The sequence below is a fragment of the Croceitalea sp. W27 genome (assembly GCF_055693185.1).
Genome location: NZ_CM146327.1, coordinates 2,688,426 through 2,746,096, shown reverse-complemented (window position 1 = coordinate 2,746,096; position 57,671 = coordinate 2,688,426). Strand labels below are relative to the sequence as shown.

Annotated in this window: 40 protein-coding genes (2 of these 40 cut by a window edge); 21 read left to right on the top strand and 19 right to left on the bottom strand. The window is 36.4% G+C overall.

What is annotated here, in order from left to right; translation table 11 throughout:
• From ACZ1GR_RS12360 to ACZ1GR_RS12350, 3 genes are all read left to right on the top strand, one after another.
• Positions 1–452 carry the 3' portion of an RteC domain-containing protein gene (locus ACZ1GR_RS12360; protein WP_472609272.1) on the top strand. Its footprint begins 376 nt before the window's first position, so only the last 452 of its 828 coding nucleotides appear in the window; its start codon lies off the left edge, out of view; its stop codon occupies positions 450–452.
• A 151-nt stretch (positions 453–603) separates the two neighbouring features.
• The gene (locus ACZ1GR_RS12355) at positions 604–891 is read left to right on the top strand and encodes a helix-turn-helix domain-containing protein (RefSeq protein ID WP_472609271.1); all 288 of its coding nucleotides are present in this window, start codon (positions 604–606) and stop codon (positions 889–891) included.
• A complete protein-coding gene (locus ACZ1GR_RS12350; protein WP_472609270.1) occupies positions 888–2,033 on the top strand; it encodes a hypothetical protein in 1,146 nt (381 codons plus the stop codon). The genes ACZ1GR_RS12355 and ACZ1GR_RS12350 overlap by 4 nt, the downstream gene beginning before the upstream one ends.
• Before the next feature lie 50 nt (positions 2,034–2,083).
• Here ACZ1GR_RS12350 and ACZ1GR_RS12345 read toward each other — a convergent pair whose 3' ends face one another.
• Positions 2,084–3,505, bottom strand: coding sequence for an AAA family ATPase (locus tag ACZ1GR_RS12345; protein ID WP_472609269.1), 1,422 nt, complete (start codon positions 3,503–3,505; stop codon positions 2,084–2,086).
• Between the two features lie 174 nt (positions 3,506–3,679).
• Positions 3,680–4,294, bottom strand: coding sequence for an N-acetylmuramoyl-L-alanine amidase family protein (locus ACZ1GR_RS12340; RefSeq protein WP_472609268.1), 615 nt, complete (start codon positions 4,292–4,294; stop codon positions 3,680–3,682).
• Between the two features lie 189 nt (positions 4,295–4,483).
• Between ACZ1GR_RS12340 and ACZ1GR_RS12335 the strand changes: the two genes are divergently transcribed.
• A complete protein-coding gene (locus tag ACZ1GR_RS12335) occupies positions 4,484–4,771 on the top strand; it encodes a hypothetical protein (protein WP_472609267.1) in 288 nt (95 codons plus the stop codon).
• A 101-nt stretch (positions 4,772–4,872) separates the two neighbouring features.
• Here ACZ1GR_RS12335 and ACZ1GR_RS12330 read toward each other — a convergent pair whose 3' ends face one another.
• A complete protein-coding gene (locus tag ACZ1GR_RS12330; protein WP_472609266.1) occupies positions 4,873–5,043 on the bottom strand; it encodes a hypothetical protein in 171 nt (56 codons plus the stop codon).
• Between ACZ1GR_RS12330 and ACZ1GR_RS12325 the strand changes: the two genes are divergently transcribed.
• The 6 genes from ACZ1GR_RS12325 to ACZ1GR_RS12300 all read left to right on the top strand — a co-directional run bounded on the left by ACZ1GR_RS12325 (position 5,042) and on the right by ACZ1GR_RS12300 (position 11,444).
• A complete protein-coding gene (locus ACZ1GR_RS12325) occupies positions 5,042–7,450 on the top strand; it encodes a TraG family conjugative transposon ATPase (RefSeq protein ID WP_472609265.1) in 2,409 nt (802 codons plus the stop codon). The two genes, ACZ1GR_RS12330 and ACZ1GR_RS12325, sit on opposite strands and share 2 nt — an antisense overlap.
• A 63-nt stretch (positions 7,451–7,513) precedes the next feature.
• Entirely contained in the window at positions 7,514–8,095 is a 582-nt protein-coding gene (locus ACZ1GR_RS12320) for a TrbJ/VirB5 family protein (protein WP_472609264.1), read from the top strand.
• A 3-nt stretch (positions 8,096–8,098) separates the two neighbouring features.
• On the top strand, positions 8,099–8,941 hold the full coding sequence (locus ACZ1GR_RS12315) for a hypothetical protein (protein ID WP_472609263.1): 843 nt from the start codon (positions 8,099–8,101) through the stop codon (positions 8,939–8,941).
• A gap of 42 nt (positions 8,942–8,983) precedes the next feature.
• Positions 8,984–9,598, top strand: a complete 615-nt coding sequence (locus ACZ1GR_RS12310; RefSeq protein WP_472609262.1) for a conjugal transfer protein TraK — start codon at positions 8,984–8,986, stop codon at positions 9,596–9,598.
• A gap of 22 nt (positions 9,599–9,620) precedes the next feature.
• Positions 9,621–10,559: a conjugative transposon protein TraM gene (traM, locus tag ACZ1GR_RS12305; RefSeq protein WP_472609261.1), complete on the top strand. Its 939-nt coding sequence runs from the start codon at positions 9,621–9,623 to the stop codon at positions 10,557–10,559.
• A 60-nt stretch (positions 10,560–10,619) separates the two neighbouring features.
• Positions 10,620–11,444, top strand: a complete 825-nt coding sequence (locus tag ACZ1GR_RS12300; RefSeq protein WP_472609260.1) for a DUF4138 domain-containing protein — start codon at positions 10,620–10,622, stop codon at positions 11,442–11,444.
• A gap of 25 nt (positions 11,445–11,469) precedes the next feature.
• Here the strand turns inward: ACZ1GR_RS12300 and ACZ1GR_RS12295 are convergent, their stop codons facing one another.
• The 11 genes from ACZ1GR_RS12295 to ACZ1GR_RS12245 form a co-directional block, all read right to left on the bottom strand.
• A complete protein-coding gene (locus ACZ1GR_RS12295) occupies positions 11,470–15,243 on the bottom strand; it encodes a hypothetical protein (protein WP_472609259.1) in 3,774 nt (1,257 codons plus the stop codon).
• A 16-nt stretch (positions 15,244–15,259) separates the two neighbouring features.
• A complete protein-coding gene (locus ACZ1GR_RS12290) occupies positions 15,260–18,526 on the bottom strand; it encodes an SNF2-related protein (protein ID WP_472609258.1) in 3,267 nt (1,088 codons plus the stop codon).
• A complete protein-coding gene (locus tag ACZ1GR_RS12285; RefSeq protein ID WP_472609257.1) occupies positions 18,527–19,561 on the bottom strand; it encodes a UvrD-helicase domain-containing protein in 1,035 nt (344 codons plus the stop codon). It lies immediately after the preceding gene.
• Positions 19,546–21,105 carry an ATP-dependent nuclease gene (locus ACZ1GR_RS12280; RefSeq protein WP_472609256.1) on the bottom strand — a complete coding sequence of 520 codons (1,560 nt, stop codon included), beginning with the start codon at positions 21,103–21,105 and terminating at the stop codon, positions 19,546–19,548. The genes ACZ1GR_RS12285 and ACZ1GR_RS12280 overlap by 16 nt, the downstream gene beginning before the upstream one ends.
• 210 nt (positions 21,106–21,315) lie before the next feature.
• Positions 21,316–22,905, bottom strand: coding sequence for a type IV secretory system conjugative DNA transfer family protein (locus tag ACZ1GR_RS12275; RefSeq protein ID WP_472609255.1), 1,590 nt, complete (start codon positions 22,903–22,905; stop codon positions 21,316–21,318).
• 9 nt (positions 22,906–22,914) lie between these two features.
• Entirely contained in the window at positions 22,915–23,934 is a 1,020-nt protein-coding gene (gene mobB / locus ACZ1GR_RS12270) for a MobB family relaxase (protein WP_472609254.1), read from the bottom strand.
• 1 nt (position 23,935) lies between these two features.
• Entirely contained in the window at positions 23,936–24,505 is a 570-nt protein-coding gene (locus ACZ1GR_RS12265) for a BfmA/BtgA family mobilization protein (RefSeq protein WP_472609253.1), read from the bottom strand.
• A gap of 380 nt (positions 24,506–24,885) precedes the next feature.
• Positions 24,886–25,104: a hypothetical protein gene (locus ACZ1GR_RS12260; RefSeq protein ID WP_472609252.1), complete on the bottom strand. Its 219-nt coding sequence runs from the start codon at positions 25,102–25,104 to the stop codon at positions 24,886–24,888.
• 11 nt (positions 25,105–25,115) lie between these two features.
• Positions 25,116–25,565, bottom strand: coding sequence for a JAB domain-containing protein (locus tag ACZ1GR_RS12255; protein WP_472609251.1), 450 nt, complete (start codon positions 25,563–25,565; stop codon positions 25,116–25,118).
• 86 nt (positions 25,566–25,651) lie between these two features.
• Positions 25,652–26,005, bottom strand: a complete 354-nt coding sequence (locus ACZ1GR_RS12250; protein WP_472609250.1) for a single-stranded DNA-binding protein — start codon at positions 26,003–26,005, stop codon at positions 25,652–25,654.
• 23 nt (positions 26,006–26,028) lie between these two features.
• Positions 26,029–26,349 carry a hypothetical protein gene (locus ACZ1GR_RS12245; protein WP_472609249.1) on the bottom strand — a complete coding sequence of 107 codons (321 nt, stop codon included), beginning with the start codon at positions 26,347–26,349 and terminating at the stop codon, positions 26,029–26,031.
• 316 nt (positions 26,350–26,665) lie between these two features.
• Between ACZ1GR_RS12245 and ACZ1GR_RS12240 the strand changes: the two genes are divergently transcribed.
• Entirely contained in the window at positions 26,666–27,457 is a 792-nt protein-coding gene (locus ACZ1GR_RS12240) for a cation efflux transmembrane domain-containing protein (RefSeq protein WP_472609248.1), read from the top strand.
• A gap of 11 nt (positions 27,458–27,468) precedes the next feature.
• Here the strand turns inward: ACZ1GR_RS12240 and ACZ1GR_RS12235 are convergent, their stop codons facing one another.
• Positions 27,469–28,458, bottom strand: coding sequence for an IS110 family RNA-guided transposase (locus ACZ1GR_RS12235; RefSeq protein WP_472609247.1), 990 nt, complete (start codon positions 28,456–28,458; stop codon positions 27,469–27,471).
• Between the two features lie 939 nt (positions 28,459–29,397).
• Between ACZ1GR_RS12235 and ACZ1GR_RS12230 the strand changes: the two genes are divergently transcribed.
• The 4 genes from ACZ1GR_RS12230 to ACZ1GR_RS12215 all read left to right on the top strand — a co-directional run bounded on the left by ACZ1GR_RS12230 (position 29,398) and on the right by ACZ1GR_RS12215 (position 34,005).
• The gene (locus ACZ1GR_RS12230; protein ID WP_472609246.1) at positions 29,398–29,574 is read left to right on the top strand and encodes a class I lanthipeptide; all 177 of its coding nucleotides are present in this window, start codon (positions 29,398–29,400) and stop codon (positions 29,572–29,574) included.
• A gap of 92 nt (positions 29,575–29,666) precedes the next feature.
• Positions 29,667–30,884, top strand: a complete 1,218-nt coding sequence (locus tag ACZ1GR_RS12225) for a lanthionine synthetase C family protein (protein WP_472609245.1) — start codon at positions 29,667–29,669, stop codon at positions 30,882–30,884.
• Between the two features lie 8 nt (positions 30,885–30,892).
• Positions 30,893–33,124, top strand: a complete 2,232-nt coding sequence (locus tag ACZ1GR_RS12220) for a lantibiotic dehydratase family protein (RefSeq protein WP_472609244.1) — start codon at positions 30,893–30,895, stop codon at positions 33,122–33,124.
• A complete protein-coding gene (locus ACZ1GR_RS12215; protein WP_472609243.1) occupies positions 33,121–34,005 on the top strand; it encodes a thiopeptide-type bacteriocin biosynthesis protein in 885 nt (294 codons plus the stop codon). The genes ACZ1GR_RS12220 and ACZ1GR_RS12215 overlap by 4 nt, the downstream gene beginning before the upstream one ends.
• An 18-nt stretch (positions 34,006–34,023) precedes the next feature.
• Here the strand turns inward: ACZ1GR_RS12215 and ACZ1GR_RS12210 are convergent, their stop codons facing one another.
• The 4 genes from ACZ1GR_RS12210 to ACZ1GR_RS12195 form a co-directional block, all read right to left on the bottom strand.
• Complete coding sequence (locus ACZ1GR_RS12210) at positions 34,024–34,506, bottom strand: hypothetical protein (protein WP_472609242.1); 483 nt, start codon at positions 34,504–34,506, stop codon at positions 34,024–34,026.
• A gap of 13 nt (positions 34,507–34,519) precedes the next feature.
• The gene (locus ACZ1GR_RS12205) at positions 34,520–36,730 is read right to left on the bottom strand and encodes a peptidase domain-containing ABC transporter (RefSeq protein WP_472609241.1); all 2,211 of its coding nucleotides are present in this window, start codon (positions 36,728–36,730) and stop codon (positions 34,520–34,522) included.
• Positions 36,731–36,747: 17 nt separating this feature from the next.
• Positions 36,748–39,438 (bottom strand): outer membrane beta-barrel protein, encoded by a 2,691-nt coding sequence (locus ACZ1GR_RS12200; RefSeq protein ID WP_472609240.1) that lies wholly within the window; start codon positions 39,436–39,438, stop codon positions 36,748–36,750.
• Between the two features lie 371 nt (positions 39,439–39,809).
• The gene (locus ACZ1GR_RS12195) at positions 39,810–41,063 is read right to left on the bottom strand and encodes a tyrosine-type recombinase/integrase (RefSeq protein ID WP_472609239.1); all 1,254 of its coding nucleotides are present in this window, start codon (positions 41,061–41,063) and stop codon (positions 39,810–39,812) included.
• Positions 41,064–41,509: 446 nt separating this feature from the next.
• On the opposite strand from ACZ1GR_RS12195, the gene ACZ1GR_RS12190 reads away from it, so the two are divergent.
• From ACZ1GR_RS12190 to ACZ1GR_RS12165, 6 genes are all read left to right on the top strand, one after another.
• Complete coding sequence (locus tag ACZ1GR_RS12190) at positions 41,510–42,766, top strand: site-specific integrase (RefSeq protein WP_472609238.1); 1,257 nt, start codon at positions 41,510–41,512, stop codon at positions 42,764–42,766.
• A 315-nt stretch (positions 42,767–43,081) separates the two neighbouring features.
• Positions 43,082–43,477, top strand: a complete 396-nt coding sequence (locus tag ACZ1GR_RS12185) for a BfmA/BtgA family mobilization protein (protein WP_472609237.1) — start codon at positions 43,082–43,084, stop codon at positions 43,475–43,477.
• A 593-nt stretch (positions 43,478–44,070) separates the two neighbouring features.
• Positions 44,071–46,488: a TonB-dependent receptor gene (locus tag ACZ1GR_RS12180; protein ID WP_472609236.1), complete on the top strand. Its 2,418-nt coding sequence runs from the start codon at positions 44,071–44,073 to the stop codon at positions 46,486–46,488.
• Between the two features lie 9 nt (positions 46,489–46,497).
• On the top strand, positions 46,498–52,110 hold the full coding sequence (locus ACZ1GR_RS12175; RefSeq protein WP_472609235.1) for a fibronectin type III domain-containing protein: 5,613 nt from the start codon (positions 46,498–46,500) through the stop codon (positions 52,108–52,110).
• A 1-nt stretch (position 52,111) separates the two neighbouring features.
• Positions 52,112–57,010, top strand: a complete 4,899-nt coding sequence (locus tag ACZ1GR_RS12170) for a hypothetical protein (RefSeq protein ID WP_472609234.1) — start codon at positions 52,112–52,114, stop codon at positions 57,008–57,010.
• 12 nt (positions 57,011–57,022) lie between these two features.
• Positions 57,023–57,671, top strand: partial view of a hypothetical protein gene (locus tag ACZ1GR_RS12165; protein ID WP_472609233.1) — the beginning only. Its footprint extends 1,478 nt past the window's final position; only the first 649 of its 2,127 coding nucleotides appear in the window; the start codon lies at positions 57,023–57,025; its stop codon lies off the right edge, out of view.

The window sequence follows — 57,671 nt, the reverse complement described above, 5'->3', positions numbered from 1 at the left end:
ATAGCCACTATTTTACCAGAAAATATTTTAATGAATTCAATATCACTCATGCTAAATATTATTTTCGCGACCCCGATTTTAGTAGTTCCCATGATTTACTTTTGGCAAAATTAAAAGCTAACAGAAGATTGGTCATTTATCTGGAGCAAAGACTCAAGAGTATTGGAAGAAGAAATGGACATACAATTTCCTTTAATAAACAATTAAACTGGACTGCAACTAAAACCGACATGACTGAATTAGCATATGCCTTGAAAAGCAGTGGGGCAATCAACAATGGAAAAGTTAATTTAAAAGAAATTGTTCGGGCCTTGGAAATTACTTTCTCATTTAATTCAGGAGACCCATATAGAAACTACTCTGAAATACAAATCAGAAAAAAAAGTCGAACGAAGTTTTTAGATGAACTCACCTTTGGTTTTATAAGTAATCTAGATAAAGGAAATGAATAAGTCTTACTGCATTTGAAATGTTAAATTTTCACCCAAGTTGGGTAGAACTTGTGAAGTTATTATTTCAAATCAATTCATATTTGTTGAAATTAACGAGGGTATCCACATTTTAATTTGTTAAAAATTAGGGTTCCCATAAATTTCAAAAGATATGCCTACAAGTATTGTTACCACAGAGGATTTAGAGGAGTTTAGAATTAAACTGATCAACGAAATCAAAGAAATACTTATATCACATGGAAGAATAGGAATTGATCATTGGATTAAGTCAGGGCAAGTGATGAACAAACTTGAAATAAGTCCTGGGACCCTTCAAAATTTCAGAGTAAACGGAACTATTCCTTTTTCAAAACTTGGTGGTATCATCTACTATGATGAGGAAAAGATAAATGTGATACTGGAAAACAATGAGGTTAACTTTAAAAGAAAAGCAGCATGAAAATAGCAACTTTTAATATCCAGAATATTTTCCACAGACACTCAGATTTAGTAGAAATGGAACATGAAAAAAAATCCGAGATATGGAGAGAGGAATTTGAGACCCTATTGTTTAGAGAAAATTGTTCGGCAAAAGACTTTATCCGAATGAGAGAGTTGGCAAATCTTTTAGGGTTTCACAAAGCTCCGTTTCAAGAACAATTATCTATGCAAAATATAGATGGTAATTTACATATAAAATCGCCTGGAAAAGTCATGGAAACTAAGGCCACCTATTTAACTGATTGGAATGGCTGGACAAAGCTCAAGTCAGTACCAATTTCCAAAAAAGCCATAAAGAATAAGGCAAAGGTTATTATAGACGTCAATCCAGACATTATTCTATTACAACAAGTAGAAAATAGGCAATCCCTGATCCAGTTTCATGACGTTTTTTTCAATGGGAATGAAAATTCAAGTTATAATGAAATTATGCATATTCAAGGAAATGATGGTATTGGTTTAGGCATGGGTATTCTTTTAAAAAGAGGTTATCATATCAAGTCTATTAAATCCTATTCGAATGAAAGGGATACAATTGGAAATATGCTTTTTAACTCAGACTTTCAACAATACAAAATTAAAACTCCAAAAAACGGAACAGTAGTTTTACTTTCTTGTCAACTAGCAGATGAAAATGCATCCATTGACCTTCGTAAAAGGCAAGCAGAAAAGGTTTCGGAGGTTTATACCAATCTAATGTTGAAGGGATATAAAAATATTATTGTTGTAGGAACATTGAATGCTCCTTCTTATTCAGATTCTATCTCTCCGATTATGGAATCTGGTATATTAGACATTATAAAACACAATTCTTTCAGCGTAATGTCCGATTCAGGTACTGATGCTAGCTATTTTAGAATGGGTGCTTATAGAATGGGTGTTAACATCATGCAAAAAGACTATTTATTGGCATCTCCGAACCTATATAAAGACTTAAAGAAATGTGGAATGAACAGAAAGGGTATGTGGCCTTTGAAAAAACCAGAATGGGTAACCTATGATACTGTAGAGAATGAAAAGGATGCGGCTAGCGACCATCCCTTGCTATGGGCCGAATTCAAATTAGAAGATTCTATTCAACTCTATAAGAAAAGTGCATAGTACTATATGTAAGTTGCCAAAATTATACTTTTAGCTGTAATTTTGGCGACTTATAACCTTTCAAAAAGATGGTTCATTGTTAGCTCGTTTTGTACATACTGATTAGAATATTGATTAGAAACCAATCCATAAGTAGTAATAAAAGTCACAAAAATACTTTTCCTGGTATTGGTGCTTTCAGCAAATTTGTTAGACTTGTTTGCTATTTCGTTTGCATACTTTTTATTTAATGCAAATTCCGTATTGTAAAACTTCATTTCACATAAATTGATGATATTGTCATCCCTATCGATTAACATATCGATTTGTGCCCCTTTGCCATTGCCTTTTTCGATCCAGCTTCCGTGAGTAGAATTGACCCCAGTTATTTTGAGCCCTTCTTTGATTTGTTCTACATGTTTTATGCAAATGGTTTCAAAGCTATATCCCGACCATATTTTGTAGGATTGCTTCCCTTGCATCTTCATCCAAACACCTCCTTTTGAAGGTTTTGTTTTTTCGATGTATTTAATATAGAACATCGAATACTCATCGCTAAGTCGATAAATTGAGTCTTTGACACCTTGATAGGGAAGATAATTTTCTATAAAGCCAGAATCTTCTAACTCTATTAAAGCTTTAGTAAGTCCTCCACCGGAGGGTATGCCGGTTTTAATGGAAATTTCATTTCTTGTAAGTCCTTTTCTTACTGCTGCCAATGATCGAACTATCGATTCATGGTTTTCATAAAATTCAAAGAGGGAAGCAAATACGTTATCAAATTCCGTTCGAAGAAAACCATTTTGAGTAAAACATAATCGATCAAGCGTCTGTGGAACACTTTCCCCTGGTTTTATTTTTTCAAGATAATGAGGAATACCACCGATGGTCATATAGATTTGCAATATATCGTAACGAGAGAATTTTACCTTATTCTCCAGAAGAAGTTGTTCTGTTTCATTTAAATTGAAAGGCTTCAATTGAATGCGTTCGGTTAGTCTATTATGTAAGCCTCCTTTATTATTTACTATATTTTGTATCATGTATGAGGCAGCTGATCCGCAAACAATGACTACAATATCATCCCGCTTTGAAGCATAATTGTTCCAGAAATTATCAAAGGCTGGAAGAAAGTTCGACCGTCTTGAATCCAACCAAGGAAATTCATCAATGAACAGTACCTTTTTCTTTTTTGATTTTAATGTATCAAAGTACTTACCTAAATTATGGAAGGCTTCAATCCAGCTTTTGGGTTCATTGAAGTTTGGTTTTTTATCAAATAGTAGCAGATGAAAATTTGCTAATTGCTCTTTCAACGAAGCACCATGTATACCAGAAAACCTGAATCTTATGTCCTCTTTATAAACACTATCAATCAAAAAGGTTTTTCCAATGCGACGTCTACCATATACCACAATAAGTTCTGGGCGGTTACTTTTCAATGCCGCTTTAAGTATTTCCTTCTCTTCTTGCCTTCCTATTAATGCCCTCATAATTTTATATCTCGCCAAATATATAGAAAAATCGTAGTTTTGGCGACTTATATGTTTAATCTATTTTTATTTTGTATTGTTTCTCACGAAATAGGTAACCTCTTTGTACATAGCTGATATAATACTTCCTATACTCTTCAAAACCTCTGATATTAGCTCTTTCATAATTCACTCTTATATTGCCATTAGAATAACCAAGGCCAAGACCTTTCTGTTTTCTTTGTTATTTAAATAATTGGATTCGTTTGAATTAGACAAGTACCCAAGCTCTATCAATACAGCGGGACAATATCCTGTTGTTTCTCTTAAAACCTGAAAATTAGCATGCTTGGGATTTTTAGTCTTAAAACCCAAGTTCAGTTTTAGCGCATTCAAGATTGCCTTTCCATACGATAGAGATAATTCATTATTATCATAGGTATAAAGTTCAACTCCTTTTATCTCAGGATTATTAATATGATTGCAATGCAGTGATATAAAAACATCTGGCTTTATATGTTTGACAAGCTTAGTTCTATCGTCCAATGAGATAAGTGTATCCCTATTCCTAGTCAAATAGATATCATATTTAGATTCTAATAAATTTTTGTTCCAATTTTTCATGTATCGGACAATGTCTAGAACGACATTCTTTTCTTGAAGCCCATTATTCGACACGGCACCTGAATCGATTCCGCCATGTCCGGCATCAAGAATAATAATCTTTCGGTCTTCAAATATTGACTGACCAAATACTAGGCTGCTGCTCCAAATTAGCAAACACATTAAAACGGTTATCATCACTTTCATCAATTCTTGGCTTTACAATTCTTTATTGAGCAATATTCAACGAATCATACAAAACCATAAACTTCCCTCAAAAATTAACGCTATTCCTAGTTAATTTTTAGGAATCCTATGGCAAAAGGAGCTTTTCACTTCTACATTTCATAAAATTAATCACAGGCCGAAAATGTTTCGACCTTAAAATTATCAGTTATGAGAAAAGCTAAAAGTCTAACACTGGCATTACTGTTCACGAGTCTTGCCAGTTACGCTCAGGTCGGCGGTATCGAAGATTCCGTAAACGATGTATCGGATACTATTCGAGCTATTTTTCCCATTATCCTTGGAGTCATCTTTCTTATAGGTTTCCTATTTAATGCTGGCCACTTTTTCGGGGAAAATGCAGACCTCAAAAAGGGTATCACCAGGGTACTGGTATTTGTACTTATCGCTGGTGCTGTAGTCGGCATCTTTACCTATTTAATCTCAATAGTAGTGTAATGAGAAGCTACGAGATTTACCGAAACATTCGCAAAGGGGCATTGATATGGGGCCTACCCATATCGCTCTTTGCCCTTTTGATTGTGTCGGTCGTGGCCTCGTTATTGGTCATTATATTCTCTTTCAGCTTGGTTATGGTGATTTCTCTGTTCATCTGGAACGCTAGTCTGTTTATAGGTCTGAGCAAAATGAATAGCAGTAGCCAACTTTTCAATTTCAGAAAAGTATTCCCTAAAAGTATTAGTAATAAAAAAGACAACCTTCTGAACCATGTCGAAGATTAACATCTCTAAATATAATCCTGTAGTAGATATAAAAGAGCACCTATTGTTCTGTAATAATGGGAATGTCGTAGCGTGCTATAAGGTGGAGCTTCCGGAAATCTATTCGCTTTCGGAAAAAGACTTTGAAGACATGCACAGTAATTGGTTCCAGGCTATAAAATCTTTGCCAACAGGAACAGTAATACACAAACAGGATGTTTATTTCAAAAAGTCCTTCACATCAGAAAACTTACCCAATAATACCTTTTTATCCAAGGCCACCTATGATTATTTCAAAGGAAGAAATCATATGGAACATTATGGATATCTCTTCTTTACACTCACAAAGAACAAACAGCTCAATAACTCAAAATTTGTGAACCCCTTTCGCAAAGCGGATGCGAAGACCCCTGAAGTTCTAAAAGAAAACCTGCAACGTTTTAAAGCAGCTGTCAATGATTCGGTTTCCTTTATTAATAATGGCAGAAGGGTGTCTTTGACACCACTTAACCCTAGTGAAATACTCAACATCAGTAATACTTACTTCAACGGCTATAACAATGGCTTTGATACAGCTATCCAATTAGGGCGAAAAGATATTCAAATAGGCGAGCATCATTTCGATATTCTTTCCGTTAACAGTGAAAGCTGTTTTGGCGAAAAAGTTCAAACTAGCAAAATAAATGAACGCTTTACCTCTGATGACTTCAGTTTTCATCAAGGGTTTATTGATGGCCTTGGACTATCACTGAATGAAAACCATGTGGTCAACCAGGTTATCTATTTAGATGATAAACAAAAATGGCGAAAGCTGTTGGATAAGAAAATCGAAGAGCTCAACAAAAGTTCAAACTTCGGATCACAGAACAAGGTTATCCTTAAGAAAATTCAATACATACAAGAGCAAATAAATACAGATGAAAGTTCACGAATCATCCGCGGACACCTAAATATCATCTATTGGGATAAAGAAGAAAAGCAACTTGAAAAAATCGCTTCGCAAATTAAAACTGAGTTCAAGGAACTAGATATCGTTCCTTACTATCCAAGTAGCGAAGAGCGAAAGAACTATTTCTTAAACAGTTATTTCGGTTTCTCCTCCAACTTTTCGAATGAAGACCTTTATGTGACCGATTTAAAGCATGCACTTTGTTTACTTATCAATAACACGAATTATAGATCAGATAAAACAGGTATCATCTTCAATGACCGAGAATATAATATTCCCGTCTTAAAAGATGTTTGGGATGAAAAAAAGAAACGAATAAAGGCTCGAAATTTTGCCATTTTTGCTCCAACGGGTGAGGGAAAATCTTTTTTAGCAAATAACATTCTTCGTCAATATTTTGAAATGAATGTCCGTCTGGTCATTATCGATCTAGGGGGTTCTTATACCAAGTTCGCACAGTTATATCCTGAAGAATATACTGTTCTGCGTTATGAGAGCGGAAAGAACTTGGGTATCAACCCCTTTTATATTTCAGATGAAAAAGACATCAGTCCAGAACGATTGGAAGATCTATCCGTATTTCTTTTCGAATTACTTGCATCAGATTTAAAAGTGACCAAGGCGCAATCCGTATCGCTAAAGAAAATTCTTCAGCATTACTACCGAACCATTCTAAAAAGCCATTCACTTGAAAGTTTTTATGGGTTTATTCGTGACAATCGAGGGGAACTTTTGGAAAAACTAGGTATCGATAAGACCTACTTCAACATTACTAATTTCCTTCATATCCTATCGGAATATGTAGAAGGCGGATTGTACAGCTTTCTTTTTGAGATGAGCGAAGACCAATCCTATAAAATTGAGGACAAGCGATTGATTGTTTTCGAACTAGATGAGGTCAAGGATAATAAGGAAATCCTGTCTGTCATGCTCAAGCTTATTAAAACAGCTATACAAAGAACCATTTGGAAAAATAAAGAAGAAAAGGGAATCATTCTGTTCGATGAGTTCGCCAAACAATTAAAGTTCCCTAATGTACTGGAGAGCGTTGAATTCTATTATCAAGCCATCCGAAAACAAGAAGGGGCAATAGGCATCATATTGCAATCTATCAACCAACTGCCTGACAATTCCACCTCGGCTAGCATTCTTGAAAATACACAGGTAATTTACAGTTTGAACAATGAGAAAGGGTATGACGAACTGATAAAACGTCTCAACCTCTCAAGCCATGATCTTAACCAACTCAAATCTATAAAGAACGACCTCACTGGTGAACGCAAGTACACTGAAATGTTCATCAAAATTGGTAAGGAGAGTAACATCTTCCGGTTGGAAGTACCGCCAGAAGTGTTCGCCGCCTACCTCACAGACGGCTCGGACAACGAGGCCATAATGGCACTTTTTAAAGAGGAAGATAATATGGAGATAGCTATCAGGCAATTCTTGAAACTGAAGGCCGCATAGTAAAAAAAATGTTGAATCAGATGGCGAACATGAAAAAGTTCATCATCACAAAACCCAGAAATCATGAAAATAAGAACAAAAAAAGCATGGCTAACAGCAATCTTGATTATAACCATAGGAATCAATGGTTCTGCTCAAGGAATGCCAGTTTATGATAATGTCAATTTTATCTCTTTTGCCAAACAACTTTTAGAAGCAGGAAAACAGACTTCCAATATCATCAAAACAGTGCAATTTCTGAAACAGCAGAAAGAAAATATAGAAAAGGTAAGTGCTGCCATTGAAAAACTCAAGGCGGTTCAAGAACTCATTCGCAACAATAAACGTCTTTACGATATGGTCCGTGGAGATTTAAGAGACATCCTAAACTCACCGTATATCCGAGCGGATGAAGTGGGGAGGATATCGACATCCTTCAATACCATTTTAGACCAAGCAACAGACGATTTGGAATTCATCAACGAAATCCTTTCAAGTGGTCATTTAAAACTGACGGACGGAGAACGCATGCAAGCAATTAAAGCGCATCAACTACAATCTAAGGAAATGGTTTTAGAGATTGAGCGCAAGACACAGCGGTATCGTGACATCATCGACTTTCGGGAGATGCAGGACAAGATCAATAATAGAAAAACAAATTATTAAATTATGCAATCAGCAATCATCTTGGGCATTGGCTTGGAATATGTAGACGCCGTCTTTGAGACAATCAAAGGCACAGACTTCTCTACCTATACTATTCGCGGTATTAAGGTCTTGGCAGTATTATTCTTTTTGGTCAACATCCTCAAAAAATATAACGAAGGTGTGGCCGATAAAGAAGGTTATTCATGGGGACTATCTCCTAGTGATTTGGCCAAGAATTTTGCCATTGTGCTCTTGGTCATATTTTCCACTCAAATCCTGAGCTTTTTCGATGGTATTTTGGTTGCAGTCGAGGGTCAATATCGAGATACGGCTCCTGCTTTGATTCCATTACAACTACAAGAAATTCCCATTGAACAGGATGTAGGTGCATTCGATGCTGCCAAAAAAGCTTGGGCTTTGTTGTACGAAGCATTGGTTACTCCGGTCTTCGGGATAAAAATGTTTAGTTTTTTTATTGGATTGGTTCTATGGATGATTGATCTTTTTATCTACCCGTTGTTCTTGGCGGAACGATATTTCCTTTTGGGCATTATGCAGGCATTTTTTCCTTTGGTCATCAGTTTGGCTGTTTTCGAAAAATTCAGAAACATGGCTTATACCTTTTTCAAATTATATGCTGCTGTCTATATGTTAGTACCAGCTTTCTTTTTGGTCAATATTTTCGTGAACCAATTGTATTCTGAAATCAACGCCAACTTCTGGACCAACCTTTGGGGAGCACCAACTGACAATAATACCATTAAGATTCTGGTAGAAGCAGCCACCATCGGGTTTATCGTATTTCTAAAATTCAAGCTCTATAAAAGGGCGACCACCTTTACACTACGATTATTCAGTGGGTAATCTACAACAAATGTCAAGGATATAATTTTTAAAAAGAATAAGATGAAACTACCCTATAAGAATATTTACGATGTACTAAAACTAAACCGATATATCACTATTACGGTAACGGTTACCGCACTGCTGTCAAGTGCTTTCTCGGGTGTAATGGTATTCAATATGTACAATAAAGCAATGAAAAGCGCTTTTGCAGTTAACACGGATGGTTCAGTCATTCCGCTGAAGTTAGTTTCACAAAAAGAAAATCTTCAAGTCGAGGCACTGTCACATTTAACACTGTTCCATAAATATTTCTATGGCATTGATGACAGCAATTATGAAAGTAATTTAGAGAAAGCCCTTTGGCTTGGTAACGGTACCGTTGATAATGTATACCGTCAGAAGAAGGCAGATGGGGTTTATAACCGCATATTGCAATACTCCCTGGTCCAAAAAGTATTGAGCGTAGAATCACAAGTAGATGTGAAAGTCGAACCCTATCGTTTTAAAACGGTAACTGTCTTCGAAGTTAACAGGGGGTCGGTAATCGATCGTTATGAACTGGTTTCAACAGGTGCTCTGATAGCTGTTGACCGAAACTACCCAATGAACACCCATGGACTGCTTATTACAAACTATTTCGAGAATTCTTTGAAAAAAGTGAAGGACAAAGAATAGGATTAACTTAAAAAATTGGGATATGAAAATTGACAAAAAGAAGATAGTATTTATAGCCGTAATAGGGATTGTAGTCCTGTTCATTGTAGGCTATTCAGTTTTTGTTTTGGGTGGAGATGATGAAAATGCTGATACCCTACAACAGACTTTGGTTCCGGAGCTTCACGAAGAAGAGGATATGTACTCTTCCAAAAAGGTAGCGGTAGATGCCATTAAAGACGAAAAGGAAAGGATTGCTCCAAGTATTTATGACGAACGTTTTTTGAACGAATCGGGTATATATGATGAAGATTTTTTAGATAAAAAGAAACAGCGTATCGTGGATAGTATATATCAAATAGGCCGTATAGATTATTCCCATGATTCTATAGCTACAGGAATCCGAAAACCGCTACAAAAAAAACGAAGAAAAAAAATTGAAGTAGTTGAAACCAAGGATACCGTTTCCCTTTTGAAAGAAATGAGCCTAGAGCATCAGTTGTTTTTCGCAGTGAGTCCTCAGGTTTTAGGGAATGATACTGGCGAATCTTTAGAAGTCGAGATAGACGGTGAGCAGACTATTAAGGTTAATGACCGATTACAAATGCGTGTAACCCAAAACGCTACTGTTCAAGGTTTGGAGGTTAAGAAAAATACATTGCTCTATGGAATTGTAAAGTTCCGTCCGAACCGGGTCATCATAAATGTAGAAAATATAGAGGGAATACCTCTTAAACTTAAAGCTTATGATAATGCGGATGGATTGGAAGGCATCTATATTCGAAATAGTTTTCACAGTGATGTTTACGACGAAGTCTTGAGCGATGCGATTTCTGAATTTAATATTCCGGGCGTTCCAGATGTTTCGGGGGCTGTGAACAATGGAGTAAGCGGCATAAAAAAAGTCTTTCAACACAATAACAGAAATATAAAAGTTACGGTCAACAACAATTATAAACTCATTTTAAGACCGAAGCTATAATAGCCCATTACTTTTCTCAAGACAGACAGACGGGTAGATATTAATTTAAAAAAAGCAATTATGAAAACAGCAATAACAGTAATTATAAGCCTTCTGACTTTTGCTACAAGTATTGGTCAAAACGCAAGGAAACTAGATACCATTTATGCCAATGAAAAAATGAACCTAGCGCTTTTCTTTCCTACGAATATTCGTCAGGGAATTGTCGGAGCAAAGAACTTTGTTTTTACCTACAATCGAGAGCACGCACAACCTTTGGGGTTGCTAAAAGCAACCAAGGGAAATCAAAGTAATCTTCTTGTGGTTACCACCGATGGAAAGGTCTATTCATACATCATCAAATACGCTGATTCTTTGAAAGAGGTGAATCGTTTTATTTCTTATTCAGAAAGCATTGGTCACGAACATAAAAGAAAAGCTCTGGTAATTCACGATACCATAAAACGAGATTCCAGTTTGGTCATACATAAACAATACTCAAAAGCTTTTTTGGAAAAGTCATCCGTAGCGATTCTCAAACTACCGGAACGCAAAAATTATATAAAACGAAAAAAAGGCATGTCATTGGCCATTAGGAACATGGTCTATTACGAAGATTTGGTCTTTATACAATTCGAAATCAAAAACGAATCGGGTATTGATTTTGACATTGACTACCTGAAGGTAGCCATGGTAATTGGTAATGGTAAGCGTAGAGCTTCATATCAATCCGTACCGCTTAAGCCTCAATACGTTCATAAAATGCCCATAAAAACAAGGCATGCGGAGACTTCAAGATTTGTGTATGTACTACCAAAGTTCACTTTGGGGCATAATGAAAAACTGGAATTTAGGCTAAAGGAATTGAAAGGGAATCGAGAATTGACAATGAGAAGGAGATTGTAATAATAATGCAATGGCAAACTTGTATTTAAAATTGTATGATTATGTGATAAATGCTTCTTTTATCTCTATGATCTGATTTGCCAATTCGGAATGAAGAAATATTAATGAAATGATTCTCTAATAATTGTAACTTAGTTTTTGGTTCCAAGGTCATTTTTCTAGGAAAATCCATACGTTTAATTTCTTTTTGATACCATTTCCAATATCCATCGATATCCTTTCCCTCGTAAAAGACTATTATCACATAGGTATTCAAGTAGTCATTGTAATCAATCAATTTATTCAAATGATTATGTAAATTTTGCTTGCTTTTGTATGTGGTGCGGAATGCTTCAAAAATTGCAATAGTTTGGTTTTTGTTTTTAATCGTATGGTCCACTTCGCCAGCTGATGGCCCTTTGGTGGTTTTTCCAGACCTATCTTCTCTATGATGACTCCATCCATAAAAGGAAATCCTTGATTGTAAAATTGTACCTAAAATGTCATTATAGTTATCTTCTTTTAGCACTTTTTTGTAGGATACAATTTTATCTTTTATCAACTTGATTACGGCTATTATCTCGTTTAAGAGAAAAGTGGAATAATCGTTGAATTCATTTAACCCCTCAGGTATTGACTGTGGAATGCTGGTATGTTTTAATGATTGTAATAAAGTAATAGAACCTTTTATTTGTTTTGTACTGACCTTATTCTCATATTTTCTTTCCAATTCTTCCCACTTTTCGCTTACTTCAGCTTCCTTTCTCTTTGTATTGACAATTTCAACTACAAAGCTATAGGCTTGATTTGATAACCCTATTTGATCATAGAATTCCGCAATTAGTCCTATCAAATCTATTTCATTAATCAAACTGTTCTTAAGTTCGGAAAAGAGCATCTCAAATTTTGGAAGATTTGTGTCTATTATTGAAAAAATCAATTCGAGTATCTTCCATTTCTCATTATTGGAATGATACTCTTGAGACTCCTGAAACTTTTCTCTAAAACCTTTTCGAAATTCAGAGGCAATTATCTTTAACCAAAAAGCCTTATCTGATTTTTCAAGTACACTTAGACACTTGAAGTAATAATAATCTAAAAAATAATCAAGATTGACTTTTGGCTGGGAGATTATCCTTTCAAGAATTTCAAAGGCTTTTTTATGATTGTCCTGATGATAAAATTCAAATAAAGCGCTGTAATAGAGTCTTATATTCTCGCTGCTATTATCCCCATATATCAGAAATTCGGGTTTGGGTAATGGTAGCGTATTTATGGTTTCTAAATCATTCCTCTTAAACGCCAATAACATTTTTACCCTAAAGATAAATTCTTGTTTTTGACCTTTCTGATGTGATGTGATTCTTTGATAATAGCCTTCCAAGCGTTCCAACAAATCATCGGTTTTTTCGAAGTGTTTACTTGAATTTACTGTCTCCAATAGCACATTTTCCAGTTCGGGTAGCCATTTAATATTAAAATCCGAAAAGTTATATCCATCTATTATAGAGTCCACGACGCGCTTCAGGCCAGATTTTGTGAGCGTATTACTTGCTTCGAGCAGATGATATAGGTTTTTGTTTTTCTCAAAGAAACTGATTAATACTTTTCTTGAAGCAGCTTCTTTTGAATAGTTGTTCAATACTTTTAGGAACAGCATTAAAGGAGTTTCAAAATAGGGGTTACCCCCATGGAAGGAATGGCGTGTCCCAAAAATGTTCGCTGAAAGTCCTTTTTTCTCATCATCATAACAATTCGCCAAAGCGAACGAAGATATCTTTTCGAACAAGACTCTTTCAATTTGAACCTTTTCGAAAGCTTCCATATTTTCTGAACCAATCTCTCGATCATTCAAGAACGCAAGACATAGTACTTTGAAATATATTAGATTTTTTCTGGCTTCTAAAATGTTGATTTCATTGTACACGCCGGCTGTTTCATCTAGAATAAATTTTGGATTCGTGAAGTATGCATTGAATTCGTTCAATTTTCCTCTACGATAAACTAAACGCATAAAATAGTGCCAATCTAGCTTTTCAAGACCGAATTCACTTAGATTATGATAAGGTCTTACATCATTGGCGGCTTTATAGTAGTTTGAATAGGAAAATTTTTCGATGGACCAAAAGCTATTGAAATAGTTTAAAGTGGATGTAGTAAGGTAGTCCTGAAAACCGTTAAGAATGTGCTCTGTTGACTTTTCAGAATCGTTCATGGCCAATTTAAGCGCTGCCCTTTTGCCTATTCTGAACAACATATCCAATAGATGGACTTTAAGATTAACTTGGCTACTTTGAGGGGGAAGTTTTAATTCTTCAAAAATTTTCTTACAAATCAATTCTAATTGCTCTATAAACACTATGTTTTCGAGATTCGCGAAGTAGGTGTCGATTACATTATCAAAAGTAGTTTGATATAGCTTGACCCCATTTATATGGGCCGTGAAGCTATCTCGGGAAACGTTGGAATTGAATTTAAAGGCTCTTTCTGAAGTATAGCTTAAAATTTTCCATATCTCGGAAAGGTTAGCTCGATAATCAAAATAGGGCAATCTTAAAAGTTCTTCCAGAATTCTTTGTTGAAACTCGCAAATGAATTTCATAGTTTCAGGAAAACCATACATGTTCTCCGTGGTAAAATTGAATACGCGAAAACCCAAATCTCCTATGAGTTCGAACGTTAGCGCATAATTGTTTTCGTCTTGCAAAAGGTAGGGCACACTTTTTTTACGAAGCCTGACCAGAGTATCTAAAGTCCTATAAATGGCAAATGGGTTATTGCCATCAGAGAGCAGCTTTCTGGAATACGTTAATAAATAGTCATCGTTTAGTACTATGAAATGTATGGCTAAAGTCAATTCAGCCCTAGACCGCTGAATTAATAGTGCATCACTCAAATAGCCATCCAAGTCCTGAACTAACTTGTACATCGAATAGGCATCTTGATTTGAAAAATCAATTTTGGGAACTTCTAAAAAGGAATCCCTAAAACGCTCTTTATCTAATACAACTTTGTTGTTTTCAGCCGCTATATCCAATAAATCTGACTCTTTTGAAATGAAATCAAACAATAGTTCCGTCAACTTTTTTTGCGCATCATTGGTCAAATATTTATTTGCCCAAAAAGGAAAAGATGAAACACCATTGTACCGTATCTTTAAAAAATTGGAAGCAACTAGGTCTTCTCTATACTTGACTTGGCAATTGTCCCATAAAAAGGCGTCTATTTCCTCAGCGTAATACTCTAACAAGGGACAAGAACCGTTTAAAATAAAGGAATCCTTTTCTTCGGTAGATTTCTCAAATACTTTAAATCGTAACCAAAAATCAAGAGGGATTTCCCCGCTCGATTCCAATAGATCCGCTTTTGATATCGAAACTTGATTCACACCAAATGGATTGTTCTCGTTCAAAAAACGGAGAAACTGAATTTCTTCCTTGTCTAACTCCTCATAAACAGAAGACTTTTTGAGTCGGTCGTTCACGCCATTGGCAAAGGAACTCAGGGTACTCGAAATTTTTATCTCTCCATTGATTTTGCGCAACCAATGTTTTGAGACAAAATTGTCCAGATTCAAATTGGTGCGATTATCTCGATTATATCTTTCGATTTGTAGTTTCATTTGTTCCTCCGACCTGAAATCCACTTTAGAAACCATCAAGATTTCGGCCACTGCCTTAGCCACTCCATACTTCAGTGACGGAAGCATTTCGCCATGCATGGTATTAATTCTGGCTTTGCGAAAATTTTCATTCTCACTGTGACGTTCAATAACCTTGCTAAAGGTTTTCAAAACATCTGGATTAAATCTCGAACTCATACATTATGGCTGGTTGTTAATATACTGAAGCAGGAACACCTACGATACAGGATGCGATTTTATAGTCGATTTTTTCATAGAGAGGCACATTCTCCAAAATTCTTTTTAACTCGCTGATATTAAAATGTATACGCGAAACCTCGGCCCGAGAAACTAGGTCGTTCAAGTTAAAGGCTTTTCGATTTCGACTATTGCGCAATCTCTTATTTTCTAGATAGGGCTGTAAAAACTTAATCCATGTAGTCGCAAAATCATCAAGGTCCACAAAAGTGCCTTCTTTGTTCAGAAGTTCTAAAAGCTTTCGCAAAACTTTTTTTTCCTCAAATTGAACGGACCGCTGTTTATATCTCCTATTAAGTATACTATGAGCAACTTTCAGGGCACGCCGTTTCTTTGGCGGTAATAACTCTACTTCTTTTTTTTGAAGAATTTCAAGATAGTATTTCAAGTAATTATCGTCCCACTTAACCTTCTCGCTTTTCCCGTCCAGATGCTCCCTCAACAATCTACATATCTCGGGAAATTCAGTATATATTTGAACACTGCTATCTGGGTCTATGAAATACCATTTTGGGCTGTGATTTTTATCCCCTCGTACGGCAATAAAGCACCACTTCTTTTTACTTTTGATAAAACTTACGCCTGCCTTAACCGATGTGTCTACACCCCTGTAAGCCTCATATTCCTCCTCAGTTATCAATCCTTTTTTTCCTTGCTTCAATTCAATTATCGGCAAAAAATTATCCTGTATACCCTCCCAAGAATCATCAGCAAGTTCATATGCTTTGAACTCCGCTATTGTTTCTTGAATGTTTCTGGAACCAGAAAAGTGTTTGAACTTTATATTATCGGGTATTTTGAAGTTTGAGCCACCAAGGGCATCGCTAACCAAATCAGTAAGCTCGAACAAACGTCTATCGCCACTTAAAGAAAATTCTTCAGTTTCATCGGGCCAATACATTTCGATCTCCTTGAACTGACTGTCCATTCGATCTATACGACCAAAGCGTTGTTCTACAATTCTAATGACACTAGGCAAATCTAAAAGTGTAACCGCAGAGGCTTTTTGCAAATCCACACCTTCTGACATCATATCGGAACAAAGTGCTATAATTTTTTCGGTATTCTTGGAAGTCAAATTGAACTTCTCCAAAACTTCATTGCTCTGTTTTTCAGTAGAACCTGTCGCTACCAATACTTTTCGCAAAGGATTTATTTTTTTAATGAGATGTTTTAGATAGTGAAGGGTAATCACACAACCGTCAAATGCAAGAATTTTTTCTTTCGTTTCGATTTGTCTCAACAACTCCTTGGCCTTGCCTTCCTCTCGTTTCGGGGACAATCGCTTGACCAATTCGGCAATTTTCAGATAATTCGCTTTTTCTTCAAGACATACTTCTTTGTATTTTTTCAAATCGGTCATCCAATCTGGAAGAGTACAATTCTTAAAATCTTTATGAATGTAGGGCAACTTATTGCTTTCTATCAATTTATCGATTTCGTCAATCTTGATTTTGTTTTCGTTGGTTTTTTTGATTTCAAAATCTTCCCATTCCAGCACTTTCTTTTTTCCTATGATATGTTCCAAAATTGCAACCCTTGACGATCTTAATCGATGACGTATGACAAAAATCGATAAGGCTTTTGAAGAGTTGAAACGCCTATCTATATAGCTCTGAAGTTCGTTCTCCTTTAAATCGATTTTAGGTTTGTTTGTTCTTCTTAAATAAGTCAGGCCCTTCAATTGTTCTTTGCATATTTTGTTGATTTGCTTCACTATTTCCTGATCGTCCTCAGTTTCCAAAGTTTTATAGGTTTTTTCCCTTTGAGTTGGGAACCTACACACTTCATCTAGCGCGTTCATGTATTTATCTGGCTCAAGAGCTATCTGCTCATTGATCATCTTTTTTGTCCTGCGAACGGTAAAGCGGCTTACGAACTGCTTGAGTTTTTCGATGTCTTTTGGTTTTTTAAGGTCTGGCCTAAGCTTCAGCTTTTTAAAAGATTCGAAACTCTCGTCATCCAGATTATCCACGTCCAAAAGTTCGATTATCTTTAAAAGGTCATCTATTTTTTTATTAATGGGCGTTGCGGTTATCAAAATTTTGAAATCGGCATTATTTCTCCTAATCGCAATACTCCTTTTTGAATTGATATTCAAGTAATTGTGCGCTTCATCGATTGCAAGAATATTAGCGAGTTCAAGATCTCGTTCTGCCGACCTAAGTTTTTTCAATCCCCCTTGACTTAGTGTACCATTTGATATTTGATTGTTTAAAACAGTGGAAAGTTCCTGAAATTCTTGTTTCCATTTTTCAGTTACCAAAGGTGGACAGACCATCACGGAATTTGCTTTTTCCTTTCTTCCACTTTCGAAAAGCCAACTTTCCAAAGCAAGTATTATAGTCGAGCCTAATTTCGTTTTTCCGGCTCCTGTGGGATCAGCAATAAGAACATTCGAATTCTCTTGAAGAATAGTCATGGCCTGCGCCAGCCCCCTCCATTGCGTAGGCCATAATTTGACCGTTTCCAGTTTGGACATCAGGTTTTCATACTCTGAAAGCCATCCTCCTTCCAATATCTCGGCGATAGCTCTGGAAAGCGCGTCTTTCCAATCCACTTGGCTTACAAGGTTTTTTAACAATTCAACGATATGGGGATACGGGTTTGCTTTGATAAAACAGTTGTCAGCCAGGGACTTTGCGCCTGAATATTTTTCATAATTATCATCAATCGTATATCGGGAGTTGGCCTCCGTTTGGTCAACCAGTCCGTTTTTGCTGAAATTAGAAGATCCTATCATGGCTGTACTATCACTAACGTATATTTTCGAATGTAGCTTATCGTAAAACTTAAACTGAATTTGGCCTGCTTCGATTTTAGCGATCAAGTTGATAACACTGCCTCCTTGAAGAATGGATAGGCCTTCTTTTAGCCAAAACTCGGCGATTTCTTTGTCCAATGGCTTACTGTGATATCTTTTTCTTCCTTTAGTATTGGGGTTGAAGCCTAAGACGATTCGTATCGACTTTCCATAAGTGTACTCATCGGTTTTGCCAAAAAGATCTATTAAATGGGATAATGAAGTATAGCCCGTGAGAATTGTAAATTGTTTCGCTCTTGCCAAATCGGCCAGCACTATTTTCTCGACCGTTCTTTCGGGATAGTCTAAATTGATTGGAAAATCATCTTGGTCGGGCCATTGCAGATAGGGTTTTTGCTCGGACTCAAAGTCCAATGCAAATTGACCGTTATATGGATTTCTCTCTGACGATTTAGACATTTAGTTCTCCATGTATTTTTCAATTAATTCTTCTGCCATCAAATAGAGGTGCCTTTTAGATCTGGAAAAGCCAACATACAACTTATTTTTCGTGGTCGGTGCGGACACAAAAAGTTTGCCTTGCTTGAATAATTTTTGAGAAGTTTTATTTAGAACTATGCATACATCATTGTACATGTCATCGCCTTTGGTTTTACCCATATTTCTAGAGTAGCAGGGATACCTACTATGATTTTTGTAGAAGAGCTTTACGATATTGTCATCATAGAATATTTTTTTTGCGAGGTCTACATTTTGGATAATGATTATTTCAGAAGCTTCCGTTTTATTGGATTCTATCACTATGCCCAGATTATCGCTTATAAACTTGCATATAGTCGGTGTACAGCGCCAACTTTTATTTAAAGATGTTGTGTCTATATCTATACCCATAGCTTTAAAATATGACTGATACCTATCGTATTTTTCATACAATGTCCTATTCGTGCTGCCATCCCTACTGGTGTCGAAAGTGTGCTGAAAAAAGTCTCCGACCATAAGAATGTCTGAATTGCATTGGGATATTTGTTTTAAGAAGTTAAAATCATGTCCTCCAAAATCCTGAATCTCATCAATCAAAATCATGTCATAATATCGCTCTATACGCGCAATTACTTCAGGTACTGCTCTGTTAACTTCCAAAAATTTTGCAAGTCTATTATGATAGATTCGTCTGTTGGGCGTAAAATAGCGTTTATCGTTTTGTAAAGAGACCCTACCGGTCCATTGTGGGGGAAGCTCCCAAAATAGTCCCTTAGCCTTTGTGGTGTAACCAAATAACGGTCTGAAACAAAATGCATACAAGAAAGTAAAATATGGTAGAAGTAAAATGTCTTTGGGAAACATCCCGAATTTGGCCAAAATTCTAGCTTTCAGGTTACGGGTGTTGTTTTTTGTATAGGTTATTATCAATGCCCTAGAATCAATTTCCAGACTATCGATAATTAGCTTGGTCTTTCCTGAACCAGCTACAGCGAATACTACTCGTTTACCCACACTATAGCTTCTTTAATGTAGACTGGTGCTACTATTTCCTTTGCCCCCTGCTCTAAAATGGTAAAAGCCGCTTCAGACTTATTTTTGAGCATATATTCTTGTACCGATAGTGTTTTGCGTTCCGAACTGAAAAGAGCCTCACACAAGCCTTTGTTATCTTGGTACACCGTGATTTCAAAAGTTGACCGCGAATTATCCTTTTCAGCAAACACAAGCTGTTTTTCCCCGACATAATTTGCATATCGATCAATAATATTATTTTGATAATTCGCATCGTTGTCAGTTATTACCGCTGTTTTAACGCCAAGTAACCTAGCCAATTCTAGATATCGCTTGAAACTGGTACCACCTACGGAAATAATATGAACACCACTTTCATTATGGTTTGTTCCGCTACAATTTTCAAAGAAGGCCTGCATGAGGATATACTCTGCATCCCCTTCCACCAGCAAAACCCTCTCCGACAGTATGAATTCAAGAATATTGTTGTCTGGGGCCTTCATGAAAAACCTTGCTGTTGATTCTGACAGGTCTGATAGAAAAACAGGCGTAATGGAATTACTGTTCAATAAAATGGCTTTTCGTAAATCGAGCCTCGAACTGACCATTGTACTGTGCGTGGCAATAAACAATTGCTTACTTTCTGTGTGGTCTATACTATAAATTAGAGAACGCATATTGGTATGGCTCAAATGATTTTCAGGTTCTTCCAATAACACTATATCTATGGGATTTTTACTTTTTTGCAAAGCGAACTCGGTCTTGATGAAGCACTGCCTTCCTTTCCCTTTGTTTTCGATATCTATGTCGTCCTCTACGATTGTGAGGTCCGTTTCGAGATTTGCCTTAGTTGTTGTCTTCATGGCAAAACCATAATCGGGAACACGAGAGTTAAGTTCTCCGAGAACTTCGTTTTTGAAATGTTCTTTACGTATTCTGTATTCATTTTGGTGCATGCTTCGTTCCGAATCGCTAACATTACTGCCGTAGAGGGTACTTATGTATTTTCTTGTGGCGTATTCATTGTTTATTTGAGTATTATCCAAATGAATGTGATGAAAGAATTTACGGTAGCCCGTATAACTCTCCCCCGAAAAAGTTTTGAAACTTATAGAATAGTATTCAAAAGGAAAGTTGTTATGAGTCTCTTTCAGTATATCGCTAATTTCTTTGGTCAAGTCTAATCTCGGTTCGCAAATCAATAGCAGACCGTCACATATGCGATTATCGGAATTAAAATTTCCATTTAGGTCTGGATTACCTTGGTCATTGAAATAAAGCTCTATTTGAAGAACGGGTAGGCTTTCGATTTTCTTCTCTGAGATTAGAAATTCGTTTACACTTTCGGAATTGAATATTCTATCCAAGCCTAGTGTCTCCACTTTGTTTCTGCTACCACTAAGAACAATATCTATGGCTGATAAAAGTGTACTCTTTCCAGATTCGTTATCGCCGATAAAAATGTTGATTACAGGGTCAAACTTAATTTCAAAACTTCGAAATCTTTTGAAATTGAGAATCTTCAATTTCTCGATTATTTTCATTTTTTTAATTTAATAATTAGCACATCAAGACCATGCTCAGATATTTTGAGCAATTTGGAACATTAATAAAGCTTTGGGGAATCTGCAGGCCTTTCGCAATATTATGAAATATTTGCCAAGTAGGAAAGTAAGTCTTTTAATGGTAAGTAAAATCAGCAAAACTAGGCGGCATTTTTAAAAAAAACGAATATCATAATAGAGCTCAATCTGTTACTTTTCAAAAACTTCCCTCGCCTCTCGATGAATCTTCTCAAAATTTTCCTGAAGTTTTTCCTTCAAATTCCGTTCGGGTAATGGCAACTGCCTCACAATTTTGGGTGTCTTAAATTGCACTTTTTTATCCTTTCCATCCGCCAGCACAACAAAAGCACCTTGTTGCAATCCATAAAAGACATCGGCGCGGGTCTTCGCCACTTCTCGCTCCCCTTTGGTCACACGGGTATCAAAATTGAGGTTGTAACCTTTGTTCACACTTTTGGTCTCCTTCTTTACAATTTCAAAAAAGCGTTCGTAATATTTGGCGGTATCAGGGTCATTGGCTTTACCAAAAAACTGATAGGACAAATTTGCCAAAATTGCCTTGCTTGCCATAGGTCCGTATATCATGTCATTTTGAATCTTGTCTTGCAAGACATAGACCGTAGCAATATTGTAGCTGCGCAAAGTGGCAGGAATACGGTGCATGTTGAGCAGTCGTAAAGTCGCCGCTTCTTCCATCAATAAAAACGAAGGGTTGCGATGGCGGACGCTCATCTGCTTCGTAATTGTATGGATGATGGTCGCGATAACAGGAGAAAGCGAAGTTTCAATTTTTGGGTTATTGACCACCGAGATTACCTTTAAACTATCAGGAGCATTGATGTTCAAATTGATTTCATCTTCGGACAATACCATAAAAATACGCTGTGTACTAATCTTTTTAAAGGCATTTGCCAAGGTACTTCTGACACCCGCTGTTTGCCGCTCAGACCCTACTCCACTAATAAAGGCATCCGCCATGGCTTTAGAGGTCGTGTTCCCCGAAAGGAAATGAATAAGGCGTTTAGTATCCAAATGTTGGTAGAGCGCAATCAAGTGCGGTAAGGTACAGGTATCTTCAAAATCCGTTTTCAGACGCCATATCATCCCGCCTATCAACCCCTCAACGACATCATTGAAAAATCGGGTGGTGGCATTCATATTGTTGTCTTTCTGTTCGAGGAGGTTTTCCACAAGCACACGGGAAACTTCATTCACACTTTCCTCATCCGGCAGGTATCTTGGCGCAATGGGATTGACCCTTGCATAAATAGTATCGAACGAAATAATCTGAAAGGGAACATTCCCTTTACTGAATAAGGGATAAGCCATTTCGGTAATCTCAAAGTCTTTGTAATCGTAGATGACCCCGCTAAAGTTCCATTGGCTAAAATGGTTCAATAGCGGGTAGACCACACTTTCTGTTTTGCCACTTCCAGCCGCCCCGATAATGGCGATACCCCTGCGGATGTTTTCTAGAATTAATTTTCCTTTTGAAACCTGCAATCGCACTTTGTACCTGCCCTTGGTATTCGTGTCACTTTCTTTAGGAAAGAAAACATAGCAAAGAATATTCACGAACAATAGAGGCAAACCAATTACCAACAGTATTGACAGAAACGTTTTCGTATCGGAGATATTCGACCAAGCCCAAAAAAGACCCCCTCCAATCCAAAGGATATTAAAAAAGAATCCATCTTTAATAAATCTGATGAAAAGGAAGCACAGGCTACTTCCAAAAAGTAGAATCAACACAACACTATTAAAATTTAGTTCTTCCATGACTTTGATTTAAATTCCGATTGATCCCGATTCGATTGCACGTTGCATACCCCGTCTCAATCTGTGAAATACTTTTAGAGCCAACTGCACTTTGTTCTTTGGAATGTTTGGAATGCGCATTCCTGATTTTGAAAGTAGTTTTAGGGCAAGGGCTTTTTCATTGGTTGGTAGATTCCCCAAAAGCATTCGGAACGCAACAGGGTTTTTGATTAAGACTTTTTTGGCGGTATAGGTCTCTGCAAAGTTGCGATTGTAGTCAAAGAGTTTATCAAAGCGCTGTTCCGCCTTTTCGTAGAATTGATCCCGATGGAAACCCCGCTGTACCATTTTACCGTGCATTTCAACTTCCGAAGCCTTATACTTTGATCCAGGGGAAAGACTAAAGGTGTTGGTCACATCCTTACGGCTGACGATGATATGAATGTGCGATTGGTTGCCCTCTTTTTTCATTCCGACTACGATCATTTTACCCTCGATTTTATGCGGTGCAGCTTCCTTCAATTTCTTGATTTCAGCTTGGAGTTTTTTGCTATTGCCCTCCAATTCTCCACGAGCCACTTTTCGGATGTCGTTCTCCAACTTGGCAATCTGTTTTCGGTATGGGGCATTCTCCAAAACTTCTTTTTCAAAGCCACGATAGGTACGTTCGTGTTCTATTTTAGCAAAGTATTTTAGCTTATCCACCGTTACCGTTTTCTCTCGGTAAAAGGATTTTGCATACTCCTTCATCAACTCTCGGGTATAGGTTTTTAGAGCCACTGGATCGTTCACTATTTTTTTAAGTTCCCGTTGACTTGGACTTACTACAATGGAATAGAATTTAGGTTCGGTTTTTTTAAGTTTTGCGGTATTTGCATCGATTTCAGAAATGACCCTATCTGGAGAAATTCGGTCTTCGGTTTGATTAAAAAAGTGTTCCTGATTATCTTGTTCCAGACCTTCGTTTTCCTTTTCGAGATACGCCACGTAATCTGCTACACTATTGGAATAACTTTGTCCTAATTTCTGTGGTGTTATAGCTATATACATATCATGAATCTTTTAGCATTTGTTTGAACCTTGCCCATTCTTCTGGTGTGATTTCAATCTTAAAAAAGTCTTTTCCGAAACGATTATTGACTGGTTCGATTTGTTCCAAAACATATTGTAGGCGTTCTTTCATCTCTACTAATTTTTGCAAGGCTCTGTCATATTTAATTCTTGAGACCGTGGACTTCTTACCTTCTATTTTTTCATTGTTGTGATTTGGAATTTCAAGAATCTCTGCCTTGGGGTCATACGATTTAAGGTCCTCCTCAAAGAGGGATTTGAGCATTGTTTCCATCGTGGAAAGTGGAATGTTCTGTGCCTTTTCTATTGATTTTGAGATGGCAATATGAGCTTCTATCCGTTTGCGGTTAAGCTCTACCTCAGCAATTACATCTTTCCCAAAACGTTGATGTGGCGTATAATTATGCCACTCAAAAAAGTCTAGCATAGCGGTTAAGGAACCCGAATGCGTGGCAGCCACTTTCTTCGAGAATTGTCGAAACCTCTTTGAGACTTCAGCGAGTAAAGTCAGATTATCGTAGCTATAGGAATATGTTCTTTTCTTCTTCATTTTACTGTAAAAAATTTCAAGGATCTCAGAGGTTTCTAAGGTTTTTACTGTAAATATTTCAGTATCCTATCCGTTTAAAAAGTCCTGAATATTATCTAATGCCTTTATTTTCAATGTCTTGAAAATAAAATCAAATAGCATAACACCGCTTTAGCGTGTTATCCTCTTGCTATTCCTTTTCGCCCCGCAGGGCGAATTCAGAATACCTTTCCTTTAAGGTAAAGGCTCTTTGTGCTACTGGGATTGAATCCCTATATTTTAAGAATGTAAAGGAGGTACTTTTAAGGAATGTTCATTCAAATCTTAAAATAGTTGGACTATCCCAAAAAGAAAAGGGCAACTTTTACAAGTCGCCCCCTTTAGACAATAACCTCCTTTCTTTAGATGGTGAACATGAATTTATAATTGTAAAGATTCTTGATAGCTTCCTCTTCCAAAATTTCCTCATAGTCTAAATGATTTTCTTGGGCGTATGTTTTTATATCAGAACCGTGTTTTCGTTCTACTTCTTTCTTGGATTGCTCCATAAGTTTTTCTTGTGTATCTCCGTCCAGATTATTGAAATTTAGACGAAACGGTATATCTATATTGATGTCCATACTCTTCAATTTTACATCAACCCGTTATCTGCAAAACTGTAGTAATCGCCATTGGGTACGATTAGGATATGATCTAACAATCGAATATCGAGAAGCTCGGCAGCTTTCTTTATTTTATTTGTGATATCCTTATCCGCTTGACTTGCTTTTAGCGTTCCGCTTGGATGGTTGTGTGTTAGAATAATAGCCACTGACAAGGACTTTAGAACCACGGCAAACAAGAGGCGTATATCGATAATTGTAGAAGTTATTCCGCCTTTGGAAAGTTGATAGATTCCTTTTACTTTATTGCTGTTGTTTAATAATATTACTTTGAAGGATTCTTGCACTTGAATGGTGTCTTTATCCCAAAGTTCATGGAGCATTTCGGCAGCATCTTTGGAAGATTTTATCGTATGCCAAAATGGGGAGGTAATACGTTCTTTATAGCTTATCCGTATTTCGTTAACTTTGTCTTTCATTGCTTTTGATTTTAGGATTATCGGTAATGAAAAAGAGGGCAGAACTTTTCCGAGAATGCCCTCTTTAATTTTAATGAATCACCAAATTAGGCTGCCTTGTTTTCGTTCTTGTTACCTAATAGTAATACCTCGCTGACAATCACTTCCGTGATATAGCGTTTTTCGCCTTCCTTGGTCTCATAGCTTCGAGAGGTCAATTTTCCTTCGATAGCCATTTCCTTACCCTTACCTGCATATTTCTCAATGACCTCTGCGGTTTTGTTCCATGCCACCATATTATGCCAGTCGGTAGATTGGATTTTTTCGCCTTTGGCGTTCTTGTAGTTTTCATTAGTGGCTAATGAAAAACGGATTACTTTTTTACCATTTTCTAAAATGGTCATTTCGGGATTGTTACCCACGTTTCCGATTAATTGGACTTTGTTTCTTAACGTACTCATAATTGAAAAAATTTAGAATTAATTTATAGCCCTGCCCAAACCCTTCGGACAGCTTTTAAAATCGATTTACTTATTATATCCAGAGCGTTTTCCCTTTTTTTGATTTTTAACCTTGGTTTCGCTTCCTTTTTATTGATTTTGTACGATTTCATCTTTTTCGTTTTAGATTTACTTCCCATAGTGTATCCTATGGTAAATCCAAGCTTTTCATCATAAACTTTATCTATTGTTCTGATTTTTTCCCCACAAACCCGTTGAATCGATTTACTTATTATATCCAGAGCGTTTTCCTTTTTTTGTTTTTTTTGTGCTGTTCCGTTTTTGAGGGTTCGATTCGCTTTCATGATCTTCGGATTTGATTTACTTCCCATAGCGCCTTCGCCGTTACCTTTTTTGTTGCTTTGTCCAGTTCAATATCCGGGCTTGGTAAGGCGTATAAATAGTGGAGCGCAGCGAGAGCGGTTTATGCCGCCGTCCAAGAACGGATGTTGTTGTTTTGCCGTCAAAAAAGGTAATGGTGTAGGTGGCTATTGTAAACCAAAGCCCTATCGTGCAAGAAACCGGAACCTACCGAACGGCACAAAATGCAACAAGGGGAGCCCTATTGTCCATAGCTTGCTTAATGGGTATTTTTGTAACATCGGACCAAATATGTCATCTATGCAGAAAACGGTATTCGAAATTTCCAAAATGGACTGCCCTTCAGAGGAGAACCTGATACGTATGAAACTGGACGGGATTTCAGGTATAGAACACTTGGATTTCGACATCCCGAAAAGACAATTATCGATCTATCATGATGGCCAGCTCGAACAAATCGAGCAATCGATACTTGAACTAAAATTGGGAGGAGAGAGAATATCGACCGAAGAGACCGAGGTTAAGGAATTCAATGAAGGCAAAGGTCAAAGAAAATTACTTTGGACGGTGCTGGCCATTAACTTTGCATTCTTCCTCATCGAGATGGCAACAGGAGTTTTTTCAAGTTCGATGGGCCTTGTCGCGGATAGCCTTGATATGTTGGCCGATTCCTTTGTCTATGGAATCAGTCTTTTTGCGGCCGGGGGAACATTGACAAAGAAAAAACGGATAGCCAAACTGGCGGGATACTTTCAGATTATCTTGGCTGTTATCGGGTTCGCCGAAGTGCTGAGGCGTTTTTTCGGAGCGGAGAAACTTCCAGACTTTTCGACAATGATAACCGTTTCCATCTTTGCGCTGATCGCAAACGGAATATGCCTCTACCTACTGCAAAAATCCAAGAGCAAGGAAGCCCATATGCAGGCAAGTATGATTTTTACCTCGAACGATGTAATAATCAATCTAGGTGTAATCGCAGCAGGACTGCTTGTAAATTGGTTCAGTTCCAACAAACCGGACCTGATAATAGGAACTATCGTTTTCGCCCTAGTGGTCCAGGGTGCGATACGGATTCTCAAACTTGGAAAATAGTTGTGGTTCGGTCAAGATATGTAACCCATCGTATTCACATAGGGTGTCCCGCGTGCGACTACCGCAAAGGCCCGTGCGACCAGTTTGTTCCTGATAATGTTAAGTGTGCTCATCTTACTCTTCCCGATGTCAAGCCTTCGTTCATAATAGGCTTTCATCTCCGGATTGCATTTTACGGCCGATAGGGAACATTGGTGCAATAAGGCCTTACCTTCCCTATTGGCCAATTGGCTGACCTTGGTCCTCCCCCTGACACTTGTCCCCGAAGTATGGGAAAAGGGTGCTATACCACAGTAGGAGGCAAACTTGCGCCAAGTAGCGAATGAAGTAAACCCTACCGTATATACGATCATAAAGCGGGCGGTCACTTTACCGATTCCTTTGATACCCGTTAATAAAGCAAGCATCCTTTTGAGTTCCACATCACCTTGTATCAATTTGTCCATCTCCCGCTCAAGGTCGTTTATCCTCCAACTTAATAGGTTGATGATATCTTCCTGAACCCAGAAAAGAAGCGAATCCTCTTCAAGCACTCTTTTTTGCTCACGGAGGGTCGCCATATGTCCTGCCCGTTGACCGACCAGTTTCTTGCGCATGGACATCAACCGTTTCAACCTTGTCAGAGTAGAACCGGGAATCCTGCTGGGAAGGGTCTCCTCCCTTGTGCGATAACCGTAAAGTGCGATTCTTTTCGCATCCGCCCTGTCATTCTTGCCCCTGATTATACCTAGGGAACGCTTGATCTCAAGACCGCTAACAATATTCATTAGGCAATCGTCACGGTCCAGCAATCGAACCAGGTAATCCGAATAGAGCCCCGTATGCTCCAATACGAAGAGAAGATTCTCCTTGTCGACCCTGCTTTTCTTTAAAGACCAATTTATCATTTTTGTGATTCCCTTGGAATCGTTCTTGAACGTTTTAAGTTCTTGGCTCTGGTGGATACAACAATCCAATGTCAACTTACTTACATCAATACCGATGACTTCTTTGATTTCCATAATTTTTACTTTAATTAGGTTGTTTAAACTAAGACCTTTAATAGCAAGGGCTAAAATCCTATATGGTTCTGGCAACCTGGTTACAAAGGACGGGGACTGATACACTATAAAGGCCTTGAACCTGGCCGTCGCTGAAGTTCACCCCGTCCTTTTTCAATCTATTTTATATAAATATCCATAATCCCTTCAAAACAAGGGTAGAGCCCATTACTCTATGAAAGCCTTATGCCTAGCCGTCGCTATGGTTCGCCCCACCCTTTTTGACTTGTCAACAAAATTGTAAGTTATGAGTCTCCCCCAGACCCCCTCTTTTCAACACCATCATCACAATAGATTTCATCTATAAAGACAAAACTAAAGGCCGTCTGCTGTTACCCTTTTTTTTGATGCTGTACGGATTACAATATCTGGGCTTGGTAAGGACGTATAAAAAAGCCCTGCTAAAGGCAGGGCTGGCTTTATGCCGTCTCCAAGAACGGATGTTGTTGTTTTGCTTTAAAAAAAATGTAACCGCATGAATTGGAGGTGAGTCTATATCCCAGGTGAAATACGAAGGCATTGGAAGTAATACGAAATGCGAACAGTATTAAGATTGAAGTTTATCTGATATCACATAGATTTCAATTGCAAAAAGCGATATAAAATATTACAGAATAGCTACAAATAAACATTTTCGACAAAGATTTTAAGAAATCTGTAAATGACGACTTATTGGAAATTAAAGAAAAATACTAGTCCAAATTGTTTGAAGAACAATTTGAAAAGGCAGTCTCTCTTTTAGTTTTTAATCACTACAACGAAAATAATGTTAAATATTTTTAAAAAGACAGGAAATACAGTTAAAACCATAGAAAAAATAAGGTTTTTCTGCAATTCAAAATGAACTTATTTATATACCTTCCTTTCGGAATTTTCCATCAACATTTAAATCATTTATAAATGAAAAAGCAAAAATTAAGTTTATTGAGTTTGAACAAAACGACAGTATCTAGTCTTTCTCAACAAGCAGCTCATGGTATTAAGGGAGGTCGCGTAACGGAAGACACTTGTTCGGAATGCGGAGGTTCTTGTTGCGGTGCAACAAAATGTACTGATTCCTGCGAGGGTGTGCTATAAGACTAATTAATTATCAAAAAAAAGTCGGTTATTTAATAACTGGCTTTTTTATTTAAATTAGTCTAAAGTATTATGTTTTAAGGATATCTAAAATGAATAACAAGGGTAAACTAGAAAAAAAATTAGCTGATATTGCATTATCAATTAAACAAAATTACCATATAGTTGAACCTTCGGGAGTGCTTGTTGGGGCATCGGGTATCTCGATGTTTTGTTATTACTATGCTAGATATTTTAACAATGATGATTATTCCCAACTCGGAAATGAAATACTAGAGAATACTTTTAAAAATGTTGAAAAGGGTCTTAATTATTCAACTTATTGTTTAGGTCTGGCAGGAGCTGGTTGGTCTTTAGAATTATTAAAGGAGAATGGTTTCATAGAGATGGACACGGATGAGTATTTAAAAGATTTGGATATCGCATTTTCGCAAATAATGCTTGAAGACATTTCTGTTAGTAATTATGATTTCTTGCATGGTGCAATTGGTTATGGTTTTTATTTTCTCAAGCGGTATAAAAAAACCAAGAATGAAAAGTTAAAAAAGAGGTACTCTGACTTTCTCGCTATCTTAATTTTAAAGCTAAATGAAATATCGACAACTATAGATGATAAGATACTATGGTCCTCTATATTAAAAAAAGAGACGGGCCAAATTGTTTATAACCATGGACTTTCGCATGGGATATCAAGTATAATAAATTTTCTTTCCAGAATAAACTTATATGATATTGAGAGTAAATTAACAACATATCTTTTGGAGGGTTCTGTAAAATATCTTCTGTCCACTCAAAATCTTGACTACAAATCAGATTCACTTTTTAATAATTGGATAGGTATTGACGGGGAAACACCAAAATCAAATAGTCGTTTAGCTTGGTGTTATGGTGATTTAGGAATAGGCATTTCTTTAAGATTAGCTGCGATAAGTCTTAACGATGATAGTTTGTTGGGGCGTAGCGAAAAAATTTTGGAGCATACCGCGCGGCGAAAGAACAATCAATCGACTAAAGTCGTTGACGCAGGTATCTGTCACGGTTCGTTCGGCAATGCTCAAATTTATAATCGACTATATCAAGAAACAAAACAAAAAATATATAAAGATACTGCTTCAATATGGATTGAAGATGGACTCAATAAGGCAACTTTTTCCGATGGATATTGTGGTTTTAAACAATACAATGGAAAGTTAGATAGTTGGGAATCTGAACTCAACCTTTTAGAGGGTATATCTGGTATTGGATTAGCAATTTTGAGTCATTTATCTGGCGATAATTCATGGGATGAATGTTTAATGATTGGTAATTAATTCTTCCTATGAGTAAAAGAGAATATGTCCCGTTTGATAAGTATATTTTAAGAACTCCTCTTCTTAGTTTAAATAATTTTATCAATCTAACTAGGGGCAAAAGAGTGTTAAAAAAAGATTTAATAAAATTATTTGATAATCCAATAATAGCTGAATCAATTTTTCTTGCCTCCCCTGATTTTCATACAGAACTTACCAAATGGAAGAACAATGCAATCGATGATAATAAGAAAAATAAAAAACTTGAATTAAGCCTTCTTAAATACATTAGTAGAATGTCAAGTAGGTGTACTCCATTTGGTCTTTTTGCTGGGTGTTCTATGGGCACATTTGAAAGTCAAACTTCTATTAAAATAGGGAATACAGAAAAGCATAAAAGACATACCCGTCTTGACATGGACTTTTTAGTTGCTCTATCTCAAAATTTATCTCTTGATTTTAATTTAAGAAAAAAGTTGCTTTATTTTCCAAACTCTAGTTTATATGAAATAGGGAATGAAATAAGATATGTTGAATACACATATATAAGAGGAACTAGAAATCATGAGATTGTTTCAGTCGACTCATCTGAATATTTAAAAAAGGTTATCAAAGAAGCCAAAAAAGGTGCTAGAATGGATAATCTAATATCTAAATTAATTTCAGATGAAATCACTCAAGATGATGCCACTAATTTTATTTTTGAATTAATTGACAATCAAATTTTAGTTAGTGAACTTGAACCCTCTGTAACTGGTTCGGAATTCATTTTTCAAATTAAAAATATTTTAATTAAGTATTCAGAATGTGAGGAGGTTGTAAAGACTTTAGATAATATTGAGGAGGTTTTATCCAATCTTGACCAAAGAATCGGGAACGAGATAGAGCTCTATGATAAGGCGATTGAATTAGTCCAGTCCCTGAAAACTACATATGATACTAAATACTTATTTCAAACTGATCTTTACACAGGCACTTCATCTAATACGCTAGACTCACAAATAAGGGATGACTTATTCACTGCCCTTATGGTTATAAACAGAACTAGTCTGACACCTAGCCGTTCATATTTAAAGGATTTTATGAATTCAATGTATGAAAGATATGAAGAAAAAGAAGTTCCATTATCTAAGGCATTAGACACTGAATTGGGGATACCATATAGGTCGAAAAACGATGGCGACATAAATCCGTTGATCGATGATTTAATAATTCCACCTTCGGAAGAAAAATCTCATCAAATAAAGGAGCTGCGACTCTCGAAAATGCATCAGATTTTAAATAATAAAATTCAAAAAGCACTGGTTGAGAAAGAAGTGGAAATAGAAATAGAGGATTCTGATATTGCGGATTTTTCGGAAAATTGGAATGATTTACCAGTAACTATATCAATTTTAGCTGAGATTGTGGAGATTGATGGAAAGAATATGATAAAATTTCGTAGCACAGGTGGTTCAAGTGCAGGTAATTTGTTGGCCAGGTTTTGCCATGGAGATCAAGATATTAAGGAGTTTACTAAAGAAATAATTAATAAAGAAGAAGAACTTTTGAGCGATAAGGATACAATTGTCGCAGAAATCACTCATCTGCCTGACAATAGAGTTGGTAATATTTTGTTAAGGCCCAATTTTAGAAAATATGAAATTCCTTATCTGGCTAGTTCCAGTTTGAAGCGAGAAAATCAAATATCTTTAGACGACTTGATTATAAAAGCCCATTTTAACACTAAAATAATTTTAAAATCGAAAAAACTGAATAAAGTCATTATTCCAAAATTAACTAACGCACATAATTATTCTTTTAATACACTTCCTCTCTATAATTTTTTATGTGACATACAAAATCAGGATATCCGTGCCGGAATTGGCTTTAGTGTTGGTTCGATTTCTAATGAACAGAGTTACGTACCTAGAATAATCTATAAAAATATTATCCTTCGAGAAGCTACATGGAATTTAAAAAAAGAAGAATTAAGTGATTTGTTTTCTTCATATGATAACTATCAAATGCTATATGATAAATTACAGGTCTTTAAAAATAATTACAAATTGCCAAGATTTGTCATGTATGTAGAATCTGATTATGAACTGTTAATTAATATGAAAAATTTAGACTCAGTTAGAACGTTATTAGACTTGGCAAAAAATAGAAGCACCATAACACTTAAGGAATTCCTGTATACTTCCTCAGAGTCGTTTACTTCAAGCGCCAAATCTAAATTTACAAATCAAGTTATCGTTTCCTATTATAAAAATTCATGAGTAAGATTCAAAGACAGTTTATTCTTGGAGAAGAGTGGCTTTTTATAAAGTTGTATACTGGTTATAAAACTTCAGATTATATTCTTGTACATATTATTAAACCAATAGTTGAAAAGTTAATTCTGGAAAAAATAATAGACCATTGGTTCTTTATAAGATATGCAGACCCTCATCATCATTTGAGAGTAAGGTTTCATTTAACTTCATTACAGAACGTATCTCAAATAACAAATCTATTGGCAGATAGTTTAAAACCTTATATCGAGAAGGATATAATTTGGAAAGTTCAATCAGATACATATGTAAGAGAACTTGAAAGGTATGGATTCACCAATATGGAAGATTCCGAGATGTTATTTCATTATGATAGTAAAATGGTTGTGGATTTTTTAGGTATGATTAATGGAAATGAAGGGGAGAAGTTAAGGTGGCTTTTTTCACTTAAATCAATATACTCTCTACTAGAAGTGTTTAATTGCAATCTAGAAGAGAAAATAAAACTAATGGATAGACTTAAAACAAGGTTTGGATGGGAATTCAACATGAATAAAGGACTTAAAATTCAGCTTGACAAAAAATTTAGACTTTATAGAAGAGAAATCGAATTATTTCTTAAGGAAAATAGCGACTTAGAACATAAGATAATCTTTCGAGTTGTTAATGAAAGAAATGAAAAAATCGCATTAATTTCCGACCGTATTGAGCAAAGAATTAATAATAAAACTTTGAATAGAAGTATGAACTATCTTTTAGGTAGTTATATTCATATGTCAATGAACCGAATATTTAAATCTAAGGCACGGATGCATGAAATGGTATGTTATGATTTCCTTAGTAGAATTTATAATTCAATGAAGGCTAGAGGCATAAATAAGCTGTAACTAAATAGTTTTATTGCTTCAGAATTTATTTTTCATTTCATGGGTTATCCTATCAAAGAAACTTTGTTTTGGTGAGAAGAACTCTATTTTAGTCTTAGAAATGGGGTTTCTATTGTAGCAGATTTTATTGTTCTCATCATCTCTTACTTTAATTACAATATTTTCATCCAAACCAGAAAAACTAATAATATGGCCTAAAAAGGAACAGTTTTTATTGGGGCTTACATAATAACTCATTTGAACTTTGGTCCCTTTTTGTAAAAATGATAATGCCTCAATAGTAGTTGAAGATTCCAAAGTTTGGAGTTCACTTAATACAATAGTATCATTATTAATTTTTAATAGCTGCATATCCATCGGAATTACTTCTTCATATTTAACACCAATTGAAATCGAAATTAATGTAACTAAGGATAAAAAAATCACTGTCACCCCCCATTTTATTAACCACCCAGGAGTCTTACCTAGGATTTCTTCAACCTCATATGATTTTTCATGCATATCCTACTGTTATTTAATTTCCGAGCTCTAATTGATTTTTAACAAGAGTATAGTATGAGCCTCTTTTTTTTACTAATACATCATGTTTTCCACTTTCAATAATTGATCCATTTTCTATTACAACTATTTGATTAGCATTTTTAACTGTGCTCAATCGGTGAGCTACAATAACAGCAGTTCTACCTTGGTAAAATTTTTGAAGATTCTCCATTATAATTCTTTCGTTATTTGCATCTAAAGCACTTGTAGCTTCGTCAAAAAATATATAGTTTGGATTTTTATAAACAGCTCTAGCTATCAAAATTCTTTGTTTTTGACCTCCACTTAGACTTATACCATTTGCGCCAACCCTTGTTTTATAGCCAAGAGCTAATTGTTGAACAAATGAATCGATATTTGCAATTTTAATTGCCTCTTGCAATCTTTCAATATCTACTTTTCCTTCAGAATTGGATTCTGTTATATTTCTCGAAATAGTGTCGTTGAAAATAAAACCATCTTGCATAACAACTCCACAATTCTTACGCCACTCACTAGGTCTAATCATTTTAAGATTTTGTTTACCGATTTTTATTTCACCTTCTTGAGGTTCGTAAAAATTGAGAAGTAACTTAAGTAAAGTTGTTTTACCACTACCGCTTGTTCCCACTACTGCAGTGACTTTTCCTTTAGGAATCACTAAGGAAATTTTATTCAAAATTATAGGCGAACTCTGTCCCCCATATCTAAAGATAAGATCTTTTATTATTATTGCGCTATCAAGAACTCCTTGGTTATATTGTCTTTTTATCAAATCATCCTCATCTTGCATTGAATGTATCTCTGATAACCTTTCTAAACTAATTTTGGCATCCTGTCCTGATTGAATAAAATTTACAAAGTTTCTTACCGGAGAATTAAGCTGTCCTATAATATATTGAACGGACAGCATCATACCCAATGTTAAGCTGTTATCTATGACTGCTTTCGCTGCTATGAATGTAATGATGATGTTTTTTATCTCATCAATAAACCTTCCCCCAGTATTTTGCGTTTGGGAAAGGGTTAACCCTTTAATGGATATTTTAAATAGTTTGGCTTGAATTTCCTCCCATTCCCATCTGCGCCTTCTTTCTGAACCATTAAGCTTTATCTCTTGCATTCCTGAAATAAGTTGATATAAACTACTTTGATGTTCGGCTGCTTGGTCAAATCTTCTATAATCCAATTCAGCTCGTTTTTTTAAAAAAATTAAAGTCCATAGTATGTATATAATGGAACCTAGGACAAAAATCAAAAAAATGGGGAATGAGTAATACGCTAAGACGGCTCCGAAAATAATCACGTTAAAAGCTGAAAAAAGAGTATTCAAGGTCGAGGTTGAAAGGAAATTTTGAATTCTATTGTGATCATAAATTCTTTGAATAATATCTCCTGTTTTCTTAGAATCAAAGAATGAGACAGGAAGCCTCATCATTTTACTAAGAAAATCTGATATAAGATTTATGTTTACACGAGTTGTGATATGTAACAATATCCAACTTCGTACAATTTCGACGCTAGTTTGAGAGATGAATAATACTAATTGTGCAATTAGTACCAGGTAAATAAAATTAATGTTTTCGTATTTTATCCCATAATCCACAATGGATTGAGTCAAAAATGGAAAAATCAATTGAATTATACTTCCTATGAACAGCCCAAGAAACAATTGAAAAATTAATTTCTTAAACGGCTTGAAATAGACATACAAGTATTTAAGGCCTATTTTTTTATCTTTTTCAGGGTGTAGATTATAAAATTTAGGTGTAGGCTCCAATAGTAATAAATACCCTTTCTCATCTTTTTTACTATTTCTTTTGCCCAACCAGCCATTGACAAACTCAGCTATTTTATATTTTAAAATACCATGACCTGGATCGCCAATAACCACTCTTTTTTCATTAATGTCATAAACGACTACAAAATGACCCTGTCTCCAATGAGCAACACAAGGAAGTGGTATTTCATTTTTTAGAGTTAAGAAATCAGTAGAAATTGGCAAAGAGTGAAAACCTATCTCTTCTGCAGCTTCAGCTAACCCACCTAATGATACGCCTTCTTTCGTGATAAAGGATTTTATCCTTATTTCTTCTGTTGTATAGTTCTTTCCATAAAAAGCTGAAATCATTTTTAGACAAGTAGGCCCGCAGTCCATAATGTCTAATTGTTTGTAAAATGGGAATTTTTTAAAACTAAACTTCATTAAACGTCAATAAATATTCATTTTTTCGAATTTCGAACCCTGTAGGAAAAACTCAGCATAAGGTATCTGTTTAAAACTGAACTCTCTGAATCCTGCACATAATCTTCTCCTGTATATCTTGAATTTCTAACGTTCTCGTTTAAAATATCAAAGAATCTTAATCTTATTGTTCCTTTTTCTTTTAGAATTCGGTAGCCAATACTCGCATTCCAAAAAATATTTGAATTTTCAAAACCATCACCTATATCTGGTCTCGTATTAAATTCAAAATCATTTTCTAAAATTAAATTCTTTGGAAAATTAATAGAAGTTTTTAGTGAAACTTGGTGTGATAAAATATTTGTATTCTCAAATAGTCCTGGTGTGTACTTTGTAATGACTATTCTAGGGCTATATGAACTTTGTAAAGAGAAAATTTCATCTGTATTATAATTTAGTCTAAAAGTAGGATATAAGCTCCATCTATTTATCTGGTAATTTGAACTATTGGTTATATTATTTCTTCGATATAATCTTGAATTAAACCCTAAATGATAACGTATCTTGCTTTTTTCTAAACTTTTAGTTTTACTAATAGAAATTCTGAAATTGCCGTCAATATTACCATCTGTGTTTGAGTAGGAAATGGTTCTGATTAATTGATTATCAGTATTTCTAATAATAGACAAATCATCATTGAATAAGGTCAATTTTCCAAACATAAAAAAACCAACTTTAGACTTAGAGTTATAATTATTATAATTTAGACTGATATCTTGCCTGAAAATACGATTAAGAAATGGATTGCCGATGTAAATATTTGTAAGGTCTAATTCATTAGAAACAGGTAGGAAATATCTTTGATCTGGCATAGAAATACTTGTGTTGTAGATAAAAGTTAATTTTTCTCTACTACTTAGTTTATAAGAAAGAAAAGCATCCATGAATAAGTCTCTAAAAGTGCTATTTCTTGAAATTGTTAAGTTAGGCTCATTATTTTTTAATCTAGAAATATATGCTCCAGTAAAAACTGAAAAGTTAATTTTATCTGTATTCAATTCTATTCCCATGTTCGGTGCCCAGTAAGAAAATTTCTGGTCAAAAACTGTGCTTAATCTATCTATTTGAGTCCCAACTAAACTATTCTCCTTGTCCAAAACAATCCTATCTGTAAAAAAGTCTTGATTAGAAACTCTCAATGAAGGAACAATAAAAGCATTTTTAGATATCTTCTTCCTTATTTCAAATTCAGTTTCAATTTCATTTACCTTTAATTTTTGGTCGACTTGCTGCGACGTTATAGAAGAGCTAGTATTTCCATTATCTTCGAAAAGTTCTACATTATTAAGAACTTTTTGAATACTATTATTGTTCTCTAAGTTTACTGAAGTTTTTAATGAAAAGTATTCACCTGGTTTTCGAAATTTTCTCGTTAACACACTATTCAAATCTATATCATTACTGTTCCCTTCATTTAATAATTCAGTAGTAATTTGATTAATTGGTGTTCCATCGAGATTGTTCGACATCCCATTTATCATCTCAATATCGTTATTGTTATTGAGTCTAATCCGCGGGGTAATTGAAATCTTCGTCAATGTATCTGGGGAGATTGTAAAATCTAAATCGAAACGATGACCTCTATCTAAGAAATTTTGTTTTGATTCAGATCGATTGTTATAGCTATTTTCTGGCAGAAAATATTCTCTATCTACCAGGTCTATGTTTTGAACCTCTACATCAGAGTAGAAGTACTCTCCAACAACTTCAAATTTAGAACCTATCGCATCAGAAAAATTAGCACCAGCGTCATTACTTGAGGAAATACCTTTAAGATTCCCTCTCCATGATAAATTTCTAGCGTTTGAGCTTAATTCAGATAAGTCATCATATGTAAAACCCGGGTTGTCTATATTATTACTTCCTCCTAATATTGTTAATCTTTGATTATCATTGAAATAATTTGCAATCCCACTTAATTGGTACTCTTCACTATCTCCAATTCCTGCTAAAAAATTTCCAAAAACGCCTTTGTTATTATCCTTTTTTATAGTTACATTGATTTCTTTTTCGTCAGTTTTGCTAGTTGTTCCAATGAATTCTTCTAATTCACTTTTTTTGTCCACTACTTGAACCTTGTCAATAATATCTATAGGGAGATTTTTAAGAGCTATTTTAGTATCATTACTAAAAAAAGGTTTTCCATTTACTTTGATTCCACTTACTCTATTACCATTTACCAGAATATTACCATTGTCTTCCAAATCCACACCAGGCAATACTTTTAACAAATCCTCAAGGGTCGATTCTAATCTTAATTTGAACGAGGAAGCATTAAACTCTAATGTGTCCTTTTTTACGAGGATTGGGGGGATTTCACCAATAACTTCGGTCTCATTGAGTTCAAAAATGAATGGCTTTAATTTAATAATTCCTAAGTCGATTTCTTCTGGACTAGTATCTAAATACTTTTCTATTGTTTGATAACCGTTATATGAAACAAGAAATCTTATTTTCTCATCAACATTTTTGAAGGTTAATTCAAAGTTTCCATATTGATTACTTATTGTATAAGCCACCAAAGAACTATCTAAGCTTTTTTGAACGAATATGGTAGCCGCTTCTAACTTTTCATCCGTATCAGTATCTTTAATCGTCCCCTTGATTGAGATTTCTTGGGAAAGAATTATAAAAGGAAACAATAAAAAAAATAGGTTTACTTTTTTCAAACTGAATTTTTTAAAATTTTCATATGAAAATATGACTTAACAAAGACAATGTATTACATAAAAACCTTAAAAATTTAATGGTTTTAGTTTAAAAACTGATAAATCGACTCATTTTGTAGTACAATTCTTATTTTTTAAAAAATTTAGAGAATTAACATCAAAAAAATGTTTGTTAACATAGTTCTTTGACATGTACTAGTCTAAATACTTTGAAGTAAATATGGGTTCAATTGATTCTGTATTATATATGAAAGATAAAGTATGAGATTCAGTTAAAGAGCTGTATTTCTTATGATTTTAAAAATTTCTTTTACCAAAACTTCCTATATGTAATTAGCTTTTCATTTCTCCAAAATTTTTTTAATGAATATTCATGAAACAACCATTGCATTTACCTTATCAAGCATTTCATTCTCAAAATCTTTTAAATAGATTTGGGTTGTTCTCAAAGAGCCATGTCCGAATGACTCACTAATCAACTCAGTCGATACGCCCATATATTTGGCAATTGTCGCCCATGAGTGCCGAATATGATAAGTTGTAAAATTCCCTTCAATACCTGCATCTTTGGCTATTGTATTTAGCCTTTCATTCATTCTTCGTCTTTGGGATTTATATTTTTGATAGTGCTTGGTGCTTCCATCGTAGTTTGTTGGAAACAAATAATCATTAGGTTCTTTATTGATGATGTAAAAATTTAAAATTTCTCTTAATTCATCAGTAATTTTTATGATGAATTGCTTATCTGATTTACTTCTTGTGTAATGAAGATGAAATTCCGTAACATTCTTGACTTTTAATTGGACTAGGTCTATAAAGTTCATTCCTCTACAGTTAAACATTATTAATGCATAATTCTTGGCATGCCAAAGAATAGAATCTTTTGGGTATTTTAAATCCCTGATGCTATTAATATTTTCTTTAGTCCTCGCCCTTTTTTTTGTTCTTTTTACTTTCGGGATTTTGTAACTATCAAAAGGGTTCTTTAATGGCACAAATTGATCTTCTTCAATTGCCGAGTTATAAATGGCCCTAATAGCTCTCAAATAGATGCTGATTGTATTTTTGGTATTACCCTTTCCCAAGTGATGGGCTTCGAAATTTTTTAAATAGGTCAAGGTTATCTCATATAGCTTGATGGTAGTAGCATCTTGATAGTTTTCTAAAGCTGTAATTCCATTGGCATACCATGCGGCAGTTCCTGGGTCATCCGCATTTTCTTTTCTTTCAATCAAAACTTTGCCCCATTCTTGCAGAGAAATATTATTCTCTACTTTCTTTTTAATTTCAGATTTGATACTATCATCCCAATTATCTTTAAGAAGGTCAACGAGATCACTAACAGTTATAAGATTAATACTTTTGCCAAGTTCTCTCAATAACTTTTTTGCTTGATACAGTTTATCATCCAATTCTTGATTGATTTCATCACAACGAAGACCTTTGTTACAAGCGACTGATTTGCGAAGTTTGCAATTGGAATCATCCCATCCCAAAATAGAGGTTGAATATCCAAGAGCAATAAATCTGGTTTTTTTATGATATACATTTAGGGATATTGGATAAGTCCCATCAGATTTCCTAGAGTTTTCCCTAGTGTCCAAAACCAAGCTAACTTTTGCCATTTTTTCTCGTTTGTTTTCTTTAAGTTACGAAAAAAAAATGCAGACTTTTTGCAGACTTTTTGTTGATATCAAATAAATTCAAATGACATCAACTTCTATTAAAACATTGAAATTCAATATGTTAAAGCAATATTTTGAGTTTAGGAAATACCTAAAAAAATGCCTGTCACGCAGGGGGTCGCGGGTTCGAGTCCCGTCCAGACCGCTAGAAATTGTTCAAAATTTTTCAAAAAGCCTGTAAATCAATGATTTATAGGCTTTTTTATTTTGTTTAATGTCAAAAAACACCATCTAAAACCATATAAAAGGTGACTAATTCGGTGCCTCTTTTAGCCCTCAAAAAATGCTCACCAGAATCGATGTAATTCACTGTTAAAGAAAACTTTACAGAGAAATTTTAACATTTGTTTTTCGTACCTTCTGGTGAGCATTTAAAAGTGTCACCTATGTATGGAAAGATAAACGTCTTATTTTACCCTAAGAAAAGGGAAACCGATAGCGAGGGAAAATCAATGATTTATGCTCGTGTGACTATTAATGGTAGGCGCAGCGAATTCAGTCTAGGTCGCCGTATTGATGAGCAACGATGGGATTCAAGGGGAGGAAAACTAAGGGGAACTACTACAGAAGTATCCAATTTCAATCGATTTCTGGATAATGTCAAGAATAGGCTTTACGATATTTATGATTCGTTACTTAAAGAAAAGGAAGATATTTCAGCCACTATTATCAAGAATATATATCTCGGGAAAGCAGGTAAAGAATATATGGTTCTGGAAATCTTCCAAGAGCATAATGATGAAATGGAAAGTCTGGTAGGTAAAGGATTTACCAGAGGGACGTTGCAGCGCTATAAAGCAGCCTATAAGCACGTATCTGGTCACATCCAAACAAACTATCATAGAAACGATATTCCCGTGCGCCGAGTTGACCATAAGTTTATCACAGGATTGGAATTTTTTTTGAAGTCGCAAAGAAACTGTGACCATAATACCGCGATTAAGTATGTGGTGAACTTCAAAAAAATTATGCGGATTGCTCTAGCAAATGAATGGATAACCAAAGACCCGTTCTTTCATTGGAAAGCTTCATGGAAAACAAAGGAGAAGCAATACTTGACCCAATTGGAACTGGATACGCTCAGAGAAAAGAAATCCTTTTTACCTCGTCTCGATTTGGTGAGAGATATTTTTGTTTTCTGCTGCTATACGGGTTTGGCCTATGCGGATGTACAACAATTAAAAAAAGAGCATATTATTATCGGAGTAAATGGGGATAGATGGATTAAAATGCCAAGAAAAAAGACCAAGGCCATCAGTAGTATACCCTTGCTCTCTCCGGCAGAAGAGATTATCGAGAAGTATAACGAACACCGCTACGTTTTGGATGGGAAAGGAGTTCTACCTGTACTGACCAACCAAAAATCGAATGCCTATTTGAAAGAGATTGCGGATGTATGCGGTATTAATAAACACCTTACCACCCATTTAGCTCGACATACTTTTGCAACTACGGTTACCCTTGCTAACGGAGTTTCGATTTCAACGGTAAGTAAAATGTTGGGGCATCGTTCCTTAAAGACCACCCAGATTTATGCAAAGGTTTTAGATAGTAAAATAGCTGAGGAAATGGACCGATTGAAAGACAAAATAAAAATGGAGGATGTCCCAATTTCTGAGGAGGGGGATTCTATTAAAAAATGAATTTGTCCCAAATCCTTACCCTTAACTTTTGCGCATGGTTCCTGTGGAATTTCTTTAGCGTTCAAAAAGAAAAGCGTGAATAAGAAATTCCATAGGGCGCAACCTACTTATAAAAATTATGTGGCAATGTTCTCTAAATTGTTTTGCTCCGCAAAAGAATGAAAGAGAAGCAAGAGGATAACACGCTCCGCGATGTTATGTTTTTTTACTGATTTGACTTTCAGTGATTTACGGTGTTCTAAGAATTGTTCAAAATCCAATTTTTAGTAATCACGCTTGTAACATATTGAAAATCAATTTAAAAATTAGTAAAAAATGGATAAGGAGTACCAAAATGAGCCTTTTGTCACCCAAAGGATTAAGGAGTCCGTGGCGAAGGATTTTAGAAGGTTTTGTAAAGTCCGCTCACAATCACAAACAATGACCTTGGAGCGAATGCTATTCTTTTTCAAGCAGAATGATATTGAACCCGACAATGAAATCTGTACGGATTTGAGAAAACTGGAAAGCAAGTTGCTCAAACGGATAAACGCAGTCATTTCCATTATTAAAAATGTTGAGCGAACCCAAACCCTACCGACCCTTTCGATTCTGCAAGCCCTTTTCGAAGGAGCAGGTACGGAAGAAAAAAGGAAGAAGCCATTACTGATTGAGAAAAATAGAAAATCTGATACTCTGGATGATGGTATAAGGCAGTGGAAAGAAGAGTAAATAGATTGACTTTAATTTATGCCTCGCTCAGTAGTATTAGTTTGGTAAGTTTTGGGACACTTGCAGCGCGAAACCTAGTTTCGCTCGCTTTAAAAACTAAAAGAATTGGTGGATGTTGAATCTGAGTATCTGCATTAAAATAATACGCCGATTTTCCTTTATGAATTCTAATGCTAAAAATTGACAATGGTAATTTCGATTATCTGTTTAACCTTAGTTAGACGGATTTAATTATTAATAATTCAAATATTGAATGTTTAAAGTAATTTGCAATAAATTTTAACGAGCCATTTAAATTGAAAACTTGATATCTATTTAGATTTTAAATTGGCATGTATTCTTAATGTATTTATAAATCAGACAGGTAGCCTAAACCCTCAAAAATTAGAATAATATTATGTTAAAGAATTCTTTTATCATTCAAGAGTTTTATGCCCTACTATCGATAAGAAATAATTAACAACATCTTCGATGTAATACACAACAAAAATTGAAATATTGACCGTTAAATAATTAAAATAGTAAATCCAAAATAAACTAAGCTGCAGTCCATTAACTACAAAATTTCCCTGATAATAGGGATATTTATAACAATGACCTATACAGGTATTTGCCAAAGCATCAATTTTGATAAAGTAAATAAAGAAAAATTGATTCGTTATAATGGTGGAATTGCTGCAAACGCTGTTTTTTATGATGGCACTGCCAATAGGCAATCTTTCACCTATTTTTTGAACGGAAATCTTAATTTTAATATTGCTGGACTTTACAACATCCCGTTATCATTTACATACTCCAACCAAGATTTTAATTTTGCAAATCCATTTCAATTCAATAGACTGAGTCTTAATCCGTCTTATAAATGGATTGCTGCGCACATCGGTGACGTTAACATGACATTTTCTCCCTATACCCTTTCAGGACATCAGTTTACTGGAGTAGGAATTGATTTAACACCCGAAGGACCTTTTCAGATAAGTGCTATGTATGGGCGATTTTTGAGAGCAACTGAATTTAATCCTGAAATTCCCGAAGCCCCATTGGCCTTCAGACGAATCGGGTACGGTTTAAAAACTTCCTATGTATTTGAAAAAGTAAAATTAGGTCTTATTCTTTTTAAAGCAACTGATGATGAAGAATCCTTGGAAAACCCAATTCCACTAAATTCCAATTTTAGTCCGAATGACAATGCCGTGGTATCTTTTGAAACGGAATTTACCGTTTTGAACAAAGCTAGATTTAGAATTGAATATGCCATTTCAGGATTAACAGAAGATACCAGACTCAGCGATTCCAGACCCGAAAATGGTTTACTTGGTTTCCTTTTAGATGAAAACATATCTACCAATTATTTCAATGCTTTTAATGTTTCGCTAAACTATCCAGCTGGTAACGGTGTATTGGGTGTTGCCTATGAGCGTATTGATCCAGACTACAGAACCTTGGGGGCATATTTTTTTAATAATGATTTTGAAAACATCACTATCAATGCAAGTCAAAACATTTTTGACAACAAATTGGCTGTAACTGTGAATGCAGGTTTACAGCAAGACAATCTTGACAAAACAAAGTCGTCTGATTTGCAGCGTATCTTAAGTTCCGTAAACTTAAACTATACAGCTTCTGAACGTTTGGGAATCAATGGTTCATATTCAAACTTTCAGTCCTTTACAAATATTCAGGATCAATTTGATTTCATTAATCAGGTAGGGGCATTTGATAATGTGGATACTTTAAATTATAGACAGATATCGCAAAACGCCAATCTTGGTATAAATTATATCACCAAAAAATCAGAAACAAAGCAGCAAACAGCCAGCATTAATTTGATTTATCAAAATTCCAACAACCAGCAAGAAGGAGAAACGATTGATGGAGGTCTCAGCAATTTTTATAATGGTATAGCATCCTACACCTGGAATTATCCAAAAGAAGCATTGAACATCTCACTTGCAGGTAATGCTTCTCTTAATGAAATTGGAATGGAGGATACCAATCTTATTTTAGGACCAACACTATCCGTTGGCAAACAATTTTTTGATAAAACCTTACGGACCAACTTTTCGACCTCGTATAACACCTCATTCAACAATGGCGACCAACAGAACAATGTGTACAATTTTAGATTGGGTGCCAGTTATACAATTTTTGAGCAACATAATTTGAACTTGAACGTACTCTCTCTATTTAGAAATTCCCAAACGGGAGCTAATCAAGATTTTACAATCACTTTTGGATACAGCTACACATTTGACAATTTAAAGCTAAAGTTCAAGAAAAGAGAAAACATACCAGGTCAGAATAGAGACGTTTTTGGCTTCAAACATAGAGGAGTAACCTATAGGGGAACGATTCCAGAATTGAACACCCAACTGACCAATGTATATGGAAGCCCAAAATTTAACGATATACCCCCTTACAAGAAAGATGAACTAAAGATAAATCTTGCATTGGTCAAAGAGCAAAGACGGGAAGCAAATTACAGGCAAGAAGCAATAGAATTTTTGGATAAACTATACAGTTATGGAGATTTTATTAAGATTTATGATGAAATACTCTATGAAGTAGTAGAAAAAATAAGGGCTGATATGAAACGAATTGACATAAAGCTCGAAACATTGTTTGTAGATAAAAAGACCGAGCTCGATAAACATCCATTGCATAATAAAAAAATTGAAGATTATACAGAGGGTGATAAAAGAAGTCAGAAAGGATATGACAGATTGAAAAAAGTCGTAAATGATCGTTTACAGAAATTAGTTGGACATCGATGGATGGAAAAACAATTTAGCAACTATGTTGAATTGATTGATATTCAAGACGCTAAGGGGTATCTGCAGGATTTTAAACGAAATACATCGATAAAATCATACCAGATGTATGAAAAAAGCCGCAATCTCGATGAATTAAGATTATTTTTAGAGATACAGTTCATCGATTATCACTATAGATTATCCACTGATATAGTAAATCCTGATACCTTTGAGCTGAGGTACATAAACAAGAACTAAACCAACCACATGAGAAAATCCCCGCTCTTGTTAATAATTCTTGTACTGATTCTTTTAGGAATCGTTCCTGCTTTTGGACAGTCTTTTCCTGTTCAGGTGATACCACGGGCCATTCCCCCAACACCGGTTTATTTCTCCAATTATGCAGACGGCAATGCTATAAGTGGGCCGTTGCGAGTTCAAATTACATTAAACGATTTAACGATACAGAGCCGGGAAGTACGTTTACAGGCTTCTTTTGAAGGGAATGGAATTTCTTTTCAAAGCAATACAATTGTCAACGGGGCAGCACCACTATTTATAGAAGGGGGGATACCCCTGATTTTGAACAGTGCTGACCTTGCTCCCTATTTTCGATTTGAAAACATTGTTGGCATATCGCCTAATGTTTACGGACGACCAATTCCAGAAGGTTCTTATCAGTTTTGTTTTGAGGTCTTCGATCTGCTTACAGGCAATCGTTTAAGTACGAAATCTTGTGTAAGTACAGTTGTATTTCAGAACGACCCCCCGATTTTGGTAAGCCCCCAGAATAAAGCAATCGTTGAGCAAATTAACCCCCAGAATATTGTCTTTCAATGGACTCCTAGACATATAAACGTATCCAATGTAGAATACGAGTTAAGTATCGTTGAGATTTGGGATAATCAGATTGACCATCAAGCGGCATTTTTAAGCAGTCCGCCATTCTTTACCACAGTTACCACAGCAACTACATATGTATACGGTCCATCGGACCCATTACTTCTTCCAGACAAAAATTACGCTTGGCGCGTTCAAGCAAGGGCTATGCAGGGTGCAGAAGAAGTAGGGGTTTTTAACAACCAGGGGTTTAGTGAGATTTACGTTTTTGGCAGCACTTCACGTTGTGAACTGCCTTCTACAATTACACATGAGGTAAAGGGAGCGACAAATGCCAATATATTATGGACGGACTTTTCGCAGGACCCTTCAGAATATAGTGTACGGTATCGTCAGAAAGGTGTAAGTGGTGAATGGTTTTACTCTAAGACCACTGCTGAAATGGTCACGCTCTGGGACTTAAAACCGGGTACCGAATACGAATATCAGCTGTCAAAAAAATGCGTGCTTTCCGAAAGTGACTATTCGACAATTGCAACATTTCGAACCAATCTTTTTGATGATGATGACAGTACCTATGAATGCGGCATAGCTCCAAATATTGACGTAAGCAACCAAGTTCCTTTAGAAAGCCTTTCAGTAGGTGAAAAGTTCACAGCAGGAGATTTTCCGGTAACGGTAACGGAAGCCAACGGCAGCAATGGTTATTTTAATGGTAAAGGCTACGTAACTATTCCTTATTTAAAAAGTATTAAAGTAGCTGTTGAATTCACCAACATCTTTATCAACCAAAAGAAAGAGCTGGCACAAGGCAACGTTATCACGATGTATGACCCTAATCTGGGCGCTATTATCGATCCTTGGGATTTTATTGATGATGTTGGCGATATTGTTAACGGAGGAGACCACACACCTCTGGAGCCAGTAAATTTTGATATTGATAAAGTTGAAATTAGGGATGGAGAAATTGTAGTTACAGGGACCGATGAGAACGGCAACCCTGTTGAAGAGACCTTCCCTTATGACGAAGGCGATACCTATACCGTTACAGGAAATAACACCGTCTACTCAATTGATGAGAACGGAAATGTGAACGAAGTTGGCGCAGTCGCTGAAGGTGGTGTACCCAATGCAAATAATACTTCGGGCATTCAAGAAGGTAGTGCTGGAACAGCCGCTGACCCAGCTGTGGTAACTATTGATGACTCGCTGGTAAGTTTTACATATTTGATTGATTCTTCAGCCAAATATGGCTGGGATGAGGTGGATAACGATTATGAAAAAAGTAGTTACCCCAATGCAGCGTTAAAAAGTGGCGGCACGTTCTATCCAATCCATAAAGGCGTTAAAAATGGGGATAGCGACAGCTTTTTTGTTGATGTCACATTCAAAGACAATTCACTTACATTGGATAGTCTCATTGTGAAGACGGTCAGCAGTGGTTTGGCGGTAACTACTGAGACAATAAGTGGCAACCCAAACCGACTTAAAATAACGGTAAAGGGCAATGCTGGTTATAGAAGTGAGGAAGCTGTAATAACCTATAAAGGGAGTGAAGACAATCAAATTGTAGTTTCTAGTTTCTTTATCCACCATTTAAGGCCTTTGAACCTGGTGAACGTCACCCTAATACCGGTTAATGGAGCCTCAATTTCTGGGATAAAATCAGGGGTGGCCTCAATGTTTAACTCTGCTGGAGCGCAATTGAACGTTATTGATGGCACTAACTTTAATGGCAATACTTCGCAATTGCAATATACGGAGAGCGGTCTGCTGAGCAGACATCCGCAAAGCTTTACCAACTTTTATGACGATTTCAAAACAAATTCAGGGCAATATCAGGAGAACACATACTATGTTTTTGTCTTTGATGACAATGTACAGCCTGGTAATAATCTAGCTGGTTTTATGCCAAGGGGCACACAGTTTGGTTTTGTTTTTCCAGTCAATGTGAATACCACAGGTTTGGAAAGCAAGGGAACCGTTGCCGATGTCGTGGCCCACGAAGTAGGCCATGGGGTTTTTGGGTTGAAACATCCCTTTGAACCGGGAACTTCGGGAAAAGGCACCAACTGGTTGATGGATTATGGAACCGGAAATGAACTCGCCATACGCGACTGGGAAGCTATGGGCGATGATGGTTTAAATTTTTACGGCTTTGATAATGATGGGGAGGGGGAAGCAAGACCTTGGGAAGGGGTGAACTATGACGTACTTCTTTCAAAAATACCAAATACCTCTGATAGTGACATTTTGAGTTTTGTTTCTCCAGCTGGAGTAATTTATTCCATTCCAGGATCTGCTCGAGACATAACTTTTATAAATGGTTTCTTGGTAGGTTTTACTCTTGAAAGTGAAATTATTGAAAATAGGAGGTTTATAGCTAAAGTCAATAAAAATCCAGAATCACCAGATCATGAGAAATATTTTTTGGGCTACTCTTTAGAGAACAATAGCCCTTACAGAAGGGAATCCTTGTCCACTAACTTGAGGTCACCAAGGGAGGTATATTTTGCATTTTCCGATCATAGCGAGGATTGTTCTAGACCCCTATTATACAAGGCAACCTATACTGGAGAAATAGTAGGTACAAATAATAAAGGAACAAGTCAACCTAATGATGAGTATGAACCAAAGAATGGCTTTAGTGTTAATAGTCCTGAGATAAATGCCATAAACAATACCACAAGTGTGGCAATTAATGTCTCTCAAAATATTTTCAACTGCCTTAAGAATGAAGATTTAAAATTTCTATATAAGCGAATTGAATATACACTTGAAGACGCTGATGCACAATTTTTAGATGAAATTTTTGTTAGACTCAACCAATTTCAAGAAGTTTTTATTGATTTAGGCGACAACCAAAGAGTTGCGAATTACTATCATACTCTGGATGTCAACAGCTTTGGCGATGTCAATTATTTAAGATCGGTACTAAATCAAGAGCAAGGTGATATCTCAGATAAAACTCTTAAAATCAAAATTGTCAGAGATGGTGATTCCATGTTCCCTAAATTCACTGAGTATATCCCATTTTTCCAGAGCTTATATGCCTGTTTGACCCAAACTGGAAGTGGACTTGACAACAACAACTATTACGTTCCTCTTTGTCTTTGGAAAGATGCTGAGGTTACTCAAAAATACACCCCATTTGACCCTGCTTTTTTGGCTGGTATTACCGATGGGGGTATTCAAATAGGTGTTGACTTATATGATCTCGTTGTCGGTGCAGCTACCCTCGCTGATGCATACGGACCGCGTTTGATACTATGCGAAACGCCGGCTACTACAATCAATGCGTATTCAAGATTAGGTGCAGAGCTCGGTGCAATTCTTGCTAATATTTTGATAAATGTCAATCCTATTAGCATTCCGGAAGGTCTAAGGGAGGAGATTGATAAGTTTATCGATATCCTCAAAATCAATGATTTGGTCGAACGAGGTCAAGAGTTTGGCGAAACTATCAATGAGAATCTAAGACCGGCTTACGATTTTTTTAACGGATTAAAGCAAGATGCAGCTTACCTATATCAAGGTGTCCAGAATAGGTTAAATGAGTTTAAAGGGCTTATTGGAATTGACAGCATTTTAAACGATACAATCTGTGCCGATCTTAACGGTCCACGTAATACCAGAAACCAAACCATAGAGATATTAGAAAGTCTCAAAGAATTAACCACACCTGCCAATGTAGAATTACGAGAACAAGTATTTAACGAAATAAAAAGAGCCTTTGACATTTATGTAAGTTCCACAGCGGCAAATGATAATTTCGCCCGCTATAATCAAGCAAAGCTATTTTTTATGGTGATAAGCGAAATAGCTTTAGCCGTATTTTCTGGTGGTACTGCAAATGTGGCAAGGGCAACGGGAAGAATCTTGGACAATTTGGCAAGAATGGGCAGTCAGCTAAAATTTATGACTCAGCTTGCCGCAAAAAGAGTTAACAACATTCAAGGGATTGCCCAAAGCGGAAATAAGGTCATTGGGCCAGATAATGAGCTCTTGTTTGAATTTACTGAGAACGGACTCATAGTTCGTAAGCAATTGCCAGATAGTGCCCAAGACGTAGTACCTCTAACAAATAGTTTATTTAAAGATGTTGATATAACATTACCCAATGGCACAAAACTAAGTAATGAAGATGTTGATATTGTTGAGTATAACGGCCAGATTTATGTTAGAATAATCGACAGTGCCACTGGTAAATGGGCAACTTTTCCCAATATAGGTAGGTTATCTGATGAGGCTTTGGCCATAATTGATGATTGGTCAGATGATTTACTCAATAAGCTAGAAAGTTCTCTTGATAGGTATCCAAACTTAGCTGATGAAATCATCGAGAATACAATATTATTGAATCATTTTTCTAAAATACATACCGTTTGGTACTACAAGCTAGGTTTGGCTCGTGCCCATAAAATATCAGGGAATGGCTCACAATCGATTGATTTACCTGAAAATTTCGTAAAAGTCTTGGGTGATTTAGACCTACAGGATGGAAGCAAAATGAGTGATATCCTTGCTGACAGTCAATTTGGAAGTAAGCTTGGTAGAATTTTGGAGAATGAATTTGAAGCTATCCTAGAAGCAGCCTGGACTAGCAGACGAGGAATTGTGAATGCAGACTTGCCGCAAGGATTGAAGAATTATTATCTGTCCATTTATGATGCTGGATATACCATAATGTCCAAACAGGTTAAGATAAAAGTACCTAATGCTGGGAGTCCAGAGCCAGACTTCCTCTTTTTCAAAAGGAAAAGCAACTCAAACGACATTGATTTGGACGATGTGTTGTACCATGATGCCAAAATAAGTGTGAACACTCCTTTTTCAACAGCTCAACAAGAAATAAAAAGATTGATTGGTGTTGCAAAAGACATGGGTGGTAAAGCAGCTTTTCAAGTAGAGAGCGGAAGAATTAATAATGTAGTATTAGATAATGATGCTATTATAACCATTAAAGAAATGAGCAAAATAGGCACCAAAATCGATGATGGATTGGTTGACTTGGTTAGAAAACTTGAAATAGAAAATTAAAATGAAACCCACTCCACAACATAATATTATAACGCTACTGCTCCTTTTAACACAGTGGTTGGCCTTGGCAGCACCAGATATTGGCGCTGTGGATCCGGTTAAAGGTAAAGATAGTGTGCCTGCAAAAGGTAATACTTTGAAAAAGGCATTAGATCAACGCATCCAACACCTGGCCAAAGTTACTGGGAGTAACACCTTAGGGCTAAAAAAATATACCACGGTTGCCAACAGGAAATTCCGTTCCTTTCCAGTTTTAGATGCAGAACTTGCCCAAACCAAGAATTTTCATTTCAACTATGCACAAAATCAAGAACCGGAATTCAATGAAGCTTACATAGAAGATCACTTTCAACAGGCACAGGCCGATACGTTGATTGCCCGGGCCGACCAACTGATTCAAAAACTAGAAGAATTTGGAAATTTTGTCGATGTGCTCACCGGCAACGATTTGTTGCAACTACCAGTGGGTCTACGAAAACGGGATCCCTCTTCAGGTAATGAAATCGTTATTGCGGTTAGCAGTGTTAGGTTCCATTCAGAATATGCAGAACTCAAACTGTGGGCTAAAATGGATATCCCACAGAGCAACCGCTCACTGTTCTTTGGAGCAGAAGGGGTAAAGTTTTCCCGTCAGGGAGCACTTGTAGGGGATGCGAAGTTGGTATTGCTTGGGGACTTCCCCATTCCCTTTAATGGCGATAATTGGTTGTTGACACTCAAAGGAGGCATCAACTTAAAAACCGGAAATTTTATGAGCAAGAGCTACCTCTCCATAGACTGTAACGGGCTAAAAGAAATTAGCCTAGATGGAAATCTGAAGGTGTCCAGGAGCGTTTTATTGCCGCTAAATGAGAATGGCAGTTATATGTGTGGCCCATCCAAAGAACCCTTTACAACCAATGAAAAAGGTGAAAAAATAGCACAGAACACCTGCTACGTAGAAACGGATTTCACTGTGCAGACTTCAGGCTGGAATGATGTATTGATAGATGTGACATTGCCTCATTTTGAGATGGTCGGACTCAAAAAATGGGCCTTTAACGTTCAGAATGCGGTGTTGGACCTTAGTGATACCCGAAATTCTGAGAATGTTGTTTTTCCGGAAGCCTATAATCAGCTCATACCTACAGAAAATAGAATGCTTTGGCGCGGTATCTACGCCAAGCAGGTAGACATTCTTTTGCCCGAGTCCTTTAAAAAAATTACAGGTAGTGATGAGCGAGTGCGTTTCAATGCCCAAAATCTTATCATAGATAGTTTTGGTCTTTCAGGGGCTTTCTCAGCTACCAACCTATTAAAACAAGGAGAAGGTGCCGTGGGCAAATGGGGCTTTACGGTCGATTCTTTGGGAATCACCTTGGTTACAAATAATATCAAAGGTGGTACTTTGGCGGGGGACATCAAGGTGCCCATAATGAAACAGGCATTAGGCTATGAAGGATGGATAGCAGAAAACGAATACGGTCTCAAAGTGGCTTTGGGAGATACCTTGACCTACGATACCCCTGTATTTTTAGGAAAAATGGAACTACTGCCAAACTCCAGTGTGGCGATTAAATCAAAGAATGACAATTTCTATCCATCGGCAAATCTATCAGGCAGTCTTACAGTGGCAGGTGGTCTCAATCAGAACGCAACCGATAAAAAAAACGATAGCATACCAGTACGGGCAGATGGTTTCAATTTTAGGGGCATTACCTTTCAAGAACTTGAACTGCAGACAGAACCGGACAAACCATACATTCAAGCAAAATACTTTGGTTTTGATGGGGAATTTCAGTTGCTTTTCTTTCCAGTGACCATATCTGAAATGCAAATGGTTACGCCCAGTAAAACTGAGGTGGGGCTTAAGTTTGATATGGCAGTGCACTTAGATGATTTAGGCAAAGGCGCAACCACTTCACTCAACATAATCGGAAAACTTAAAGACGAGCAAAAACTACACAGTTGGCAATTTGACCGTGTGGCAATAGATAAAATTGGTGTTGATTTTAAACGTGGTGGAGTCCATATAAAAGGGGAAGCCGAAATCAAGAACAATGACCCCGAATTTGGAGATGGTTTTGGCGGTGATATAACGGCAACGATAGAAAAATTGAATTTAGAAGTTGGCGGTAAAGGATTTTTTGGGTCAAAAAAGATTACTTCGGAACAACCGGAAACCTTCCGTTATTGGTTCGTAGATGCTTGGCAGAAAAAAACCAAGGGCGGTGACGGTAAGTTTCTTATTGATTCGTTTATGGGTGGGCTTTCCAATCATATGCGTCGCACAGATGCCAATAGTGTTTGGACCCCCACTGGATCTACCTACACCCCAGATTATGAAATAGGAATGGGTATTAGGGCTGGTGTTAGCATAGGTGTGCAGCGAAAAACTACATTTCGCGGAAGAGCGGTACTAGAGATGGTTTATAATACTAATGGAGGGCTGAACCGCATTGGTTTTTCAGGTGAAGGAGCTTTTATGACGGCTCAAGACCAAGAAGATTACTCAGAGGAAAAACTTAAAGAACTTCAAGAGGCCATTGATAAATGGAAAAAAGATAATCCCCTACTTTACCAGATTGCACTGCGCAATGGTGATTTCTTGGAAACAGCCAAGGAGTATATTCCACTTCGCGAAGTTGCATCCTCAGGTAAAATTGGGGTGTATCTCGGTATAGAAAAAGATTTTACGACAAGCACGTTCCATGGTACATTTGAACTTTACCTCTCTACACAGGGATTGCGGGGGGCAGGCCCAAACAATAAAGCTGGTTTTGCCACGCTACATACCAGTCCTGATGAATGGTACCTACACGTAGGATCGCCCACGGACCGGTTGGGCTTGGTATTCAGTATCGGAAGCGAGGTTGAGCTAGAAGTTGGAGGGTATTTTATGACCGGTAATATGTTGCCAACCCAATTGGCCCCACACCCGCGTGTTCTTCAGATTTTGGGAGATGATATATTGGATAGCAATAGAAGGCCCAATGAGTTGAGTAAGGGCAGTGGTTTTGCTTTCGGACTCAGTTTTGCACTCAGAAAGAGTTTTCAGTACTATATATTTTATGCCACATTGGAGGTGGGTGCCGGTTTTGATGTAATGCACCGTCTATATCCTGATGCCCGTTGTAAAGGAAGGTCCGGGCCAGTAGGAAATAATGGCTGGTACTCCTCCGGTAATGTTTACGCATGGCTTTATGGCGAATTTGGCGTACGCGTAAAATTACTGTTCATTAAAAAGAAAATCAAAATTGGTGAAGCTGGTATAGCGGCCTTGTTACAGGGGCAATTTCCAAATCCAACATACTTCAAAGGTTACGTGGGCATGTATTTCAGTGTACTGGGTGGTCTGGTAAAAGGTAGGTTGCGTTTGAAAGTGAGTTTTGGCGACGAATGTGAAATGATTGATATTAATCCGTTTACCGAAGTACCGATTATTTCTGACCTGACACCATTGGATGGTTCCGATGAAGTGGATGTATTCACAGCACCCCAAGCAGTATTCAACTATGCCGTAGGCCAACCTTTCAGCATTGATACTTCCGAAGGTTTGGAGACTTTTAAGATAAACCTTAAGACTTTTGAATTGACCTGTGAAGGGCAGTCCATACCAGGGCGATTGGAATGGAACCAAGACAACGATGCGGTGACCTTTGTGCCAGATGAGGTGCTTCCCTCAAAAAAGCAGGTTACAGCATTGGTAGAAGTGACCTTTGAAGAAAAAGTGGGCGGTAATTGGCAGGTCGTCAATCAAGACGGTAAGCCCGCAATAGAAAAGCGAGACACCCAATTCACGACCGATTTGGCTCCTGATCATATTCCACTCCACAATATTGCCTATATGTATCCTGTAAAAGATCAAAAAAATCTGTACCCACAAGAATATAACAAAGGATATGTAAAATTAGAGCGGGGACAGAGCTACCTTTTTAACGGAGGCTATACCATCAGGGCACAAACGGTTGAAAATGGGGTAGGTACTCGTACCAATTTACGATATGACCAAGCCAGTAGAACGCTCAGCTACGATTTGACTGAAATGGGACTTTCCACTACTATTGAAATTGATATTATGGCCTTTCCGCCAGAAGATACATCACCAGCTGAAGTAGTTGTAGTTGAAGAAACCACTTCTTTTGATGAAGAACCTGGCGATACCAGTTGGTACGACCCAAACTCAGGGAATACCACCACTGAAACATCCTCAGGTAGTGTTACAGTAGCCAATAAAAAGGCATCTAGTGTAGTGATTGCGAATGCATCACCCAAATCACTGTTAAATTTTGGTTTTGCTACAAGTAAGCACAGTTCTTTTAAAGATAAAATGCGTTCGCTTGCAATTACCGACAATATCACCGAAATCATTACAGCAGATATACATAGCATACATTTAAAAATGCAGCAGTATGAAAATTTTGATGTGCCAGAAGTGTTGGGTACCAAGTTTACTGGAAACAAACCTATAATTCATGGTGAGGCAATTCTTAGAGACAATTATTACAAAAGACAGATATACCCTTTAAATTATGAAAACTATCCGTTGGATGGAAACATTACCGTAAATAGACAAGAGACTATTTTGGGAGTGCCACCGATAAGGGGACTTGATGTTCCCAATTGGTATAGTTTTTATTTGGTGGAGGAGCCCACATCTCCCTATGTGACCCAAAGGTATCCATTGATGTACAATCTGCCGTTTTACTACAAAGCTGACTTTTTACATTTACAGTACAGCATTGTGAACAGGTATGTGAACGGAAATCCGAACCAAGCAATGTACGAACGCTATAAGTATCTTATTGAGGGGCAATTTCCAGCCCTACCTCAAGATAGTTATAGAACTTATCTGATTTACAGTACTCCAGGCGATGTACATTCGAGCAAACATGAAATAAAATTTATAAACGATAATTAATCGACATAATAAATGAAAGGCTCTACAGTGTACATACCAAAAACTAAAAAAATTCTAGATAGATTTTCACCTCTTGTATTGGTGACTATAATTCTATTTATCGGAGCTTTATCAACGAAGGGGTACGGTCAAGAAACCGCATCTATACAGGTACTTGCAAAATCGAATCCTGAGAAGATACTATTACGATGGGCAGCAGACCAACCGTTGGCATGGAAAAGAGGGAATGAGCATGGTTATATGATAGAAAGGCACACAATTTCAAGAAATGGAGCGGCTGTACTACCCGTAGAAAGCACTATGATTACACAGTCACCACTTAGACCTAGACCTCTTGAGGAGTGGGAGGCCTTGGCAACATCGGATGACTATGCCGCTGTGATTGCACAGGCTATTTATGGTGAAGATTTTGATGTGGACACTTTCGGTAGTGCCGATAATATCTTTGCGGTAAACGAGGCCTTAGAACAACGCTTCACCTTTGCATTGGTTGCCGCGGAGCAAAACTTTGAAGCGGCAAAATTGGCAGGTTGGGCCTATGAAGACACTTCTGTAATATCAGGGGAAAAATACCTTTATACAATATTTGTAAATCTACCTGAGGGCAGTAAGTACACCATTAAAGAAGCGAGCATTTATGCCAGTACTGATTTTGCTGAAT

Excerpts from the sequence above, each read along its gene's own strand:
- ACZ1GR_RS12350 (WP_472609270.1), top strand. The coding sequence starts at position 888 with ATGAAAATAGCAACTTTTAATATCCAGAATATTTTCCACAGACACTCA.
- ACZ1GR_RS12355 (WP_472609271.1), top strand. The coding sequence starts at position 604 with ATGCCTACAAGTATTGTTACCACAGAGGATTTAGAGGAGTTTAGAATT.
- ACZ1GR_RS12170 (WP_472609234.1), top strand. The coding sequence starts at position 52,112 with ATGAAACCCACTCCACAACATAATATTATAACGCTACTGCTCCTTTTA.
- ACZ1GR_RS12325 (WP_472609265.1), top strand. The coding sequence starts at position 5,042 with ATGTCGAAGATTAACATCTCTAAATATAATCCTGTAGTAGATATAAAA.
- ACZ1GR_RS12330 (WP_472609266.1), bottom strand. The coding sequence starts at position 5,043 with ATGGTTCAGAAGGTTGTCTTTTTTATTACTAATACTTTTAGGGAATAC.
- ACZ1GR_RS12300 (WP_472609260.1), top strand. The coding sequence starts at position 10,620 with ATGAAAACAGCAATAACAGTAATTATAAGCCTTCTGACTTTTGCTACA.
- mobB (WP_472609254.1), bottom strand. The coding sequence starts at position 23,934 with ATGTATATAGCTATAACACCACAGAAATTAGGACAAAGTTATTCCAAT.
- ACZ1GR_RS12275 (WP_472609255.1), bottom strand. The coding sequence starts at position 22,905 with ATGGAAGAACTAAATTTTAATAGTGTTGTGTTGATTCTACTTTTTGGA.
- ACZ1GR_RS12295 (WP_472609259.1), bottom strand. The coding sequence starts at position 15,243 with ATGAGTTCGAGATTTAATCCAGATGTTTTGAAAACCTTTAGCAAGGTT.
- ACZ1GR_RS12205 (WP_472609241.1), bottom strand. The coding sequence starts at position 36,730 with ATGAAGTTTAGTTTTAAAAAATTCCCATTTTACAAACAATTAGACATT.
- ACZ1GR_RS12220 (WP_472609244.1), top strand. The coding sequence starts at position 30,893 with ATGAGTAAAAGAGAATATGTCCCGTTTGATAAGTATATTTTAAGAACT.
- ACZ1GR_RS12215 (WP_472609243.1), top strand. The coding sequence starts at position 33,121 with ATGAGTAAGATTCAAAGACAGTTTATTCTTGGAGAAGAGTGGCTTTTT.
- ACZ1GR_RS12185 (WP_472609237.1), top strand. The coding sequence starts at position 43,082 with ATGGATAAGGAGTACCAAAATGAGCCTTTTGTCACCCAAAGGATTAAG.
- ACZ1GR_RS12345 (WP_472609269.1), bottom strand. The coding sequence starts at position 3,505 with ATGAGGGCATTAATAGGAAGGCAAGAAGAGAAGGAAATACTTAAAGCG.
- ACZ1GR_RS12180 (WP_472609236.1), top strand. The coding sequence starts at position 44,071 with ATGACCTATACAGGTATTTGCCAAAGCATCAATTTTGATAAAGTAAAT.
- ACZ1GR_RS12280 (WP_472609256.1), bottom strand. The coding sequence starts at position 21,105 with ATGAAAATAATCGAGAAATTGAAGATTCTCAATTTCAAAAGATTTCGA.
- ACZ1GR_RS12210 (WP_472609242.1), bottom strand. The coding sequence starts at position 34,506 with ATGCATGAAAAATCATATGAGGTTGAAGAAATCCTAGGTAAGACTCCT.
- ACZ1GR_RS12290 (WP_472609258.1), bottom strand. The coding sequence starts at position 18,526 with ATGTCTAAATCGTCAGAGAGAAATCCATATAACGGTCAATTTGCATTG.
- ACZ1GR_RS12335 (WP_472609267.1), top strand. The coding sequence starts at position 4,484 with ATGAGAAAAGCTAAAAGTCTAACACTGGCATTACTGTTCACGAGTCTT.
- ACZ1GR_RS12175 (WP_472609235.1), top strand. The coding sequence starts at position 46,498 with ATGAGAAAATCCCCGCTCTTGTTAATAATTCTTGTACTGATTCTTTTA.
- ACZ1GR_RS12320 (WP_472609264.1), top strand. The coding sequence starts at position 7,514 with ATGAAAATAAGAACAAAAAAAGCATGGCTAACAGCAATCTTGATTATA.
- ACZ1GR_RS12315 (WP_472609263.1), top strand. The coding sequence starts at position 8,099 with ATGCAATCAGCAATCATCTTGGGCATTGGCTTGGAATATGTAGACGCC.
- ACZ1GR_RS12255 (WP_472609251.1), bottom strand. The coding sequence starts at position 25,565 with ATGAAAGACAAAGTTAACGAAATACGGATAAGCTATAAAGAACGTATT.
- ACZ1GR_RS12190 (WP_472609238.1), top strand. The coding sequence starts at position 41,510 with ATGTATGGAAAGATAAACGTCTTATTTTACCCTAAGAAAAGGGAAACC.
- ACZ1GR_RS12265 (WP_472609253.1), bottom strand. The coding sequence starts at position 24,505 with ATGAAGAAGAAAAGAACATATTCCTATAGCTACGATAATCTGACTTTA.
- ACZ1GR_RS12195 (WP_472609239.1), bottom strand. The coding sequence starts at position 41,063 with ATGGCAAAAGTTAGCTTGGTTTTGGACACTAGGGAAAACTCTAGGAAA.
- ACZ1GR_RS12340 (WP_472609268.1), bottom strand. The coding sequence starts at position 4,294 with ATGAAAGTGATGATAACCGTTTTAATGTGTTTGCTAATTTGGAGCAGC.
- ACZ1GR_RS12250 (WP_472609250.1), bottom strand. The coding sequence starts at position 26,005 with ATGAGTACGTTAAGAAACAAAGTCCAATTAATCGGAAACGTGGGTAAC.
- ACZ1GR_RS12310 (WP_472609262.1), top strand. The coding sequence starts at position 8,984 with ATGAAACTACCCTATAAGAATATTTACGATGTACTAAAACTAAACCGA.
- ACZ1GR_RS12235 (WP_472609247.1), bottom strand. The coding sequence starts at position 28,458 with ATGGAAATCAAAGAAGTCATCGGTATTGATGTAAGTAAGTTGACATTG.
- traM (WP_472609261.1), top strand. The coding sequence starts at position 9,621 with ATGAAAATTGACAAAAAGAAGATAGTATTTATAGCCGTAATAGGGATT.
- ACZ1GR_RS12230 (WP_472609246.1), top strand. The coding sequence starts at position 29,398 with ATGAAAAAGCAAAAATTAAGTTTATTGAGTTTGAACAAAACGACAGTA.
- ACZ1GR_RS12240 (WP_472609248.1), top strand. The coding sequence starts at position 26,666 with ATGCAGAAAACGGTATTCGAAATTTCCAAAATGGACTGCCCTTCAGAG.
- ACZ1GR_RS12225 (WP_472609245.1), top strand. The coding sequence starts at position 29,667 with ATGAATAACAAGGGTAAACTAGAAAAAAAATTAGCTGATATTGCATTA.
- ACZ1GR_RS12245 (WP_472609249.1), bottom strand. The coding sequence starts at position 26,349 with ATGAAAGCGAATCGAACCCTCAAAAACGGAACAGCACAAAAAAAACAA.
- ACZ1GR_RS12260 (WP_472609252.1), bottom strand. The coding sequence starts at position 25,104 with ATGGACATCAATATAGATATACCGTTTCGTCTAAATTTCAATAATCTG.